Source organism: Streptomyces griseosporeus (genome assembly GCF_014656055.1).
Classification (GTDB): Bacteria; Actinomycetota; Actinomycetes; order Streptomycetales; family Streptomycetaceae; genus Streptomyces; species Streptomyces griseosporeus.
The window spans coordinates 351,651-406,915 of sequence record NZ_BNBR01000008.1 but is presented as its reverse complement, the minus strand read 5'-3'; the positions used below and the strand labels follow the sequence as shown (position 1 = coordinate 406,915).

Here is a 55,265-nt window from a genome sequence, read left to right as displayed (position 1 = left end):
AAGAACTTCCGCTTGTACAGGCCGCGGCCGAAGTGGAACAGCGCGGCGCCCTGCATCACGGTGTTGTCGAGATCGAAGAACGCGGCTGCCTTGTCGTCACCGAGGACGGGGAACTCCGGTTCCTCGGGGACCGACTTGCGTGCGGCCTCCGCCGAGGCCTCGCCAGCCAACACGCTCCGCGCCGTGGCGGAGCGCCTACGGGGGGTGAGCCATCCGAGAGCGGCCATGCCCGTGAGCATAGCCAGTTTGTTCGGAGCTTCCGGTGCGGAGAGGTTCGAAGGGTGTGAACTCTCCGCGGCCGGTCCGTTAAAGGACGCGCGCGCCCGCGCGAGAATGGCCGACATGAGTCCCTTCTTCCGTCGCAAGGCCCCCGGAGCCACCGGAGCCGGGGCCGACGCCGTCACCAAGGCCAACGCACCGTGCGACCACCTGGTCACCCTGATCCGCAAACCCGGCTGCCATCTGTGTGATGACGCACAGCTCGTCATCGAGAAGGTGTGCGCCGATCTCGGTGTCCCCTGGGAGCAGAAGGACATCACCGAGGACCGCCAACTCCACGATCAGTACTGGGAACAGATCCCCGTCGTGCTGATCGACGGACGGCAGCACACCTTCTGGCGGGTGAACGAGGAGCGGCTGCGCACGGCACTGACCGAGTAGTCCAAAGTGGCCGGAAAGTCGCTTAGGATCGACGGCGTTGTGGTCTCGGGGGCGGGATGCGTACGGGTTTCGTAGAGGAGAGTGTGCGGCTTTGCCCCCTTCGGAAAAGGAACGATCACACCCCTTCGCCGGTTCCATAACCGCGCGCCGGGGGCGCGTGAGCCCGGTCACGTTGGGCGGGCAAATCGGACACCATCTTTGTGCACGCGTTCACAAAGACATAGCCTGCTGTCGACGGGGCGGTCTGGGGACGTACGACCGCCTGCAGCCCCGCTCTACCCGCAGGAGCACCGTGGCAACTGGCCGAACTCACCGACCGGCGACCCGTAGCCGAGGGATCCCCGAGGCCACCGTCGCCCGGCTTCCGCTGTACCTCCGAGCCCTGACCGCGCTGTCGGAGCGCTCGGTCCCCACGGTCTCCTCCGAGGAGCTCGCGGCGGCGGCGGGGGTCAACTCCGCGAAGCTGCGCAAGGACTTCTCCTACCTCGGCTCCTACGGGACCCGGGGCGTCGGCTACGACGTCGAGTATCTCGTCTACCAGATCTCCCGCGAACTGGGGCTCACCCAGGACTGGCCGGTTGTGATCGTCGGTATCGGCAACCTCGGCGCCGCCCTCGCCAACTACGGCGGCTTCGCCTCCCGCGGCTTTAGGGTCGCCGCGCTGATAGACGCCGACCCGGCGCTGACCGGCAAGCCGGTCGCGGGGATCCCCGTGCAGCACACCGACGACCTGGAGAAGATCATCCAGGACAACGGCGTGTCCATCGGCGTGATCGCCACCCCCGCCGGTGCCGCCCAGCAGGTCTGCGACCGGCTCGTGGCCGCCGGTGTGACCTCCATCCTGAACTTCGCGCCGACCGTGCTGTCCGTGCCCGACGGCGTCGACGTGCGCAAGGTCGACCTCTCCATCGAGCTGCAGATCCTCGCCTTCCACGAGCAGCGCAAGGCCGGCGAGGAGGCCGCGGCCGAGGCAGCCGCCGTACCGGCCGCCGCCACCCGCGGCGACTCCGCCGATCAGGGGCCCGACGGGGACGTACCCGCCGTGATGCCGGCATGAGTCTCCTCGTCGTAGGGCTGAGCCACCGCAGCGCCCCGGTCAGCGTGCTGGAGCGGGCGTCGCTGAGCCCGGACGCGCAGGTCAAGCTGCTGCAGGACACGGTCGCCGCCGAACCGGCCGCCGAGGCCGCGGTGCTCGCCACCTGCAACCGCATCGAGCTGTACGCCGACGTGGACAAGTTCCACGCCGGTGTCGCCGAGCTGTCCACGCTGCTCGCCCAGCACAGCGGGGTGGGCCTGGAGGAGCTCACTCCCTATCTCTACGTGCACTACGAGGACCGGGCCGTGCACCACCTGTTCTCGGTGGCGTGCGGGCTGGACTCCATGGTCGTCGGCGAGGGGCAGATCCTCGGGCAGATCAAGGACTCCCTGGCCACGGCGCAGGACCTGCACACCGCGGGCCGGCTGCTGAACGACCTGTTCCAGCAGGCGCTCAGGGTCGGCAAGCGGGCGCACTCCGAGACCGGTATCGACCGGGCGGGCCAGTCCCTGGTCACGTTCGGCCTGCAGCAGCTCGCCCGGGGCGGGGACGTACCGGCGTGGGCCGCGGGGAAGAAGGCGCTGGTCATCGGCGCCGGGTCCATGTCGTCGCTGGCGGCGGCGACGCTGGCGCGGGCCGGGATCGCCGAGATCGTCGTGGCCAACCGGACCTTCGAGCGGGCCGAGCGGCTGGCGGAGATCCTGAACCAGGCCGAGGACGCGGAGGTCGTGGCCCGGGCCGTGCCGATGGAGTCGGTGGCGGTGGAGCTGACACGTGCCGACGTTGCGGTGTCGTGCACCGGTGCGACGGGGCTTGTGCTGACCGCTGAGGCGGTTGCCGCGGCTGTCGGTGGACGGTTGCCGGACGCTGGTGCGGGGCGGGGGTCGGACGCGCCACTCGGCGCCGGCGAGGTGCCGCCCGCGCCCACCCGTGCCGCCCTGGGCGGCACGAATGCCCGCGGCTTGACGGACTCGGCCGCCCCAAGCTCCGGCGACGACGACGCCTGTCCCCTCGACCTCTCCGCCGTGCAGCCCGGTTTCTCCGTCATGGGGGAGGCCGCCGTCGCCGGTATGGACGCGGCGACGCTGGAGCAGCACGCCGTGTGGGTCGACAAGGGCACCGTCGTCCAGCGGCGCGAGGACGCGCGCAGTGCCGCCGAGGCCGATGCCGAGCTGATCGGGGCGCTCGCGGCGACCGTGGCGACCGTCGGCCGGATCCCCGAGCGGCGCCGCCCGGAGCCCGTCGACGAGGCCGTACGGCCCGAGCCCGTGCTCTTCCTGCTCGACCTGGCCATGCCGCGCGACATCGACGCCGCCGCGCACCGGCTGGCCGGGGTGCGGCTGGTGGACATCGAGTCGCTCGCCGAGGCCAGCGCGGACGCGCCCATGGCGGCCGACGTCGACCAGGTCCGCCGTATCGTCGCCGACGAGGTCGCCGCCTTCGGTGCCGCGCAGCGGGCCGCGCACATCACGCCCACCGTCGTCGCGCTGCGCACCATGGCCGCCGACGTCGTGGCCGGTGAGATCGCGCGGCTGGAGGGCCGGCTGCCCGGGCTGGACGACAAGCACCGCGCGGAGATCACCCAGACCGTCAAGCGGGTCGTCGACAAGCTGCTGCACGCGCCGACCGTACGGGTCAAGCAGCTCGCCGCCGAGCCCGGTGGCGCCGGGTACGCGGACGCCCTGCGCACCCTGTTCGACCTCGACCCCGAGACGGTCGCGTCCGTCTCCCGGGCCGAGGACACCCACGAGAAGAACCGAGAGCCACGATGACTGAGCCACATGCAACAAGGGCACTGAGGCTCGGCACCCGGCGCAGCAAGCTCGCCATGGCCCAGTCCGGGCAGGTGGCGGAGGCCGTCAGCCAGGTGACCGGACGGCCCGTCGAGCTCGTCGAGATCACCACCTACGGCGATGTCTCCAGGGCCCACCTGGCGCAGATCGGCGGCACCGGCGTGTTCGTCACGGCGCTGCGCGACGCGCTGGTCAGGGGTGAAGTGGACTTCGCGGTTCATTCACTCAAGGACCTGCCGACCACGCAGCCCGAGGAGCTGGTCCTGGCCGCCGTACCGGTGCGCGAGGACCCGCGGGACGTGATCGTCGCGCGGGACGCCCTGAAGTTCACCGACCTGCCGCGGGGCGCGCGCATCGGTACGGGTTCGCCGCGCCGGATGGCGCAGCTGAACGCGTACGCGCGCGGCCACGGGCTGGACATCGAGACCGTCCCGATCCGCGGCAACGTCGACACCCGTATCGGATACGTCCGCGACGGCGAGCTGGACGCGGTGGTGCTGGCCGCGGCCGGGCTCAACCGCATCGGCCGCATCGACGAGGTCACCGACTTCCTGTCGGTGGACACCGTGTTGCCCGCCCCCGGCCAGGGGGCCCTGGCGATCGAGTGTGCCGCGGACAACGCGGAGCTGATCGCCGCGCTCGCCGAGCTCGACGACCCGTTCACGCGGGCCGCCGTGACCGCCGAGCGGTCCCTGCTCGCCGCCCTGGAGGCCGGTTGCAGTGCCCCCGTGGGCGCGCTGGCCGACCTTCTGGCCGACGGGCAGATTGTCAAGGAAATGCGCCTGCGCGGCGTCGTCGGCACCACCGACGGCACGCGCACGGTGCAGCTGTCCACCACCGGTCCCGTGCCCGACACGCACGACGGGGCTGTGGCGCTCGGCCGCGCACTCGCGACCGAGATGCTCACCCAGGGCGCGGCCGGTCTGATGGGGGAGCGAGCACATTGAGCCCCACCACCCTTCCCGCCGGCCTCGAACACGGGCACGTCACCTTCCTGGGTGCCGGACCCGGGGATCCGGGACTGCTGACTCTGCGCGCCGTGGAGGCGCTGGCCAACGCGGATGTCCTCGTCGCCGAGCACGAGGTGCTCGACGTGGTGCGCACGCACGCCCGGCAGGGCGTGACCGTCGTACGCACGGACGATCCGTCGTCGGACCCCGTTCCGGGCGTGGGCACGCCTCAGCTGGCGGTCGTTGACGGCGCGTCAACAACCGCTGCTGTCCCCGCGGAGCGGGATGCCGCACATCTTGTCATGGAGGCCGCGCGGGGCGGCAGGCGGGTCGTGCGTGCGGTGTCCGGGGATCCCGGGCTCGACGCGTACGCCGCCGAGGAGATGCTGGCCTGCGCCAAGGCCGGTGTCCCCTTCGAGGTCGTCCCCGGTGTCGCGACCGCCGTCGGTGTGCCCGCGTACGCGGGTGTGCCGCTGCGGGACGCGGAGGGCGCCGACGTCCGGTTCGTGGACGCGCGGACCGCGTCCGACCGGTGCTGGACGGAGGTGGGCGCCTCGGACGGCACGGTGGTCGTCTCCACCACGCTGGACTCCGTGGCCGCCGCGGCGGGCGAGCTGGTCTCGGCCGGCCGCAAGCCGGACACCCCGATGACCGTCACGGTCGCCGGTACGACGACCCGGCAGCGCACCTGGTCCGCGACGCTCGGCACGATCGCGCAGACGCTGAAGCAGGCCAAGGTGCTGCCCTCGCCGGAGGGCGGGCGGCCGGTGATAGCCGTGGTCGGAGACCGCAGCGCCCCCGCCCAGCGCGACCAGCTGGCGTGGTTCGAGTCCAAGCCGCTGTTCGGCTGGAAGGTGCTCGTGCCGCGGACGAAGGAGCAGGCGGCGTCGCTCTCCGACCAGCTCCGCTCCTACGGCGCGGTCCCGCACGAGGTGCCGACGATCGCCGTGGAGCCGCCGCGCACCCCGCAGCAGATGGAGCGCGCGGTCAAGGGCCTGGTGACGGGCCGCTACGAGTGGATCGCCTTCACGTCGGTCAACGCGGTGAAGGCCGTCCGCGAGAAGTTCGAGGAGTACGGCCTCGACGCGCGCGCCTTCGCGGGCATCAAGGTGGCCGCGGTGGGCGAGCAGACGGCCAAGGCGCTGATCGCCTTCGGCGTGAAGCCGGACCTGGTGCCGAGCGGCGAGCAGTCGGCGGCCGGCCTCCTGGAGGACTGGCCCCCCTACGACCCGGTCTTCGACCCGATCGACCGCGTCTTCCTGCCCCGCGCCGACATCGCCACGGAGACCTTGGTGGCCGGCCTGATCGAGCTGGGCTGGGAGGTCGACGACGTCACGGCCTACCGCACGGTCCGCGCCTCGCCGCCCCCGGCGGAGACGCGGGAGGCGATCAAGGGCGGCGGCTTCGACGCCGTACTGTTCACCTCCTCCTCGACGGTCCGGAACCTGGTCGGCATCGCGGGCAAGCCGCACAACGTGACGGTGATCGCCTGTATCGGCCCGGCGACGGCGAAGACCGCGGAGGAGCACGGCCTGCGGGTCGACGTCATGGCCCCGGAGCCGTCGGTCCACAAGCTGGCGGAGGCGCTGGCCGACTTCGGGCTGCGCCGCCGGGCGGCGGCCCTGGAGGCCGGTGACCCGGTGACCAGGCCGAGCGAACGGCGGCCGGGGGCGCGGAAGCGGCGCTCCACCACGTGAGGTGCGGCGGGCGTTCCCCGATGGGGGGCGCCCGCCGTTTCGTCGGGGCCCGGGCAGGGCGTCCCCGCCGACATCGCGTCGGCATTTGCGCCCTCGGGGCGGGCGTAGCGTAGGCGGTATGACGAAGTACGGTTCCTTTCCCGGTACGCGTCCGCGTCGGCTGCGCACCACCCCCGTCATGCGCCGTATGGTCGCCGAGACCCGGCTGCACCCCGCCGACTTCATCCTCCCCGCGTTCGTGCGCGAGGGCGTGAGCGAGCCGGTGCCGATCGGGTCGATGCCCGGCGTCGTGCAGCACACGCGGGACAGCCTGAAGAAGGCCGCGGCGGAGGCCGTGGAGGCCGGTGTCTCCGGGATCATGCTCTTCGGTGTGCCGGAGGAGTCGAAGAAGGACGCCGTCGGGACGCCGGGCACCGACCCTGACGGCATCCTCCAGGTCGCCATCCGGGACGTACGGGCCGAGGTCGGCGACGACCTGCTCGTCATGTCCGACCTGTGCCTCGACGAGACCACCGACCACGGTCACTGCGGCGTCCTCGACGCGCAGGGGCGGGTCGACAACGACGCCACCCTGGAGCGGTACGCCGAGATGGCCCAGGTGCAGGCCGACGCCGGCGCCCATGTCGTCGGGCCCAGCGGGATGATGGACGGGCAGATCGGCGTCATCCGGGACGCGCTGGACCAGATCGGGCGCGAGGACGTCGCGATCCTCGCCTACACCGCGAAGTACTCCTCCGCCTTCTACGGGCCCTTCCGGGAGGCCGTCGGCTCCTCGCTGCGGGGCGACCGGAAGACCTACCAGCAGGACCCCGCCAACTGGCGTGAGTCGATGCGGGAGCTGGCCCTCGACCTGCAGGAGGGCGCCGACATGGTGATGGTCAAGCCGGCCGGACCCTACCTGGACATCCTGGCGCGGGTCGCCGACGCGGTGGACGTGCCGGTGGCGGCGTACCAGATCTCCGGTGAGTACTCCATGATCGAGGCCGCCGCCGAGAAGGGCTGGGTCGACCGCGAGCGGGCGATCCTGGAGACGCTGACCGGCATCAAGCGGGCCGGGGCGCAGAACATCCTGACGTACTGGGCCGTGGAGGCGGCGCGGCTGCTGCGGTAGGCGGTCCGTCGGCGCCGCCGAAGACGCGGGCGGCGCCGCCCGCGTGGGAGGGTGGCCAGGGTGGGGAGCAGCAGGCGGGTGCGGCGGGGATGCCGGGCGTCGCCACCGGCGGAGGGGAAGACGGGACGCCGGGACCCCGACCAGCGCGCCGACCTGCGGTGACGGTGCTGTTCCGGGACGCGGGGCGGGACGCCGGTGGGATGCGGAACGGTTGCCGGGCGCACCAAGTCCCGTTCCCGGATAGGTTGTTCACCTCCACGTTCGGTCGCGCGTCGAAGGAGACGTCCATGTCCGGTGATGCCCTCAGCCAGGACCCCGCCGAGCTGCGCAGGAGGATCGACACCACCAAGGCGCACCCGGCCCGCGTCTACGATGTCTTCCTCGGCGGCAAGGACCACTACCCCGTGGACCGCGACGCCGCCGCCGCGGGCCTCGCCGCCAACCCGCGCGGCTATCTCGACGTACGGCACAACCGCGACTTCCTGCGCCGGGCCGTCGGCACGCTCGCCCGGGAGGACGGCATCCGCCAGTTCCTCGACATCGGCACCGGGCTGCCGACCGCGGAGAACGTCCACCAGCTCGCCCAGCGCGTCCACCCGGACACCCGGGTGGTGTACGTCGACAACGACCCCGTCGTCCTCGCGCACGCCCGCGCGCTGCTCACCTCCGGGCCCGAGGGCCGTACCGACTACATCGACGCCGACCTCAGGAACCCGGCGCAGATCCTCGAACAGGCCGCGAAGACCATCGACTTCGACGAGCCGGTCGCGCTGTGTCTGGTGGCGATCCTGCACTTCGTCGAGGACGCCGAGGCCTACCCGATCGTGCGGGAGCTGATGGACGCGCTGCCGTCGGGCAGCCGGCTGGTGCTCAGCCATCTCACCGAGGACCTGAACCCGGAGAACATCCGGGCCGTCCAACGCACCTACACCGAGCGCGGGTTCACCTTCGTGCTGCGCTCGAAGGCCGACGTCGAGCGCTTCTTCACCGAGAGCGCGCTGGAACTGGCGGAGCCCGGTGTCGTACCGGTGCACCGCTGGCGGCCCGACGGCGCCGCACCGGTGCCGGAGCAGCCGGACGCGGCGTACCTGGCGTCCCTCGACCCGATCGAGCGGGTGCGCTACCAGGACATCGGCGATGTGACGGACGCGGACATCAACGTGTACGGGGCGCTGGGCAGGAAGGCCTGAGGGAAGAGGCGGAGGGGGCCGTCCCACATCCCGGAAAAGCAGGTGTAGGCGGCACACAACTCCCTAGGCTGCGGGCATGACGACGCCCGCAGCCACCGACGCCCCCGCCCCTGCTCCCGCTGCCCCCCTGCCGCCGCTCGCCGCGCGGACGGGTGCGGTCGGGGGCTCACCCGTACGGGACATCCTCGCCGTCACCGCGCGGCCCGAGGTGATCAACTTCGCGGGCGGGCTGCCCGCGCCGGAGCTGTTCGACCGGGAGGGGATAGCGGCGGCGTTCCGGGCGGTGCTGGAGGAGACGCCCGCGCAGTCGCTGCAGTACTCGACCACCGAGGGCGAGCCCGCGCTGCGGGCGGCGCTCGCGGAGCGGATCGCGGGGCGCGGGCTGCCGACGGCCGCGGACGACCTGCTGATCACCACCGGCTCCCAGCAGGGCCTGTCCCTCCTCGCGTCCGCGCTGCTCGAACCCGGCGACACCGTGCTCGTCGAGGACCCCTGCTATCTGGCCGCCCTCCAGGTGTTCGGGCTCGCGGGCGCCCGGGTCGTGGCCGTGCCGACGGACGCCGACGGGGCCGACCCGCAGGCGCTGGAGGAACTGGTGGTCCGCGAGCGGCCCAAGCTCTTCTACACCGTGCCCACCTTCCAGAACCCGACCGGCCGGACGATGCCCGCCGAGCGCCGGGCCGCGGTGGCCGCCGTGGCGGCGCGGCGCGGGGTGTGGATCCTGGAGGACGACCCCTACGGCGACCTGCGCTACGACGGTGAGCGCGTCCCCTGGATCGCCGCGTGCCCCGGTGCGCGGGACCGCACGGTGCTGCTCGGCTCCTTCTCCAAGGTGATGGCCCCCGGTCTGCGCCTGGGCTGGCTGCGCGCCCCGGCGGCGCTGCGGCGGGCCTGCGCGGTCGCCAAGCAGGCGGCCGACCTGCACACGCCGACGGTCAACCAGCTGGCCGCCGCCCGCTACCTCGACGTCCTCGACGCGCACGTGGCACGGGTGCGTGCCGTGTACGGCGAACGCCGGGACGCGATGCTGGCGGGGCTGGCGGACGCGCTGCCGGAGGGCTCGACGTGGAACCGCCCCGAGGGCGGCATGTTCGTCTGGGCCCGGCTGCCGTCGACGTACGACACGACGGCCCTGCTGCCCCAGGTGGTCCGGCAGAACGTCGCCTACGTCCCCGGCGCCCCCTTCTACGCCGGCACCCCCGACCCCTCCACCCTCCGCCTCTGCTTCGTGACACAGACACCGGAGGAGATCGGGGAGGGACTGCGGAGGCTGGGGGCGGGGCTCAAGGGCTGACCCAGGGGCTGACCCTGGGGCGGGCCGGCGGCCAGTCCTCAGCCGGCACCGACGACGCCGGGTCGGCTAGCGCACGCGGGCGTCGAAGCACTCCTCGCCGTTGACCCCCGCCGGGTGGAAGCAGGCTCGGACCAGGGTGCCGGGGCGGGTCGGGGTCATGGGGGTGTAGATGTACGACGTCGCCGCCCGGGGGTTCGGTACGCGGGCTGCCTCCGTGTGGGCGGCGGCCCTCACCTCCAGGCGGTCGCCGGTGCGGGTGGCCCACATGCGGGCCCAGGCCGTGCCGCACGGCCGGCTGTAGCGGAGTTCCAGCCACGCGCCGGTGGTCGTGTGGTGGGTGGCGAGGGTGGTCGGGGCGGCTGCGCAGAGCATGGCGATCGGGTCCTTGCCGTCGCAGGTGGCGCCCTGGCAGCGGGGGCCGGTCGCGGTGGCGGTGGGGTGTGGGGCCGGGTGGTCGGGGAGGAGGAGCAGGCCTGCTGTCACGCCTGCGATCGTCATCGCGCAGACCGTGACGATCAGGGCGATGAGCGTGGGGTGCCTGTCGCGGGGGCCGGGTGGCGGGACTTCGGGTTCCGGCGGCGCGGGGACTGTCGCGTTCGCCGCGCGGCCGCTCCACGCCGACTCCGCTATCTCCCACAGCGCCAGACAGTGGCCCTCCGGTTCGCCCGCGAGGCGGCACAGGTCCTGTACCGCCTCGCGCGGGGGCAGGGACTTGCCGTTCAGGTAGCGCTCCCAGGACGACTTGCTGTACGTGGTCTTCGCCGCGAGGGCCGCCATGCTCAGATTCGTGCGCGTCCGTAACTCCCGCAGGGCCGACGCCAGTCGGGCGGCCTCCGGTGGCGGTGCGGTCATCGGCGCAGGGCCTTCCAGGTGTGCGGGCCGACGATGCCGTCCACGACGAGAGAGGCCCGCGCCTGCAGTTGCCGTACCGCCGCCTCGGTCCGTGGGCCGAAGATGCCGTCGATGACGCCCGGGGAGAAACCCGCCCGGCGCAGCAGGCACTGCGCCTCGGCGACCTCCGGGCCCGCCAGGCCGTTGACCAGGACGGCGTCCTCGGTGCGGCTGTTGCCCGCGTACCAGTGGCCGTCGGTGCGGGTCAGCCGGCAGGTGTAGATGGGCGCCGAGGGGGACGCGGGGACCGGCGGCCGTGCGGATGCCCGGGCGGGGGACGCCTCGTCCGGGTCGGTGCCGGTGAGGCGTACCGCCAGCAGGACCGCCGCGCACACCGCGAGGACCAGGGTCGCCGTGCCCGCCACCAGCGCGATGCGCAGCGCCCGGTGACCGGAGGGCTCCGCGGGTTCGGGCGGTTCGGGTGCCGGTGCGCTCCCGCCTCCCGTCCGCCAGGCCTCCGCCGCCACCTCGTGCAGGGCCAGCAGCCGGGTCGGGTGCTCGCCGCAGGCCCGGGCCAGTTCCGTCACGGCCTCACGGGGTGGCAGCGTCCTGCCTCCCAGGTAGCGCTCCCAGGACTTCTCGCTGTAGCCCGTCCGTGCCGCCAGCTGCCGCATGCTCAGGCCGGCGTGGTCCTTCGCCCGGCGCAGACGCACCACCAACTGCCGGACGCGTGGATCCAGTTCCGCGGGCAGCGCTTTCCAACGCGACATGTTCCCCCCACTCGCGTTCCGCTCCGGACGCGGTGGCCGTGGTCAGCGGCCCCGCGCCCGGTCGCATTGTGTACCGGCGTCGACGCAAGCATCCACGGGCGACACCCGGCCGCGGTTCCGTACCCGTGCCGAATCGGCCAACCCCGCGCTCGGACCGTCCCGCCGTACCGTCCCGGCACAGGGCATCCCCGCAGGTCACGGGCGGGACGTCCCCTGTGGGCGTCACTTCCGCGGCAACCGTGGAAGTACGGGGTGCCCGCCCCGCAATCTCGGTGGGGAGCCGGCCCGCCGGGCCGGCCCGCCCACCGAAGGGAAGGGAACCACATGCCCATGACCGCGACCCGCAAGCGCGTCTCGCTGCTGATCGCCACGGCCGCCCTCGGCACCGCCCTGGCCGTCCCCGCCGCCGCCTCCGCGGCGCCGCAGCACACCGCAGGCGGCGTCTCCGCCCAGGCGTACTCCTGCACGATCAAGAACGTCAACGGGCACAAGGAGGCCGGCTACTACAGCGGCAACACCGTCGTCCCTTCGTCCACCCAGGTCACCAAGGCGGGCATCGAGGCGCAGTGCATCCTGAAGGTCATGAACTACCCGACCGGCACGGTCGACGGTGTCTTCGGCGCCAACTCCAAGGCCGCCATGAAGAAGTTCCAGACCGACGTCAACACCTACTACGGCCGCAAGGTGCTCGACGTCGACGGGCTGCCCGGGCCCTCCTCGTGGCCCTACCTGCGCAAGTTCTGGTAGGCCCCCGGCCGGCCGCCCGGTGAACGGCCGCGGCCCGTCCTCTTCCCGGGGGAGAGGACGGGCCGCGGTACATCCGGAAGCCGGTGGCGGTCAGAGGCGCTCGGGGGTCCTGATGCCCAGCAGGGCCATGCCCTGGTGCAGGGTGCGGGCCGTCACGTCGGACAGGAACAGGCGGTTCTCCACCTGCTCCGGCGTCTCCGCCTTCAGCACCGGGCACTTGTCGTAGAAGGTCGTGAACAGGGACGCCAGCTGGTAGAGGTACGCCGTCATCTTGTGCGGGGCGTACTCCGCCGCCGCCTCCGCGACCGTCTCCGCGAACGCGTCCAGGTGCATGCCGAGGGCGCGCTCCGCCGCGTGCAGGGACAGCTCCGGGTGCGCGGCCGGGCGGACCTCGCCCGCCTTGCGGAGGATCGACTGGATACGGGCGTACGCGTACTGGAGGTAGACCGACGTGTCGCCGTTGAGCGAGACCATCTGGTCCAGGTCGAACTTGTAGTCCCGGTTCGCCGACGTCGACAGGTCCGCGTACTTCACCGCGCCGATGCCCACCTGGGCGCCCCGCTCGGCGATCTCCTCCTCGGACAGCTGCCCGAGGGTGTCCTTCTCGCGGACGACGGCCGTGGCGCGGTCGATCGCCTCGTCGAGCAGGTCGACCAGCCGGACCGTCTCGCCCTCACGGGTCTTGAACGGCTTGCCGTCCTTGCCCAGCACCGTGCCGAAGGCCAGCTGGTACGCCTTGACGTCGTCGTTCAGCCAGCCCGCCCGGCGCGCGGTCTCGAAGACCATCTTGAAGTGCAGGGACTGACGGGCGTCCACGACGTAGATCAGCTCGTTGGCCTTCAGGTGGAAGACGCGGTCGCGGATCGCCGACAGGTCGGTGGCCGCGTAGCCGTAGCCGCCGTCCGACTTCTGCACGATCAGCGGGACCGGGTTGCCGTCCGGGCCCTTGATGTCGTCGAAGAAGACGCACAGGGCGCCCTCGGAGCGGACGGCCACGCCCGACTCCTCCAGCAGGCGGCAGGTCTCGGCGAGCATGTCGTTGTAACCGGACTCGCCGACGATGTCCGCGTCCCGGATCTCCATGTCCAGCTTCTCGAAGACGGAGAAGAAGTAGATCTTCGACTCGTCGACGAACTTCTGCCACGTGGCGAGGGTCTTCGGGTCCCCGGCCTGGAGGTCGACCACCCGGCGGCGCGCCCTGGTCTTGAACTCCTCGTCGGAGTCGAACAGCCTGCGCGCGGCCTTGTAGAGGCGGTCCAGGTTGGACATCGCCTCCTCGCCGGAGGCCGCGGTGTCGTCGGTGGACGCCTTGTGGTCCAGCTCGTGCGGATGCTCCTCCAGGTACTGGATGAGCATGCCGAACTGGGTGCCCCAGTCGCCGATGTGGTGGCGGCGCACCACGTTCTCGCCGGTGAACTCCAGGAGCTTCACCACCGAGTCGCCGATCACCGCGGAGCGCAGGTGGCCGACGTGCATCTCCTTCGCCACGTTCGGCTGGGCGTAGTCGATCACCGTAGTGCCCGGCTTCTCGGTGTACGGCACGCCGAGCCGGCCCGACTCGTCCGCGTACCGCGCGGCCAGGTTCTCGGTGATCGCCTTGTCGGCGATGGTGATGTTGAGGAAGCCGGGGCCGGACACCTCGACGTCGTCGATCACGTCACCCGTGACCACCTGGGAGACGACCTGGGTCGCCAGCTCCCGCGGGTTCGCCTTGGCCTTCTTGGCGAGCGCCAGGATCCCGTTGGCCTGGAAGTCGGCCCGGTCGCTTCGTCGCAGCAGCGGGTCCGCGCCGGCGGCCTCCGGCAGGGCTGCCGTGAGGGCGGACGCGAGGTGCTGCTGGACGGAATCGCTGAGGGACGTGACCGAGGCCATAGGAATGGGTGCCGTTCTCCTCGTGGGGATGGATAGTCCCGGCCAGTATCCCATGGGGGGTAAAGCGGTTTTCCCGGTCGCGAGGCCGTCTGTGACAATGGGGTGTCACCCGTTCAGAAAGAAGGACGTGCCGATCGTGGCTCAGAGCACCGAGACCACCGACTGGGTCTCCCGTTTCGCGGATGAGGTCATCGAGGAGTCGGAGCGTCGGGCCCCGGGCAAACCGGTCGTCGTCGCGTCCGGACTCTCCCCCTCCGGCCCCATCCACCTCGGCAACCTCCGCGAGGTCATGACCCCGCACCTGGTCGCCGACGAGATCCGCCGCCGCGGCCACCAGGTCCGGCACCTGATCTCCTGGGACGACTACGACCGGTACCGCAAGGTGCCCAAGGGGATCGACGGGGTCGACGAGGAGGCCTGGGCCGAGCACATCGGCAAGCCGCTGACCTCGGTCCCGGCCCCGGCCGGCTCGCCGTACCCGAACTGGGCCGAGCACTTCAAGGCCGCGATGATCGAGTCGCTGGCCCAGCTCGGCGTGGACTTCGACGGCATCAGCCAGACCGAGCAGTACACCTCCGGCGTCTACCGCGAGCAGATCCTGCACGCGATGCGGCACCGCCACGACATCGACGCCGTCCTCGCCCAGTACCGCACCAAGCCGAAGGCCGCGCCCAAGCAGCAGGGCCAGAAGCCGGTCGACGAGGCCGAGCTGGAGGCCGCCGAGGGCTCCGGCGCGGCCAGCGAGGACGACGGGTCCTCCGGGTCCGCCGGTTACTTCCCGTACAAGCCGTACTGCGGCAACTGCGAGAAGGACTTCACCACCGTCACGTCCTACGACGACGACTCCACCGAGCTGACGTACTCCTGCACGCCGTGCGGCTTCTCCGAGACCGTCCGGCTGAACGAGTTCAACCGCGGCAAGCTGGTCTGGAAGGTCGACTGGCCGATGCGGTGGGCGTACGAGGGCGTCATCTTCGAGCCGTCCGGTGTCGACCACTCCTCGCCGGGGTCGTCGTTCCAGGTGGGTGGCCAGATCGTCGGCATCTTCGGCGGCAAGCAGCCCATCGGCCCGATGTACGCCTTCGTCGGCATCTCCGGCATGGCGAAGATGTCGTCCTCGCGCGGTGGCGTGCCCACCCCGGCCGACGCGCTGAAGATCATGGAGCCGCAGCTGCTGCGCTGGCTCTACGCCCGCCGCAGGCCCAACCAGTCCTTCAAGATCGCCTTCGACCAGGAGATCCAGCGGCTCTACGACGAGTGGGACCGCCTCGACGCCAAGGTCGCCGACGGTACGGCCCTGCCGGCCGACGTCGCCGCGCACTCCCGCGCGGTGCGTACGGCCGCCGGTGACCTGCCGACGACGCCGCGCCCGCTGCCGTACCGCACGCTGGCCTCCGTCGCCGACATCACCGCCGGGCACGAGGACCAGGCGCTGCGGATCCTGTCCGAGCTGGACCCGTCGCGCCCACTGTCCTCCCTCGACGAGGCCCGGCCGCGGTACGACAAGGCCGAGGCGTGGATCAACACGCACGTCCCGGCCGACCAGCGGACCATCGTGCGCGAGGAGCCCGACGCCGAGCTGCTGAAGTCCCTCGACGACCAGGGGCGCGAGTCGATCCGGCTGCTGCTCGACGGGCTCGCCGAGCACTGGTCGCTCGACGGGCTGACCCACCTCGTGTACGGCGTGCCCAAGGTGCAGGCCGGGTTCTCCGCCGACGCCACGCCGAAGGAGCTGCCGCCGGAGATCAAGACCGCGCAGCGGTCCTTCTTCGCCCTGCTGTACCACCTGCTCGTCGGGCGGGACACCGGGCCGCGGCTGCCGACGCTGCTGCTGGCGGTGGGGCAGGAGCGGGTGCGGCGGTTGCTCGGGGAGTGACACCGCTGGTGCGTGAATGAAAAGGGGCCCTCTTCGGAGGGCCCCTTCTTCATGTCCGGCGCGCGTCTACGCGATGTGGTCTTCCTCCAGCTGCGCGTTGTGGCGGTTCGTGAAGCGGTTGACCATGCGCTTCGCGTCCTCCGCGGGGAGGGCGATGCCGAACTCCGCCTGCACGTTGTCGATCAGCTCGCGCGGGGTGGGGTAGCTGCCGTTGATCGACTGGCGGAAGACCTGGTAGTAGTCCTCCTCCGTCGGCTCGGGGGCGGGGGTGCCGCCGCCCTCGCCCAGCTCGCGGGTGCGGCCGCCCTGGACGACGGGGATGGGGAAGCTGCCGGTCTGCTCGGGGGAGACGTCGGCCTGCTCGGGGTCCTGGGGGTACTGCTCCTCGTACCACTGCTCGTACTGCTCCTCCGGGGTGTAGGAGGGGTCGCTGTACGAGGGGTCGAAGGTGGGGTCGTAGTTGCCGTGGTACTCGACCTCGCGGGGGGTCTGGAACCAGGGGGAGGCGTCTTCCTCGGGGCCGGGGTCCGGGCGCCCGGCGTTCGGGTTGCCGGGGGCGTCAGGGGCGTTGTCCGGTCGCCCGGCGGCGGGGGTGCCGGCCAATTGGGGGCGCTGCCCGCTGAGGGGTGCCGCTTTCTGCGGGACGGGGGCCGCCCCAGCGGCACGACTGCCCGCAGCTACGGGGGGACGGTCGGCCTGTACCTGCGGGGCCGGGGGCAGCAGTGCCGGTTCTATGCCCGCCGCTGCCAAGCCCGCCGGGGCCGTTTCCGCCAGGGGGACGCCGTAGCGTGCCAGGCGCAGGGGCATCAGGGATTCCACCGGGGCCTTGCGGCGCCAGGCGCGGCCGAAGCGGGAGCGGAGGCGGGCCTGGTAGACGAGACGTTCCTGCTCCAGCTTGATGACCTGCTCGTAGGAGCGCAGCTCCCACAGCTTCATACGGCGCCAGAGGAGGAAGGTCGGCAGGGGCGAGAGCACCCAGCGCATCAGCCGGACGCCCTCCATGTGGCGGTCGGCGGTGATGTCGGCGATCCGGCCGATGGCGTGCCGGGCGGCCTCGACCGCGACGACGAACAGGACCGGGATCACGGCGTGCATGCCGACGCCCAGCGGGTCCGGCCAGGCGGCGGCGCCGTTGAAGGCGATCGTCGCCGCCGTGAGCACCCAGGCCGTCTGGCGCAGCAGGGGGAACGGGATGCGGATCCAGGTCAGCAGCAGGTCCAGCGCGAGCAGGACACAGATGCCGGCGTCGATGCCGATCGGGAAGACGTAGCTGAAGTTCCCGAAGCCCTTTTTGATGGCCAGTTCGCGGACGGCCGCGTACGACCCGGCGAAGCCGATGCCCGCGATGATGACGGCACCGGTGACGACCACGCCGATGAGAACCCGGTGCATCCGTGTCAGTTGTATGGGCGCGGCCACCCGTACTCCCCTCCCATTGCGTGCTGTTGCGCGGAACAGGGTTGCACATCCGTGCGAGGGGCGTACGAGTGGCCGGTCAGGAGGGGTCGGTCAGCTCTTCTTCGCCGAGGCCGAGGCCGAGGCGGTCGGAGACGCGGAGCCGCTGGGGGCCGCGGAGGTGCCGCCACCCTTGCCGGTGTTGGCCGCGGTCACCGACGCCACCGCCTCCTTGGCGGCCTTCTGCGCCGCCTTCGTCAGGTCGTCGGCGTTCGGCGTCTTGTCGCCGGCCAGGCCGGCGCCGTTGTAGTCGAGGGTGATGACGACGTTCTCGACGCGGGCGACGACCGTCTGCTGCTTGAAGGCGCCCTCCTTCTTCTTCAGGTCGTAGCGCACCGCGGTCGCCTCGTCGCCCGCCCCGGCGACCGGCTCCGACTTGGTGTTCTTCGCGCCCGCCACCGCCATGGCGTCCTTGACCTGCTTCTCGTAGTACTCGTGGGCCAGCTTGTCGCCCTCGCCGCGGGTGACGTCCGACTCGAAGCGCAGCAGGGAGACGTTGAGCCAGCGGAACTGCGAGCCCTTCACGCCGTTGTTGTCGAGGCTGTCCCAGGAGCAGTTGGCGCGGGTGGAGGTGTCGCTGGTGGTGCCCTCCTTGCCGGACTTGGCCTCCGGGACCAGCTCTTCCAGCGTCTTCTTCGACAGCACGCCGCACACCTTGGGCAGCGTGGCGTAGGCCGCCGGCCGCACGGTCGGGGTGGGGCTCGCCGAGGCCGACGACGACGTCTGCGCACCGCCGGACGCCTTGGCGCCGTCGCTGTCAGAGCCTGAGCCGGAGTCGCCGGAGGAGCAGCCGGTGGCGACCAGCATCGCCGGTACGGCGATCGCGCCTACGAGGGCGGCCCGCAGGCGCCCCGTCCGCTGCACGGTCTGGTCGTCACGCTGGTCTCGCTGGGCTCGTCGCTGCATGGTTCCTTCACTCATGACGCTCGTGGTTCCTGCGGTCGGATCGGGTCCGAGAGGTCACGGTACGCGGTGAGCGGGCGGCGCGGCCGGGGTTCCCGCCGACGGCGGACGGGCGCGGGGGCGGATCAGCCGGGGAGCGAATCCGCCAGCTGGGCCGCCAGTTTCCGGGCGTTGTCCTGCATTTCCTTGCTGTCCGGCTCGGCTCCGACGGTCGTCGGCTGCTCCTCGTACTCGATCGTGACGATCACGTTCGACGTGCGGAACGCCACAGTCACCTTGCGCTGCCGGGACGTCGAACCGGAGCCGGTGAGCTGGTCGTCGAGGAACGCCTCGTCGCCGAGTCCGTCGAGGAGGCGCGGCTGGAGTTCCTCCGTGGAGGACGGGGAGGGCGAGGTGGAGGAGGAGGGGGAGGCCGAGCCGGTGGTGGTCGGGGACGCCGAGCCGGAGCGGGAGGCGGACGGCGACGGGGTGGCCGAGGTGCTGCTCTCGCTGCCGGAGGGGGAGGCCGGGGCGGAGGCCGTGGGCTCCGGCAGGTCGGCCGCCGCCACCTGCGTGGCGAAGATCTGCTCGGCCTGGCTGTCGTCGCTGACGCTGCTGTCGTAGCTGACGACGCGCTCGAAGTCGACGTAGAGATGGTCGACGCCGGCGATGGAGTCCGCCTTCCAGCGGCAGCCGACCTTGCGGTCGGTGTCGTAGGTGAGGATCGCGGTGCCCTCGTAGGCCTTCTCCCGCTGCTTCTCGTCGATGATCTGCGGGAGGCCGGGCAGCAGGGCGTCCAGGGTGGCCGGGCGGACCGCGCCGCACGGCTCCGGCAGCGTGCGGTACTTCCCGGGCTGGGCCTGGGCGCTGTGCGCGTCGGGCTCGCCGGGGTTGGAGTTGTCCGTGCCGCCGCCCTTGCCCGAGCCGCCGGTGCAGCCGGCCAGCAGCGCCGCGAGGAGTGCGGCGGTGGCGGATGTGACGTACGCCTTCCGCTGCACGGTGAGGCTCCTCTCGACGGTTCCACGGTCGGGTCGTCCGGGCGACGGTGTCCCCGCCGGTTAATCGCTTGGCGTGCGGGGGCGGGCCCGGACCACAATGTCTATCGCACGCACAGCCGTGGACGCCGGTCCATTGTCCCATTCGTCGACCCTGGCGCCGGTTTTGCGATCTGAGTCTTTTGCGTCGTTTCCGGGGGAATGAGGAACCAATGTCTTTCACTGAGCTGCCCGGCGCCAAGGTGCCCATCCGGATGTGGGCCGACCCGGCGACGGTCGAGGACGCGGCGATGCAGCAGCTGCGCAACGTCGCCACCCTGCCGTGGATCAAGGGCCTGGCCGTCATGCCGGACGTCCACTACGGCAAGGGCGCGACCGTCGGCTCGGTCATCGCGATGCAGGGCGCGGTGTGCCCGGCCGCGGTGGGCGTGGACATCGGCTGCGGCATGTCGGCGGTCAGGACGTCGCTGACCGCCAACGACCTGCCCGGTGACCTGTCGCGGCTGCGGTCGCGGATCGAGCAGGCCATCCCGGTGGGCCGGGGCATGCACGACGACCCGGTCGACCCGGGCCGGCTGCACGGCTTCGGGACGTCCGGCTGGGACGACTTCTGGAGCCGGTTCGGCGGGGTGGCCGACGCGGTGAGGTTCCGCGAGGAGCGGGCCACCAAGCAGATGGGCACGCTCGGCTCGGGCAACCACTTCGTCGAGGTGTGCACCGACACGACCGGCGCGGTGTGGCTCATGCTGCACTCGGGCTCCCGCAACATCGGCAAGGAACTCGCCGAGCACCACATCGGCGTGGCCCAGAAGCTGCCGCACAACCAGGGCCTGGTCGACCGCGACCTCGCGGTCTTCGTGGCGGACACCCCGCAGATGGCGGCCTACCGCAACGACCTGTTCTGGGCGCAGGAGTACGCCAAGTACAACCGCTCGATCATGATGGCCCTCCTGAAGGACGTGATCCGCAAGGAGTTCCGGAAGGCGAAGCCGACCTTCGAGCAGGAGATCTCCTGCCACCACAACTACGTGGCGGAGGAGCGGTACGACGGCATGGACCTGCTGGTCACCCGCAAGGGCGCGATCCGGGCCGGCTCCGGCGACTACGGGATCATCCCGGGGTCGATGGGCACGGGCTCGTACATCGTGAAGGGCCTCGGCAACGACCGGTCCTTCAACTCGGCGTCGCACGGCGCCGGCCGGCGGATGAGCCGCAACGCCGCCAAGCGGCGCTTCACGACCAAGGACCTGGAGGAGCAGACCCGGGGCGTGGAGTGCCGCAAGGACTCCGGCGTCGTGGACGAGATCCCGGGCGCCTACAAGCCGATCGAGCAGGTCATCGACCAGCAGCGGGACCTGGTGGAGGTCGTGGCGAAGCTGAAGCAGGTCGTCTGCGTCAAGGGCTGAGCCGCTTCTCCAGCAGGGTCACCGCGTACGGGCTGCCCGTGCCGTCCGTCTTCGCCGGCTGTTCGCCGACCACCCGGTAGCCCGCCGCCTCGTAGTAGGCGCGCAGGCGGGGGTTGGTGGACAGGCAGTCGAGGCGGGCGTACGGGCGGCCCGTCGCCGTGATGCGGGCCTCCGCCTCGGCCAGCAGGGCGCGGCCGGTGCCCGCCGGCGCGGTGTGCGGGGTCGTCATCAGGCGGTGGATGTAGCCGGCCTCGGGCGGGCGGGGGCCCCAGGCGGCCTCGTCGGTCCACCACAGTTCCCAGGCGCCGGCGAGATGGCCGTCGGCGTACGCCAGCCAGACCTCGCCCTCGCGCATGACGCGGCGGAAGTGGGCCTCGTCCTTCTCGCCGGGCTTCCACTGGTCGATGCCGCGGGCCAGCTGCCACAGGGCGTTGCCGTCCCGGAGGCGGACCAGGGCGGGGGCGTCGGCGGGCTCCGCCGCGCGGTACGTCAAGGGGGCGGGGGCGGGCAGGGGCTCCAGGAGGTGGGTGCGCAGGGTGTCCGCGAGGCGGTCGGCGTCCATGCCGAGGGCCTGGGCGACGTACGCCCGCACACCGCCGTAGCGTGCCGTCAGGGCCGCCAGGAACAGGCGCATCACCGCCTCCGGGGCCCGGCCGAAGCCCGGCCAGCCGGGGGAGCGGCCGTCGTTGCGGTCCCGCCAGTCGGCCAGCAGGGCCGGGGTGGCCAGTTCCGTGAGGCTGAAGTCCTCGGTGATCGTCGGCTCGTCGATGCCGAGCAGGGCGAGGATCAGCGCCGCGAGTTCGCCGGTGCGGTCCTTGCCGGAGGCGCAGTGGAAGACGAGCGGGGTGTCCGACTCGGCGGCCTCGGCGACGAGTTCGAGGGCCCGGCGGATCTCCTTGGTGCCGTCCTCGGCGACCTCCATGAAGCGTTCGGCCAGGTAGGGGCCGGGGTCGATGTCGGGGCCGAGGGCCGCCTGGTCGTAGGGCCGGTGCTCGATGCTCAGGTTGTGGTAGGCGAAGGAGCCGTGCGCCGGGATCCGGCCCCGGCCGTCGATCTCCCAGGGATGGCGCAGGTCGATCACCGTGCCGACGCCGAGGGCGAGGAAGCGGTCCCAGTCGGGCGTGCCCGGCGTCAGCTTGCCGAGGGAGTCCGAGCGGTACAGGCGTCCGGGGCGGACCCTCCGGCGGCCGTCGGGGGTGCGATAGCCGCCCAGGTCACGGGAGTTGTGCAACCGGTCGAACGGTATGTGTCTGATCACCCGTACTGTCTAACCTACTTGGCGTGCCCGCACGGCTATTTGGCGTGCCGGACGGCGTAGATCATCACGAACGCGATGAAGTGGATGCCGAAGAGGAAGTAGGCCAGGAAGTACCAGACCTTGCGCTCGTCCTTGGTCTCCTGCTCCAGGCGCCGGCGCTCCCAGTCGTCGCGGTCGCTGTCCTCGTCCATCACAGGTCCCGGTGGACCTTGGTGTTGGAGGCCTGGGCGCGCGGGCGGACGACGAGCAGGTCGATGTTGACGTGGCTGGGGCGGGTCACGGCCCAGGTGATGGTCTCGGCGACGTCGTCGGCGGTGAGCGGCTCGGCGACGCCCGCGTAGACCTTCTCCGCCTTCTCCCGGTCGCCGCCGAAGCGGGTCAGCGCGAACTCGTCCGTCTTGACCATGCCGGGCGCGATCTCGATGACCCGGACCGGCTTGCCGACGATCTCCAGGCGGAGGGTCTCGGCGAGGACGTGGGCGCCGTGCTTGGCGGCGACGTAGCCGCCGCCGCCCTCGTACGTGCCGTGCCCGGCCGTCGACGACACGACGACCACCGTGCCGTCGCCGCTCGCCTCCAGCTTGGGCAGCAGGGCCTGGGTGAGGTTGAGGGTGCCGATGACGTTCGTCTCGTACATCGTGCGCCAGTCGTCGGGGGCGCCGGTGGCGACAGGGTCGGCGCCGAGCGCGCCGCCCGCGTTGTTGACCAGCACGCCGACCGTCCGGAAGGCGGTGGCGAACTCGTCGACCGCCGCCCGGTCGGTGACGTCGAGGCGGTACGCGGTGGCCGAGCCGCCGGCCTCGTTGATCTCCTTGGCCAGCGCCTCGATGCGGTCCTCGCGGCGCGCGGTGAGCACGACGCGGTAGCCGGCCGCGGCGAGCTGCCGGGCCGTGGCGGCACCGATGCCGCTGCTCGCGCCGGTCACCACGGCGATGCGGGAGGCGGCGGAGGGGGCGGCGGTGGCCATGGGCAACTCCTCGGGCGTATGTGCGGTCGGTCCGCCGACCAGGGTAGGTGACCGGGGCGGGGCGGCGGCCCGGCATTTCGCAGGGTGGTCAGCCGTGCCCGCGCGGCGCCCACAGGAGCAGGGCCATTCCGGCCAGGCAGACCAGCGCGCCCGTCACGTCCCAGCGGTCCGGCCGGTAGCCGTCCGCGACCATGCCCCAGGCCAGCGACCCGGCGACGAAGACACCGCCGTACGCGGCGAGGACGCGACCGAAGTGGGCGTCGGGCTGGAAGGTGGCGACGAAACCGTAGGCGCCGAGGGCGAGGACGCCGCCGGCCGCCCACAGCCACCCGCGGTGTTCGCGCACGCCCTGCCAGACGAGCCAGGCGCCGCCGATCTCGAACAGCGCGGCGACGAGGAACAGGGCGGCGGAGCGCAGGACCGTCATGCCCGCAGCGTCGCACAGGCGGTGTCACCTGATGGACGGCGCCTGCCACGGCCCCGGCGTGGGATATATCCGCACGAAGCGGAAAAAGCATATGAGCTGCCTATGGGCTGAGGAGTGAGCGGCGTGCGGAGGCTTGTGATGTGGGGTACGGCGCTGTCGGCGCTCGGCGGGCTGGCGGCGGCCCCGCCCGCCGGGGCGGGAACCCAGCGCCCGCCGGAGGCCGACCTGGCCTACCACGGCTGGGCGGCGATGACCGGCGGCCGGATGGAGGTGACGCTGACGCCGGGCAACCACGGGCCGTCGCCGGTGCCGGAGGCGGCCGTACGGCTGCGCTGGTCGGAGCCGCTCGCGGGCCGGCAGAGCCTGCCCCCGGGGTGCGTGCGGACGGGGGAGCGGGAGCTGGTGTGCCGGACCGGTCAGCTGGCGGCGGACGCGGTGGGCGAGCGGATCGCGGTGGCGGTACGGCTCGCGGACCGGCCGAGCGAGGTGCGGCTGCTGGTCGACACGGTGTGGGGCGGCGGCACGGTCGACCGCAACCGGGGCAACGACCGGCAGCAGGTGCTCGTGCTGGACACCGGGGACCCGTACTCCTTCTGACGCCGTCACGCCGAGGTGGTCGCTGCGTCGTACGCTTTCTGCACCACGCAAGGAAAGGTGCGGTCGATGCCGGAACGGGACCGTGAGCGGCTGCTGGCGGAGCTGGGTGGTGTCTCGCGCCGCTACATGGCCTCGTACGCGCTGTTCAACCAGGCCGTCGCGGACCATCTGGGCCTGCACCCGACCGACCTGCAGTGCCTGAACCTGCTCACGCTGGAGGCCGGTCCCGTCACGACGGGCCGGATCGCGGAGCTGACGGGGCTGACGACCGGGTCGGCGACCCGGCTGGTGGACCGGCTGGAGCGGGCCGGGTACGTGCGGCGGGAGCGGGACGCGGCCGACCGGCGCAAGGTGCTGGTGGTGGCCGTGCCGGAGAAGGTCGCCGAGTTCGGGCGGATGTGGGACCGGCTCGGCGCGCCCTGGTCGGCGCTCTTCGACGACCTGGACGACGCCGAGCTGTCCCTGATCATCGGGCACATGCGGCGCACGGTGGAGCTGAGCGGGGAGCAGGTGGCGCGGCTGCGGGCGGGGGACGTCTAGAACCTGGACCCCGCGGGGAAGGCCCCGCCGATCACACCCGCTGCCACAGCGCCGGGGTGTTCGGCGGTTCCCAGCCGGGCTGGGCCTGGTGGCTCTGCAGGCAGCGGTAGGTCGCGCCGCCGTACGTCACCGTGTCGCCCGCCTGGTAGACGGTGCCCGCCGACCAGGTGCCGCCCGGGTCGCCGGGGTCTCCGGGGTCGCCCGGGTCGCCGGGGCCGGACCCGGTGGTCTTCAGGGTGAGGCCGTAGCTCTGCAGGATCGGGTTGACCGGCTGGAAGTAGGTCGTGCCGCCGCTCGTGCAGTTGCCGGAGCCGCCCGAGGTGACGCCCTGGGCCTGGCTGCCGGAGATGAACGAGCCGCCCGAGTCGCCCGGTTCGGCGCACACCGAGGTGCGGGTGACGCCGGAGACGGTGCCCTCCTGGTACGTCACGCTGGAGTTGAGCTGCTGCACGGTGCCGCAGTGCCAGCCCGTGGTGGAGCCCGACCGGCACACCGAGGAGCCCACCGTGGCCTGCGTGGACCCGGCGACCTGCGCGCTGGAGCCGTTGACGTACGGCGTCGCCGTCCAGTTGGCGTTGGTGGCCACCCACGCCATGTCGTTGCCGGGGAAGACGGACGCCTGGAAGGTGCCCTGCGCCACCCGGTTGGAGCCGCTGGTGGTGCTGCCGGCGCGTCCGCAGTGGCCGGCCGTGGCGAAGCCCTGCTGGGTGCCCCGGGTCACCGGGAAGCCGATCGAGCAGCGGCTGCCGGTGCCGATGTAGTAGGCGTCGCCGCCCCGCAGGTCGTAGAGCGGGCGGGGGTGCTCGGTGGCCTGCACGATCCGGGTGAGGGAGGCGTCGACGCCGGCCGCGGCGAGCAGGGACCGGGCGGCGTCGGGCCGTTCCGCCTGGACCACCAGCGAGTTGGCGGTGACGTCGACGTACCAGACCGGTGTGGCGGTCGTGGCGTACCGCGCGGCGGCCCGGTCCAGGCGGGCCTTGGCCGCGTCGAGGGCGGCCAGGGTGTGGTCCACGACGACCGCGTCGGCGCCCCGTGCCCGGATCGCGGGCACGTCGGCCGGGTCGGTCGTGGCGACGGTCAGGGTGTCCGACAGCGCGCCGCTCACCCAGGCACCCGCGAAGTGCCCGCCCACGGCGGCCCGCAGCCGGCCCGCGGTGGCACCCGCCTCGGCCTCGTTGGCGAGCCGCCGGTCCGCCTGCCGCCGGTCGAGGCCGAGGTCCCGCTGGAGCGCGGCGAGGAGGCCGGGCGGCGCCGCGGCGGTGCGCAGGGTCTCGGCCGCCGTGGGCGGGGCGGGGGAGGCCCACGGGTGCGCGCTCGCGGAGCCGCTGAGCCCGGCCACGAGCAGGGCACCCGCGGCCGCGGTGGCGGCGCACACGGCCCTGAGGTGTCGTTGGAGCATGGGGAGGTCTCCTCGGATTCGGTGGGAGTGCCGAAACCGTAGGGAGGACCCGTCAAGCGCCGTAAGCCGTCAGCCGACCCCCTGCCCGGACGTTATGGAACCCGCCCCGGTGCGTGCCGGCGCCGCCGCCCCGGAATCCGCCCCCCGCCCGGCGGTGCGGGACGCCGCCCCGGAGTCCGCCACCCGGTGGCCGGCGCTGGCGGCCGCCGCGCTCGCGTGGGCCGCGCGGGTCTCCGTCAGCACCGTCGTCGCCGTGTCCGGGTGCTGGGCGGACGGGTGCCAGCCCAGCAGGTGCCGCCAGGACAGGGGTGTGCCGGTGAGCGGGCGGACGGCGAGGCCGGGCGTCGGCGGGAACGTCGCCCGGCACAGACCGACCGCCCGGCCCACCTGCACCAGGTGCACGCAGGACGCGGTGTCCGTCTCGTACATGCGCCGGGGCGTGAAGCCGGCCCGGGCGCAGGCCGCGGTGAAGCAGTCCGCGAAGCAGCCGTCGCCGGGGACGCACGCCCACTCCTCGTCCGCGAGCGCGGCCAGGTCGACCTCGCGCCCGCGGGCCAGCGGGTGTCCGTCGGCGAGCATCACGCAGACCGGGTCGACGGCGATCTCCTCCCAGACGAGGTGCGGGCACGGGGGCGGCGGCGCAGAGCCGCAGGTGCCGGTGAGCACGAAGTCAAGACGGCCCTCGGCCAGCAGCTCCGCGAGTTCCCGCTCCGACCAGGAGGCGCAGGTGGACACGGAGGTGCCGGGCGCGGCGTCGGCCAGCCGGTCCACCAGGGCACCCAGCAGCGGCCCGTGCGTGGCGCCGAGCCGCAGCCGCTCCCCGTCCCGCCGGGTCCGCGCGAACCTGGCCGCCTCCCGCTGGAGGTCACTCACCGCGGGCAGCACGATCCGGGTGCGTTCGAGGACCAGCTCACCGAGCGCGGTGGTCCGCACGCCGTGCCGCCCGCGCTCGAACAGTGCGCCGCCCAGGGCCCGTTCGATGCGTCTGAGCTGTGCGCTGAGGGCGGGCTGGGCCAGCCCGAGCGCGGTCGCCGCCCTGGTCAGGCTGCCCGCGTCGGCGATGGCCCGGATGGTCTTCAGATGCCGCAACTCCAGCTCCATGAGGGGAGCTTGCGGCGCCGGAGGGCAACGGGCAAGGGGTTGGTACAGACCAGAGCGGGAACGGATGTGCGCGACCCGGTCGTGTCCGCGAGAGGAGTGCGAGCGATGCGCAGCACCACCGTCCTGCCGGGAGTCCCCGCCCTGCCCCCCGGCCCGGGGGACGTGCCGCTGCACCGGCTGGAGGTGTCCTCGCCCGGCGCCCCGCCCTTCGCGGTGGGCTCCTTCGAGGAGGTGGGCCCGCTGTCCCGCTGGGACCGGCCGCACCGGCACACCTTCTACGAGATCGTCCACGTCCGCGCCGGCTCCGGCACCCATGTCGTCGATCTCGCCCGGTGGCCGGTCAGGCCCCCGCAGCTGGCCGTGGTCCTGCCCGGCCAGGTGCACCACTGGGAGGGCGGGCGGGGACCCGAGGGCTCGCTGGTGCTGTTCACCGACGACTTCCTGGTGGACCACCCCGGCGACCGCGAACTGCTGCGGGAGCTGGGCGCGCGGTGCGGGTTCGCGCTGGACGCCGCGCAGGACCGGTGGGTCGGCGCCCTGATCGCCGAGCTGGCCGCCGAGTTCCGGCAGCGCGCCCCGGGGCACGAGAGCGTCCTGCGGTCCCTGCTCCACGTTCTCGTCGTGCGCGCCGCCCGGCTCCCCGGTGGCCCGGCGCAGGGCCCGGAGCCGCGCGTCCAGGGCCGTACGGCCGCGGTGGCCGACGCGTTCGCCGAGCTGATCACGCGTCCGGAGGCGGCGGGCCGGACCGTGCGGGAGTGCGCCGACCGGCTGGGGGTCTCACCCGGCTACCTCACCCAGGCGGTCCGTGCGGCCACCGGCCGTCCGCCCGGCCGGCTGCTCATCGAGGCACGGGTGTACCAGGCCCAACAGCTGCTCGCGCACACCGAGTTGTCCGTACGGCAGGTCGCCGCCCGCACCGGGTTCGACGACCCCGCCTACTTCAGCCGGTTCTTCCGGCGCGAGACCGGCAGCAGTCCCGGCGCCTTCCGAAAACACCACAGCCGCCCTCACCAGTCCCTCGAAGCCCCGTCCGCACCGGCCTAGTTTCGGTGCCCACCACCCCCACGAGGAGGAGACATGGACGAGGCAGGCACGTACGGCACGGGCCCGGACGACCCCGGCACCGGCCGTGAGCCGGAATCGCCCCGGCTCGTGCGCCGCAAGACGGTGCTGCGCGCCGCGCTCGCGGCCACCGCCGCGATCCCCGTCGCCCTGGCCGCCGGACCGGCCCTCGCCCGCACCTCGGCGGCGAGCGGCAGCGCGCCGCAGCTCACGCCGTCCTGCGACGACGGCGACGACCCCACGCCGGAGCAGACCGAGGGCCCCTACTTCAAGCCCAACTCGCCGCAGCGCACCAGCCTCCTGGAGCCGGGCTTACCGGGCACCCCGCTGACCGTGACCGGCTATGTCTTCGGCCGCGCGTGCCTCCCGCTGTCCGGGGTGCTGCTGGACTTCTGGCAGGCCGACACCAACGGCGCCTACGACAACACGGGTTACCGGCTGCGCGGGCACCAGTTCACCGACTCCCGCGGCTCGTTCGCGCTCACCACGATGGTGCCGGGCCTGTATCCGGGCCGCACCCGCCACCTCCACGTGAAGCTGCAGGCCCCCGGCCGTCCGGTGCTGACCACGCAGCTGTACTTCCCGAACGAGCCGCGCAACAGCACCGACACGATCTTCGATCCGCGGCTGGTGATGACCGTGCGCGACGGGGGCGGCGGCCGGGAGGCGGCGTTCGACTTCGTCCTCGACGTCCCGCAGGACCCGGGCCCCGGCCCCACGCCCACCCCGCCGGGCGGGACCTGGACGGTGGGCGTCACCTACCGGGCGGGCGACCGGGTCACCTACGCGGGGCGCGCCTACGTCTGCCTCCAGGCGCACACCGCCCAGCCGGGCTGGGAGCCGCCGGCGGTGCCGGCCCTGTGGCGGGCGGGGTGAACCAGGGCACCGCGAGGGGCGGTCACTTCTCCGGCTGACCGCCGTTCTCCGCGTCGTAGCGCTCCCGGGCCGCGTGGACCTCGTCGAAGTGGTTCTCCGCCCAGTCCTTCACCGCGGTCAGCAGCAGGGCGAGGCTCTGGCCGAGCGGGGTGAGGGCGTAGTCCACGCGGACCGGGACGGACGGGGTGACGGACCGGGTGAGGATGCCGTCGCGTTCCAGGGAGCGCAGGGTCTGGGTGAGCATCTTCGGGCTCACCCCGGCGAGCTTGCGGCCGAGGTCGCTGTAGCGCAGGGGGCCGGGGGCGAGGGCGGAGACGACCAGGCTGACCCACTTGTCGCTGAGCCGGCCGAGGAGCTGGTTGGTCGGGCACTCCCGCAGGAAGGCGTCGTAGGCGATCCGGGCCTCTTCGCGGCGCTGGGCGGCGGTCATGGTCGCCATGGCTCTCCTCCAGGGTACGTACGCACTCTCAGGTAACTACTTCCTCCTGGATAGTAACTCTTCCTACGGTTGTTGCCACCGGAACGGAAGCGATACCGAAGCGGCCCAGCAAGAGGCCGCGTATTCAGGGGAGTTGCTATGCGTGCAGCAGTCGTGCGGGCCTTCGGCGGACCCGAGGTCGTGGAGGTCGTCGAGGCGGAGCTGCCCGAGCCCGCCGCGCGGCAGGTCCGGATCAAGGTCGCGGCGGCCGCGCTGAACCCGGTGGACGCGGGCGTGCGCTCGGGCGTCTTCGGCGGGGCCGGCAAGCAGATCGGGCTCGGCTGGGACGTGGCCGGCACGGTCGACGCGACGGGGGTCGCCACCGCCTGGAACGTGGGCGACGAGGTCGTGGCGCTCGACTACGGCATGGTCAAGCCGCTCGGCACGCACGCCGAGTACGTCGTCGTCGACACGGACGCCGTGGCCAAGGCGCCGACCTCGGTGGACGCGGTCGCGGCCGCGACCCTGCCGCTGAACGCGCTGACCGCCGTACAGGCCCTGGACCTACTGGAGCTGACGCCCGGTCAGACGCTGCTGGTGACCGGGGCGGCGGGGGCGGTCGGCGGGTTCGCGGTCCAGCTCGCCGCGCACCGCGGGATCGCGGTCACGGGGCTGGCCCGGGAGACGGACGAGCAGCTCGTACGGTCCCTGGGCGCCGCCGGGTTCACCGCAACCGGCGAGGGTTCCTACGACGCGGTGCTCGACGCGGCGGTCCTCGGGGAGGCCGCCCTGGCCCGGGTCCGCGACGGTGGCGGCTACGCCGGGGTGATCCCGCAGGCCCAGCCCGCCTCCGTGCGCGGGGTGCGCACCACGGCCGTCGAGGTGAGTGCCGACGGGGCGCGGCTGGCGGAGCTGGTCCGGCTGGTGGACGAGGGCGTGCTCACCCTCCGGGTGGCGGAGACCTTCGCCCTGGACGACGCCGCCAAGGCGCACGCCCGGCTCACGGAGGGCGGGGTGCGCGGGCGCCTGGTGCTGGTGCCGTAAGGGCGATCGGCGAGACGCCCCCTAGTGGTGCTGCTCCTGGGGCGCTTTGCGCGGCAGCAGCCGTACGAGGCCCAGGCACCCGGCGATCGAGGCGCCGACCACGGTGAGGCTCACGGTCATGGCGTGGGCCTCGCCGTGTCCGTGCAGGGAGTGGAAGTACACGGTGGTCACGGCGGCGGCGCCGACGGCGTTGGCGAGCTGCTGGACCGCGTTGAGCGAGCCGCTCGCGCTGCCCGCCTCGGCGGGGTCGATGTCGCCGATGGTGACGTCGTAGACCGTGCCGAAGCAGCAGCCCATGCCGAGACCGGTCAGCAGCAGCGGCGGGACCAGGGCCCAGCCGTTGTGCACGGACCCGGCGGTGAGGGCCAGCAGCCAGCCGCAGCCGGCGAGGACCAGCAGCAGACCGACGGCCACCAGGCGGCGTCCGTGGGTCTGGATCAGCCCGTGGCAGGCGATCGAGGCGACGACGATGCCGGCGCACAGCGGGATGAGGGCGACTGCCGTGCCGGTGGGGGAGCGGCCGAGGCCCTGCTGGAGGTGGAGCGAGACGGCGTACAGCAGTCCGGCGACGGCGGCGAAGGCGACGACGCCGAGGAGCAGGCCCGAGGTGAAGCCGCGGTTGCGCAGCAGGGTCGGGCGGATCAGCGGGTCGGGCGCGGTGCGCTGGCGCCGGCAGAACGCGGCGAACAGGGCGAGGCCGAGCAGGAGCAGGGCGAGCGGGCGGGGGACGCCCGCGGTGGCGGCGGTCCAGCCGTGGGCCGAGCCGTCGATGAGCCCGCCGAGCAGGCCGAGCATCGCTCCGGCCAGCCAGAGCGAGCCGAGTCCGTCGACGGCGGTGCCGCGGTCGCCGGTGTCGCGGGGGAGCAGGCGGTGCGCGGCGAGCAGGGCGGCGCCGCCGAGCACCAGGTTGATCAGGAACATCGCGCGCCAGCCGAGGCCGGCGAGGTCGGCGTCGACGAGGAACGCGGCGAGGACCGGTCCGCCGACCGCGGACAGGCCCATGACCGGCCCGAAGAGGCTGAACGCCTTGCCGATCTGGTCGCGCGGCCAGGTCGCGCCGAGGATGCCGAAGCCCTGCGGGATGAGCAGCGCCCCGAAGGCGCCCTGCGCGAGGCGGGCGACGACGAGCGCGGCGGGCGTGGGGGCCAGTCCGCAGGCCACCGAGGCGACGGTGAAGCCGGCGAGGCCCAGCAGGAACATCCGGCGCCGGCCGTACCGGTCGCCGAGCCGTCCGCCGGGCACCAGCAGCACGCCGAGCGCGAGGGCGTAGGCGGCGCCGAGCCACTGCACCAGCGCGTGGCCGCCGCCGAGGTCGGCGGTGATCGTGGGGGCGGCGATGGTGGTGATCGTGCTGTCGAGGAGGTCGAGGACGTCGGCGGCGAGGACGACGCCGAGGATCGCCCAGCGGGTGCGGGCGGGGAGAGGAGGGCTGCTCCGGGTTTCTGTTTCGTGCAGTATCTGCGTCACGCAGATAAATATGCGGCATGAGGCAGGGCGAGGGCAACCTCTATTCGTCTACGCGGCGGGTGCCTGGCTCACGGCCTGCGCGTACGCCGCCGGCGACACGCCCACCGTCGCCGTGAAGTCCCGCACCAGATGGGCCTGGTCGGCGTAGCCGAGGTCGGCGGCGAGCGCCGCCCAGTCGACGTCCCGGCGGTGACCGGCCAGCTCCAGCGCCTCGTGGAGGCGGTAGCGCAGGATGACCCACTTCGGGGCCACGCCGACGTACGCCGAGAAGAGCCGTTGCAGCGACCGCACCGACAGGCCCCGGTCACGGGCGAGGTCGCCGACGCGGAGTACGGCCCGGTCGGTCCGGATGTGCTCGACCAGCTCCACGGCGAGGTCGGCCTGCGGGTCCGGCGCCCACGGCAGGGACAGCAGGAACGCGTCGAGCGCCGCCACCCGCTCGGCGTCCCCGGCCGGGGCGACGACCGACCGGGGCGTGTCGCCGCCGGCCCGCTCGAACGCCTCGTGCGCGGGCAGCACCCGGCCGGTCCAGTGCGTCACCGGCACCCCGGGCGCGAACGGCCGGAAACCGCCGGGCCGGAACTTCGCCCCGCACACCCGGCCCCGCCCCGCCAGCTTCCGGGCGTACAGCCCGAGCGCCACGCCGGTCAGCTCGCCGTACGGCGGCCCCTCGTCCTCGTCCCACTGGAAGGTCAGGTTGACCGCGGGGTGCGGCACGATGTGGGAGACGTACGGCTCGGGCAGGTCCCAGTCGATCAGCCAGTACCACTCGACGTACCGGCGCAGCGGCTCGGCCGGCTCGTGGCGGCGGAACCGTACGCGCGTCAGCAGCCCGGACGGATCGACGATCCCGCGGGTGTCGTGGCGGGGTGCGGCCATGGCCGGATCGTACGTCGCGTTTCTTCAAGAGGGCGCGGCGGAGCGTGCCTACGGTCGGAGGTATGGACACCGACGACATCAAGCGCGAGGAATCCACGCGGTACGGCATCGGGGAGCTGCTGCGCCGGGCTGCGGGGCGGGCCGTCCCGCTGGTCCGGGCGCTCCCGGACGAGGCGCTGACCGCGCCCACGCCCTGCCCCGACTACGACGTGCGGGCGCTGGCCGACCACCTCTTCCACGTGGTCGTGGAGTTCCAGAAGCTCGCCGCCCGGCAGGACGCGGACTTCTCCGTGACGCCCCGCCGGGTCGGCGCGGGCGGGGACTGGCGGGAGCGGTTCGCCGACGAGACGGACAAGCTCGTGGCGGCCTGGTCCGCGCCCGGCGCGGAGGACGGCACGACCGGGGCGTGGCAGATGCCCGCGCGGCTCGTCGGCTCGATGGCGCTGCTCGACCTGGTGGTCCACGCCTGGGACCTGGCGCGGGCGACCGGCCGGACGTATCCGGTGGACGAGGAGCTGGCGCCGGTCGTCGGGCAGCTCAGGGGCGCGGTGGCCGAGCTGGCGCCGACCGGCCGGAAGATGGGGGCGTTCGGGGAGCCGGTGCCGGTGCCGGAGGGTGCGACGGCGTTCGAGCGGCTGCTGGGGGAGACGGGGCGGGATCCGCGGTGGGAGGCGCAGCGGGAGGTGCCGCGGGAGGCGGGATCCGCACCGGGGGAATAGGGGCGCGGAGGGTAGGGTTCTCCAGGTGTAGTTGAACAGTCAACAACCTGGAGCGTGAGTGACCATGCAGTTCGGGATCTTCAGCGTCGGCGACGTCACCCCGGACCCCACCACCGGCCGCACGCCGACCGAGCGCGAGCGCATCAAGGCCATGGTCGCCATCGCGCTGAAGGCCGAGGAGGTGGGCCTCGACGTCTTCGCCACCGGTGAGCACCACAACCCGCCGTTCGTGCCGTCGTCCCCCACGACGATGCTCGGCTACATAGCCGCGCAAACCGAACGGCTGATCCTGTCCACCTCCACCACGCTCATCACCACCAACGACCCGGTGAAGATCGCGGAGGACTTCGCGATGCTCCAGCACCTGGCCGACGGCCGCGTCGATGTGATGATGGGCCGCGGCAACACCGGACCGGTCTACCCTTGGTTCGGCCAGGACATCCGCCAGGGCATCAACCTCGCCATCGAGAACTACGCCCTGCTGCACCGGCTGTGGCGCGAGGACGTCGTCGACTGGGAGGGCAAGTTCCGCACCCCGCTGCAGGGCTTCACCTCCACCCCGCGCCCCCTGGACGGCGTCCCGCCGTTCGTCTGGCACGGCTCCATCCGCTCCCCGGAGATCGCCGAGCAGGCCGCGTACTACGGCGACGGCTTCTTCCACAACAACATCTTCTGGCCCGCCGACCACACCAAGCGCATGGTCGAGCTGTACCGCACCCGCTACGCCCACTACGGCCACGGCACCCCCGAGCAGGCCATCGTCGGCCTCGGCGGCCAGGTCTTCATGCGCAAGAACTCCCAGGACGCCGTCCGCGAGTTCCGCCCGTACTTCGACAACGCACCCGTCTACGGCCACGGTCCCTCCCTGGAGGACTTCACCCGCGACACCCCGCTGACCGTCGGCTCCCCCCAGCAGGTCATCGACAAGACGCTGTCCTTCCGCGAGTACGCCGGCGACTACCAGCGCCAGCTGTTCCTGATGGACCACGCCGGGCTGCCGCTGAAGACCGTCCTGGAGCAGATCGACCTGCTCGGCGAGGAGGTCGTCCCCGTCCTGCGCAGGGAGTTCGCCGCCCGCCGCCCGGCCGGGGTGCCCGACGCCCCCACCCACGCCACCCAGCTCGCCGCCGCCCGCAAGGAGGCCACGGTATGAAACTCGTCGTCGTCTCGGCGGGACTGAGCGTCCCGTCCTCCACCCGGCTGCTCGCCGACCGGCTGACCACCGCGGTGCAGGGGCGGACGCCGGTGGACGTCGAGGTGATCGAGCTGCGCGAACTCGCCGTCGAGATCGCGCAGAACCTCACCAACGGCTTCCCGGGCCGCCGGCTGGCCGCGGCGCTGGAGGCGGTGACGGAGGCGGACGGCCTGATCGCCGTGACGCCCGTCTTCTCCGCGTCGTACAGCGGACTGTTCAAGTCGTTCTTCGACGTGCTGGACCGGGACGCCCTGGCGGGCAAGCCGGTGCTGATCGCCGCGACCGGCGGCACGGCCCGCCACTCCCTCGTCCTCGACCACGCCCTGCGCCCCCTCTTCTCCTACCTGAAGGCCGTCGTCGTCCCCACCGGCGTCTACGCCGCCTCGGAGGACTGGGGCGCGGAGGGCCTGCCGGAACGGATCGAACGGGCGGCGGGTGAGCTGGCGGCGCTGATGCGGGGGCTGTCCGGCACGACACGCCCCGCCAAGGCCGACGACGAGGTGAAGGTCGTCCCGTTCGCGGAACAACTGGCGGCGCTGCGCCCGACGGCGTAGCTGCGGGCAGTGGTGCCGCTGGGCCGGCGCCCACCCGGCAGCGGCCGTCAGTCCGCCTAGCTGCGGGCAGTCGTGCCGCTGGGGCGGCACGGGTGGGCGCAGCGGCACCCCGCAAGCGCCGGGCCGCGCGTCCCACCCCCGGCCGGCACCAGCGCCGGGCACCCCACCGGCCGACGCCCACCAGGCCGGCAGCCCACCAGGCCGACGGTGAGAGCCCAGTAAGAAGGGCACCCCCCGCGCCACTCACCCGACCGCACCGCCGGAGGCCTTGGCAGACTGGTCCCGTGCCCCAGACAGTGCTCCTAGCAGAAGACGACCGCGCCATCCGCCACGCCCTGGAACGCGCCCTGACCCTGGAGGGCTACCAGGTCACCGCGGTCGCCGACGGCGTCGAGGCGCTGGCGCAGGCGCACAAGTCGCCCCCGGACGTACTCGTCCTCGACGTGATGATGCCCGGCATCGACGGACTCCAGGTGTGCCGCGTCCTGCGCGCCGAGGGCGACCGCACGCCGATCCTCATGCTCACCGCGCTCGTGGAGACCGCCGACCGCATCGCCGGCCTGGACGCGGGCGCCGACGACTACGTCGTCAAGCCGTTCGACGTGGAGGAGGTCTTCGCCCGGCTGCGCGCCCTGCTGCGCCGCACGAGCCCGGCAGGCGAGCCCCCCGCCGGAACCGCGGAGACACCCACCGGAGCCCCCGAGCCCCCCGCAGCCCCCTCAAGGCACCCCGCGCCCGACACCCGCCACCACCTGGAGGCGGCCGGCCTGCGCATGGACCCGCAGGCCCGCCGCGCCTGGCGCGGCACCCGCGAGCTGGAACTGACCCGCACCGAGTTCGAGCTGCTGGAACTGCTCGTACGCAACGCCGGCATCGTCCTCGACCACTCCACGATCTACGACCGCATCTGGGGCTACGACTTCGGCCCCGGCTCCAAGAACCTCGCCGTCTACGTCGGCTACCTGCGCCGCAAGCTCGACGAGCCGGGCGCGCCGCAGCTGATCCACACGGTCCGCGGCGTGGGTTACGTGCTGCGGGAGGACTGAGTGGGCAGGCCGGCCCGCGTCCGGCGGCCGAAGCTGGTCTCCCTGCGCACCACGTTCGCGGTGTCCTTCGCGGCCGTCACCGCCGTCGTCACCGTCCTCGTCGGCATCCTGTCCTACAACGCCGCCGCCCGGCTGGTCCGCGTCGACCAGCAGTCCGTGTTCGACGAGGTCGTGCAGGACGTGCGGGGCGAGGTGCGCCGGCACAGCATGACGCCGGAGGACTTCTCCTCCTCCGCGCCCGGTCACGACGTGGTCCGCCCGGCCCGGACGAACGTGCAGGTGCTGGGCCCGGACGGCCAGGTCTCCGACGGCGGCCGCCCCGCCCTGCCGGTGACCGCCGCCGACCGCGCGGTCGCGGCCGCGGTCACCGCGGGACGGCTCGCCGTGCACAAGGACGTCGACGTCGGCAGCGACATCTACCGCGTCGCCACGGTCTCCCTCGGCGGCGGGCGGGGCGCGGTGCAGGTCGCGCAGGAGTTCAGCGACACCGAGGACCTGCTGCGGGCGCTCCAGCAGCGCACCCTGATCACCATGGCCGCGGTCGTGGTCCTCGCCGGACTGTTCGGCTGGTGGCTGGCCCGCCGCATCACCCGCCGCCTGGTCGTCCTCACGGCCGCCGCCGAGGACGTCGCCCGCACCCGCCGCCTCGGCATCCAGGTGCCCGTCACCGGCTACGACGAGGTGGGCCGCCTCGGCCGCGCCTTCGACCGCATGCTGGGCCGGCTCGCCCAGTCGGAGGAGGACCAGCGCCGCCTGGTCCAGGACGCGGGCCACGAGCTGCGTACGCCGCTGACCTCGCTCCGTACCAACATCTCCTTGCTGCGCCGGATCGACGAACTGCCGCCCGAGGCCCGCGAGGAGCTGGTCGCCGACCTCGGGCAGGAGGCCCGCGAACTGACCGACCTGGTCAACGAGCTGGTCGACCTGGCCGCCGGCCAGTCCGACAACGAGCCGCCGCAGCAGGTCGACCTCGCCGACATCGCGGAGGACGTCGCCGGGCTGGCCCGCCGCCGTACCGGCCGCGAGATCGTGCTGCGGGCGAGCGGCGACACGACGGCGTACGGCCGCCCCGGGCTGCTCCAGCGGGCGCTGTCCAACCTCGTGGAGAACGCCGCCAAGTTCGACCGCGACGGCACCGCGCCCATCGAGATCTCCGTCGCCGGACCCGCGGTCCCCGGCACGGTCCGCGTGGAGGTCCTCGACCGGGGCCCCGGCATCACCGACACCGACCTGCTGCGTGTCTTCGACCGCTTCTACCGCGCACCGGACGCCCGCTCCCTGCCCGGCTCCGGCCTCGGCCTGTCCATCGTCCGCGAGGTGGCCCTGGCCCACGGCGGCGCCCCCTTCGCCGCCCACCGCGAGGGCGGCGGCTCGATCATCGGCTTCACGGTGAGCGGCGCGGGGGCGCGGGAGGGGGAGGGCGACTGACGGGCGTACCACGTCTCCCGGTGCACCAGGACAGGACCGTGTCAAAGGCTCCGTACGACCCGGGCCGGATTGCCGACGGCGACGGCGTTCGCCGGGACGTCCTTGGTGACGACGGCTCCGGCGCCGATGACGGAGTTGTCGCCGATGGTGACGCCGGGCAGCACGATCGCGCCGCCGCCGATCCAGACGTTGTCGCCGACGGTGATCGGCCGCGCGGCCTCCAGCTTGTCCCGGCGGGGCTCCGGCTCCAGCGGATGCGTGGGCGTGAGCAGCTGCACGTGGGGCCCGATCTGGCAGTCCTCGCCGATGACGACGGCCGCCACATCCAGCGCGGTCAGCCCGTAGTTGACGAAGGTGCGGGCGCCGACGGTGATGTTGCTGCCGTAGTCGACGTACAACGGCGGCCGCACCTGCGCCTCCTCACCCAGCCCCCCGAGCAGCTCGGCGAGCAGTTCCCGGGCGGTGTCGACGTCCTCGGCGTACGCGGCCTGGTACGCGGCGGCCAGCCGCACGGCCCGCTGCTGCCGCCGCACGATCTCGGGATCGTCGGCGATGTAGAGATCACCGGCGAGCATGCGTTCCAGGTTGGTGCGCGGGTCGCCCGCGAAGTGGTCGGTCGGCATGGGGACGACCGTACGCCGTGGCCGGGTGCGGGCGGCGGGTCGGCGCGGGTACCGTGACGGTGTGATCGTTCGCATCTGGCGCGGCTGGACGACCGCCGAGAACGCCGACACCTACGAGTCGATCGTCAGCACGCGCGTGCTGCCCGCGATCGCCGCGCGCGACCTCGCCGGCTACCACGGCGCCTACCTGCTCCGACGCCCGCTGCCCGACGGCGAGGTGGAGTTCTCCACGGTCATGCTCTTCGACTCCCTCGACGCGGTACGCGGCTTCGTCGGCGAGGACTACGAGGTGGCACACGTCCCCGCCGAGGCGCGAGCCGTCCTCAGCCGCTTCGACGAACGGTCGGCCCACTACGACACCCTCCTGACACCCGAGGACACGCGCCCGGCCTGAGGGACACTCCCGCCAGTCCATGGCGGCCGATCGTGGACGGGGCCGCCGCACGGGTGGGTCCGCTCAGGACGACTGCGTCGCTCCAGCGAGGTGCCGTGCCGGGCGGCCGTGCGGTGTCCGGGTGCGGGCGAGGAGGACGCAGACGGCGGCCGCCACGCCCCCCGCGGTCAGGGCCCACCAGGCGGCGGCGGGACTCACGGCGGTGAACAGCACTCCGCACAGCATCGGTCCGGCCGCGGCGCCCAGGGACACCCCCATCTGGCTGTAGGCCGTGGCCCGCTGTTCCCGGCCGGCGTAGGGCAGTCCGATCACGTAGTGCAAGAGGCCCGCCCAGCCCCAGCCACCCCCGTAGGCGAGCAGCGCACCCACCGCGAACACCGCGAGGCCCGGCCGGGTCAGCAGCGCCGTACCCGCCGCACCGGCCACGAACAGTCCCGTCAGGGTCCCCCAGGCGGCACCGGGCCGCAGCCCCACGAGCCAGCCCGCCGCCAGCCGGATCACGATGTTGCAGGCCGCCCCGGCGGTCGCCACGGCACCGGCGACGGACAGCGAGGTTCCCCGTGCGGTCAGCGAAAGCACCAGGAACCCGCCCAGTCCGTTTCCCACCATCGCGCCGAAGAATCCGGCGCCGCTGAGCGCCACCAGATAGGCGTCTGCCCTCAGGGGCACACCGCGGCCCCGGCCGGTGGCCGAGGCCGGCTGCCCCGTCGGCCCTCTCCGCGCGAGCAGCACGCCGCCCGTGCCGCACAGCACCGCCGCGGCGGTGAACGCCGTCCGCCAGTCGCCCTGTCCGGCCAGCAGGGGCATCGCCCCGCTCGCCAGCAGCGTGGCAGCCGGCACCGCGGCCTGCTTGAGGCCGAAGGCGATCGGACGGAACCGGGGCGCACACCGCCGCATGAGCAGGGCGTTGGTGTGCGGCTGGGTGTAACCGTAGGCGGCGCCGCCGACCACGGAGTTGACCCACAGGCCGGCAGCGGGTGCCGTCGCCGCCGCGAGCAGGCCCAGGCAGGTGGCGAGCAGCGCGACAGCCAGCGTGCGTTCCAGCACCCGGGGAAGCGCGGCCCGTTTGCTCAGGAAGGCACCCGCCAGGGACGCCAGCCAGTACACGGCGAGGACGGCTCCCATCCGCGCCGAGCTCCAGCCGAACTCCGCACTCACCAGGCCGTTCGCGGCGCCCGGGAGGAAGACCGGCAGCGAGGTGAGGACGGTGACCGCCGCGACGCCCGCCGCGGCCGGCACCCCCGAGGGGGCGCGGTCGGCCGGGGCGTTCTTCTCGCGGTGCGCCTCGCGGACCGGGCTGCTCACGAGGCGTGGGCCTCCACCTTGTCCGAAGACCGCACGGCCTCGCAGCCGAGCACCGCACGGGCGATCGCGTCGGCGTCGCCGAGGGTCACGGAGTCGACGCCCGGACGTACGCCCGCGGCCGTCGCCCAGTGCACGCCTTCCGTGGGGACACCGAGGGCGAACCGCCTGGGATGCACCCGGCCGTGCGCGTCCAGCAGTCGGCTCGGCCGCTCCGTCACCGCGAGGGCCCCGGTCTCGTGATGGCCGCCGTCGGGGTCGGGGATGCGGTAGGCGGTCGCCTGACCGGTCCGCAGAAGCCGGCGCGTCAACGGGTCGGCGGTGGCCCGGACGTCCGGGGTCTGGATGCGGGCCTCGACGAGGGTGGTCACGGTGACCGGGGGGCCGGGCACCACGGAGGAGGTGACGAGGAATCCGCCCGGTCCCGTCACCGGGGTCACCCTCATCCCGGGTCCCACCGGCTCCAGGACACCGGCGCGTATGAGTGCGGCCATCTCCGCTATGCGGCGCCTGGGCGGGCCGATGGAGACGCCGGCGTTGAACGGCGAGTACCAGCCGGTGAGTTCGTCCCGGTACGAGCGGCCGGTGATGCCCGCGTGGTCGACGATCTGGCGGATCTCGTTGCGCAGGTCGCGCAGCACGTCCAGCGCGGACTTCAGGGGATCGTCGACGTTGCCGCGGCGGGCGATCGCCGCGTCCCGCTCCAGATGGGCCACGAGCCAGTTCCTGAACTCCTCCGGCCCCCGCAGGGCTTGCTCGTCATAAGGGGTCTCGACGGCCTGCCAGTTCCAGCGGTCCGGCTCCTCGACGCCATGGCGCGACAGTGCCAGTTCCTCCGCCGCACTCCCGGCGGGAGCGATCAGATAGGCGCGTACGAAGTCCGCGACGGTCTGTGCCGACGCCCCGCGCCCCCGCAGCAGTGACCGGTAGTAGACGATCTCCACCTCACGGGCGACCAGCGGCCAGACGTCCCTCCGGAAGGACACGTCACCCCGTGACCTGGCCCGTTCCCGCAGCGCGCGGATCGTCCTCGCCGTGAGCAGCAGCGGCTGGTGGCGTTGGCCCATGCCCTTCTGGTTGTCTCCGCGTGCCTGGTACGGGACGCCGCGCCGGGAGCCCGCGTACATCCGCGGCTCCCGGCCCGAGGCCCGGTAGACGAGGCGCCCGTCCGGACGCTCCTCGAACACTCCGCCGCGTGCCGTGGTGAACAGGGCCAAGTAGTCGAAGAAGGTCAGTCCCAGACCACGCAGGGCGATCGGCTCCGCCGGCGCTATGGCGTCCAGATCCACGTCGGCGGGATTGCCCGGCGGGACATGGCGGGCGCCGCCCTCGGTCCGCGGCGGGTGGGCGGGTAAGGACGGCAGATGCCCCTGTGCGAGGACCACGACGTCGACCGGCAGACGGTCGCCGCCGGCGAGCCGGAGAACCTGGTGGTCGCCGTGGTCGCTCAGTTCCACGGCCGTGTCCCGGTGAACCCGCACGGACACGTGCCGCGGCGCCGTCTCCACCGTCCGCTGAAAGGCCCACCGCAGATAATGCCCGTACAGGGCACGTGTCGGGTACGAGTTGGGCCCCAGGTCCCGCGCTTCCCGCAGCACGTCACTCGGGTATCTCCCCACCGTGTCCATGACGGTGACCAGAGTCGCCCACTCGTACAGGTTCGGACCCGGCACGACCGGGCCGGCGCAGGAGACACTGGCGTCGGTGAACACCGTGATCTGTTCCGCGACCGTGTTCATCAGCAGGTGCGGTGACTGATCCGTCCGCCACACCCGGCCCGCCCCGTGCGGGGCGGGATCGATGGCATGCACGATCACGGGTCCGGCGGCCGGCTCCGCCGCCGCGTTGGCGCACAGCCGTTCCAGCACGGTGAGTCCGCGGGGGCCCACCCCCACGATGCCGACACTGAGCGGACGCTTCAACGAAAACTCCCCCGGTTCCGTCCTTCTCCGTCTGAGCCACCGCCGATCCTACGAGCCGGGAAAGCGCATTGATGTGGCACACGCATGAGTCATGCGCGGCGTCAATGGACCGCATTCATGCGTCTGCCGAATGAGTCTCCGCCGTCGTCTATTTCTCACCGGACGAGACCCCTGGCTAGCGTTCTGGGCGGCGAGCAGGGGAATCACGGAACCTTTTCCGCACCGGCTGCGCGGGCGCGAAGAAGCACTATTGCGCGGGAGCCTCCGCCCATGCATTCACCGGCGGTCAGGGTGATCCCCTCTCGCCGCCATCTCGCCGCGAACCAGAATGCACAGTCCACCATTCGGACGGGGAATTCACATGGCTGACTCCAGCCCTGCCAAGTACAAGCCCTACAACCGCTCGTCGATTCAGCGGGCACCGCAATGGGAACGCATTCCCGCCGAGCTGCGCGAGGCGGTCGACGTGGTGTCACACGTCCTGCCCTTCAGGACCAACCAGTACGTACTCGATGAACTCATCGACTGGAACGCCATACCCGACGACCCGATATTCCGGCTGAACTTCCCGCACCGGTCGATGCTGGACCCCGACGACTACGCCACCCTGCGCGACCTGTTGCGGTCGGGCGACAAGCAGCAACTGGCCAAGCAGATCCACGTCGTCCGGTCCCGCATGAATCCGCATCCCGCCGGCCAGATGACGCACAACGTGCCCCGGCTGGACGGCGAGGCGGTCCCCGGCATCCAGCACAAGTACGCGGAGACGGTCCTCTTCTTCCCGAGCGCCGGCCAGACCTGCCACGCCTACTGCACGTTCTGCTTCCGGTGGCCCCAGTTCGTCGGAGAGGACGACCTGCACTTCGCCGCCCGGGACGCCGCGGGACTGGTCGCCTACCTCAAGCGGCACCCCGAGGTCACCGACGTGCTCATCACCGGCGGCGACCCCATGATCATGCGCACGGCCACGCTGGAGCGGTATCTGGAGCCTCTCCTCGACGCCGAGCTGGACCACGTCCAGAACATCAGGATCGGCACCAAGGCCGTGGGCTACTGGCCGCAGCGCTTCGTCAGCGATCCGGACGCCGACGACCTGCTGCGCCTGTTCGAACACATCGTGTCGGCCGGGAAACACCTGGCGCTGATGGGCCACTACAACCACCCGGCCGAACTGCGGCCCGCCATCGCGCAGAGCGCGCTGCGGCGCATCACCGCGACCGGTGCCGTCGTCCGCATGCAGTCCCCTGTCCTGCGGCACATCAACGACGACCCGGCCGCCTGGCGGGAGCTGTGGACCCAGGGTGTGAAGCTGGGGGCCATCCCGTACTACATGTTCGTCGAGCGCGACACCGGGGCCCGCGCCTACTTCGAGCTTCCGCTCGCCGAGGCGTACGACATCTTCCGCACGGCCTACGGCGCGGTCTCCGGTCTGTCCCGCACCGTGCGGGGCCCGTCCATGAGCGCGTTCCCGGGGAAGGTGCTCATCGACGGTACGCCCACCATCCGCGGGGAGAAGGTGTTCGCCCTGCAGTTCCTGCAGGCGCGCAGCGGCGGCGTCGTCCGCCGGCCCTTCTACGCCAGGTTCGATCCCGAGGCCACCTGGTTCGACCAGCTCGTCCCGGCTTTCGGAGAGCCCGGGTTCTTCTTCGAGGACGCGGCGGACGGGACGGCGAAGAGCCCGTCCGCCGGCCGGCCGCTCGACCTGGTGGGGGCCTGACGGGCATGACCGAGAACGAGTACGAGGTCCTGGCCCTGCGGTTCGGCACGCATGCCGACCGCCCCGCACGGGACAACTTCCTGGTCGACGACGGGCAGTTCACCCCGGGCAGCGACATGCCGATGGACTTCTACCTGTGGGTGGTCCGCAACGACCGGCACGTGCTGCTGGTGGACACCGGATTCCCCGAGGAGATGGCGCGGCGCCGCAAGCGCACCCTCTTCCGCGACCCCGTGGCGGCGCTGGCCGACCTGGGCCTGCAGGCGCAGGACATCGCGGACCTGGTGATCACCCACATGCACTACGACCACGCCGGGAACCTGGACCGCTTCCCGCACGCGCGGATCCATCTGCAGGAGGAGGAGCTGAGGTTCTGCACCGGGCCGGCGATGCGGCACCACGTCGTGCGCAGGCCGTTCGAACCCGTCAATGTGCAGACCGCCGTGCAGGGGCTGTTCGAGGACCAGCTCGTCCTCCACCGGGGCCAGGCGGAGATCGTTCCCGGCGTCACGGTTCATCCGGTACCGGGCCACACGCCGGGCACGCAAGTGGTCAGGGTGCCCACCGCACGGGGGTGGGTCGTGCTGGCGAGCGACGCCACCCATCTCTGGGCCAACATCCGGCTGCGCAGCCCGTTCCCCATCCTCGACCACCTGACGCCGATGCTGGAGGGCTACGAGCGGATCGAGGCCCTGGCAGACGGCGACGACCACATCATCCCCGGCCACGACCCGCAGGTGGCGCGGCGTTTCCCCAGGCTCGCGGAAGCACCCGACTGGGTATGCCTGCACGAGCCGGTACTCGACGGCATCGCGGTCACCGCGGCGGAGAGCGGAGCCCTGCGATGACGGCGCTGAGCGTGTCCATCGTGGGGGTGGGGCCGCGCGGCCTGAGCATCCTGCAGCGGATATCGGAACTCGCCGGGCAACTGCCCGCGGGGCGCACGCTCGACGTGCACCTGATCGACCCGGCCGAAGGCGGCCAGGGCTCCCATCCCGCGAACCAGCCGGCCCACCTGCTGACCAACACCTTGGCCGGCCAGGTGACCATGTTCGCCGACGGCACAGGACCCTCGTTCACCGAGTGGGCCGCGAGCGCCGGCTACCGGGACTTCGGCGGCGTCTACCTGCCGACCGGCGGCACCGCCGGCGATCCGGTGGGCGAACACGCCTATCTGCCCCGGCAGATGCTCGGCGGCTACCTCAGCTGGGTCTTCGACCGGACAGTGCGTTCCCTGCCGCCGCACGTGCGTGTGGTGCACCACCGTGACCGCGCGGTGGACATCGAGGCGCACGGCGGCGGGGACTTCACCGTCCACCTGCGGAACGGCCACGTGGTCCCGAGCGACTACGTCTTCCTCGCCACCGGGCACTGCGAACGCGTTCCCACGGCGCAGGACCGGGCCTATGAGGAGTTCGCCGGGACCAAGGCCGACCGGAACCCCTGGCTCGTCTACTGCCCGCATCCCTATCCGGTGGAACGGCTGCGGAACATCGCGCCCGGCTCGACGGTCGCCGTGCAGGGCTTCGGACTGACCGCTCACGACGTCATCTCCGAACTCACGGCCGGCCGCGGCGGCGTGTTCCGCGGCTCCGGGTGGGCCACGGAGTACCTGCCTTCCGGCCGGGAGCCCAGGATCGAGCTGTTCTCCCGCCAGTGCCTGCCGTTCAGCGCACGCGGCGTGAACCAGAAGGGCCTCACGGGGCAGCACCGGCCGCGGTTCTTCACCAAGGAAGCGGTGCGACTCCTTCGGGCCGAGGCCGTACGGCGCGGTGACGACCCCCGGCTCGACTTCGTGGCGGAGGTGCTTCCGCTCCTGCTGAAGGAGATGGGATACGCCTATCGGGCGGCCGCGGACGGGCGAGCCGTCCCGCCGGAGGAATACGAGTTCACGGCGGACGACCGGCGTGCGGTCGAGGGCATCATCGACCCCCTGCGCGGGCGCGCCTTCCCGGACCGGGACGCGTTCAGGAAGTTCTTCGTCGACTACGTCGTCGAGGACCTGGAGCAGGCCGAGCGCGGCAATCGGACAAGTCCCGTGAAGGCCGCCACCGACGTCATCCGCGACACCCGGGCGAGCCTGCGGGAGGCCGTCGAGTTCTCGGGGCTCACCCCGACGTCCCACCGGACGTTCAACTCGTTCTACGTCCCGGTCATGAACCGGGTCTCCTTCGGCCCGCCCCGGCACCGCAACCACCAGCTCCTCGCCCTCATGAGGGCGGGGATCGTGGATCTGGCCGGCGGCCCGGGGAGCAAGGTGGTCCTCGACCGGGAGGCGGCGCGCTTCGCGATCCGGACCGAGTACACCGGCGGAACGGAGATCCGCCATGCCGACGCGTTGGTCATCGCGCGTCTCGACGCGTTCCACCCGGAACACGACAGGTCACCCCTGATCCGCAGCCTTCTCGCCCGTGGCCTGGTGCGCCCTTACGCGAACGGTCCGTTCCAGCCCGGCGGCATCGACATCGACGAACAGGGCCGGATCGTCACGGCGGTCGGTGAGCCGCTCTCCGGCGCGTGGGCGGTCGGCTATCCCGTCGAGGGACCGCGCTTCTACACCCACGCCCTGCCCCGGCAGGGACTGGCCTCGCAGTTCACCGCCGACGCCGACGCCTCCGTACGCGACATGTTCGCGCAGATCCGACACCGACACGAAGCCGTCCAGGAGGACACGTATGCCGGTACAGACAGGAAGTCAGTCTCCGTACGCTGAATTCCGCAAGCGCCATGTGCGGCAGCAGCCGTCCCCTGTGGTGTGGCAGTGGGAGAACCTGGCCAAGGAACTCGAAGCGGCCGAACACACGGAATACGGCACGCTCACCCTGGCCGCACCCGGCGGCAGCCACGAAATCGTTCCGGGGACGTCCATGACCTTCCAGGTCGTCCGCACCGGTGACCGCACCACCACACACGCGCATTCCTGGTGGCACCTGTATTTCGTGCGGTCCGGAGCGGGCACCGTGATATTCGACGAAACGGGAGAGTCCGCCGAGCTGACCGGTGGCGACATCCTCCTCATACCCGCCTGGTCCGCGCATCACTTCGAAAACCACGAGGCGGACGAGGACCTGCTGCTGCTCAACATGTCGAACCTGCCCCAACTGGCGGCGATCCACAACAACTTCTCCGAAGAGCACGCGTAAGGCGACTGGCCGACATCAGGAGGCGTACATGTTCAAGCGCATCGACCACATCGGCGTGGTGGTCGACGACATCGCCGGGGCGAGGGCGTTCCTCGAGAGTCTGGGGATGCGTCTGGAGCGGGCGCAGGACGTGCCCGAGCGCAACGTGAGGATCGCGTTCTACCAGTGCGGGGACGGCCGGATCGAGCTCATCGAGCCCACGACCGAGGAGTCCCGTCGGCGCCGGCTCGGTGACGGCAACCAGGCCCGCATCGAGCACATCGGTGTCGAGGTCGACGACGTACCCAGCGTCATCGAGGCGGTCCAGGGGCTCGGTGTCGCGTTCACCACGAGCGAGCCCGTCCCGGTGGGCCCCAACCTCAACGCCTGGACCCGGCCGGAGACGTCCGACGGAATCCAGTTCCAGCTGGTGCAGCGGGACGCGGTCTGACGCTGTCCGGAAGCGGGGCCGGGGCCGGTCCGGGCCCCGGCTCCGCCGCGGATTGCGGCTGTACATACTAGTAGTTACACTCCGAAGGTGGATTCCTTGAACACGGCAGTCGCACCCGAGTCGACGGGGGACACCACGCGTCGCGGGCTGTCAGCGCGGCGCGGAACGCGTCAGGGCCTGATGCTGGCCTCGCTCCTGGGCGGCATGTTCCTCGGCAACGTGGACATCGCGGTGGTCAACGTCGCGATCCCGTCGATCCGCGATCGTCTGAACGCGTCAGGCGGCGAACTGGAACTCATCGTCTCGGGGTACACCCTGGCGTACGCCATGCTGCTCATCACCAGTGCCCGGCTCGGCGAGATCCGTGGCCGGCGATGGACCTACCTCTGGGGCCTCGGGATCTTCACGCTGTCCTCGCTCGCCTGCGGGCTCGCGCCGGACAGCGCCGTTCTGGTGGGGACGCGTGTCGTGCAGGGCGCGGGCGCGGCCCTGATGGTCTCCCAGGTCCTGACGAGCATTCAGGTGCACTTCGAAGGCGCCGTCCGGCGGCGGGCCCTGGGCGCGTACACGGGCATCCTCGGGATCAGCTCCGTCGTCGGCCAGGCCCTGGGCGGTGTTCTGGTGCAGGCGGACATCCTGGGTTCGGGCTGGCGGCCGATCTTCCTGATCAACGTGCCCGTCGGCATCGTTCTGCTGATCACCTCGTTCCTCTTCCTGCCCGACGACGAGACCGAGCGGGACAAGAAGCTCGACATGCGCGGCGTGGGGCTTCTGTCGCTCAGCCTGTTCCTGCTGGTGACGCCGCTGGTGCTCGGGCGGGACGCGGGCTGGCCGCTGTGGGCCTGGCTGTGCCTCGCGGGCTCCGTGCCGGGGTTCGCCCTGTTCGCCAGGGTCGAGCGGGGCATCGCGGGCCGCGGTGGCAGCCCGTTGATGAACGTCGCGCTGCTCGCCCGCAAGCAGGTGGCCCTCGCCCTGGTGTCCCAGGCCGCGACCCGCGCCGCCTACTTCGCGCTGCTGTTCGTCCTGGCGCTTCACCTGCAGCAGGGGCTCGGCCGCAGCGCGGCCTACTCCGGCATGGTCCCCATCGCCTGGGTGGCGACGTTCGCCCTGGTCGGGCCCGTGCTCAGCCGGCTGTCGGCGCGCGTGAGGAGGCTCGCCGCACCTGCGGGAGGTCTCCTGATGGCGATCGCCTTCGCCGGGGTGGCAGCCGGTGCGCAGAGCACCGTCTGGCTGACCGCCCTGCTGGCCGTCGGCGGCATCGGCTACGGGGCGGCGTTCAGCGGCACCCTGACCCACCTGACCGAATCGGTCGAAGCCCGCTTCGCCCCCGACGTGAGCGGCCTGTTCAACACGACGCTGCAAGTGGGCGGAACCCTGGGAGTGGCTGTCTTCGGCACCGTGTATCTGGACCTCGCCGCGCGCGGTGGGGCACCGAAGACCGCGTTCGACACCACCAACACCGTTCTGGCGGCGCTCTCGATCGCGGCCTCCGCGCTGATCCTGCTCGCCGGGAAGGCCGGGGTGCGCAGGCCCGCCGCCAAGCGCTGAGCCGGCGTCCCGCACCCCCCGTCGAGCAGGAAGGCTCCGGCCTCGCCTGCCACCCACCACGATCACCACAACCAACGAAGGAGTTCACGCCATGGACGTCAACCGTCATCCCGGCGACGCGACGAAGGGCCCGGAGGAGCGCTTCTCCGGCGATGTGTGGCTGTGGCCGCGCATCGGGGCCACCGCCAACGCCGAGGTGCGCAACGTGCTGTTCACGCCCGGCTCGCGCAGCGCCTGGCACCGGCACCCCGCCGGGCAGGTGCTGCACGTCACGGAAGGGGTGGGGTTCGTGCAGTCCCGGGGAGGCGAGCGCCAGGAGATCAGGGCGGGGGACACGGTCGTCTGCCACCCGGGTGAGGAGCACTGGCACGGCGCCGCGCCCGGCACGTTCATGACCCACATAGCCGTCACGGACGGGCCGACGGAATGGCAGGAGCACGTGGCGGACGACGACTATCACGCCTGAACCCGCCGTCCGCGGGGGCCGGCCCGACGTCGTGCGGGTGAATTCCCGCAAACGCGCCGGCGTCGGGCCGGCCACCCGTTCACGGCCGGGGCGTGCCATGTCCCGAAGTGCCGATGTCCTGCGGAGAGAGCGTTGTCGTCGCAGCTTCGAGGCGCGCCGGGCGGTACCCAGGGTGCCTTCGCGGCACTTCATATGCTGCTCTCCATGAGTATCGAGCTGCACCACCTGCGCGGCTTCCTGGCCTTGGCGGATGAGAAGCACTTCACTCGTGCCGCGAAGCGCATGGGCGTGTCCCAGCCGACTCTGAGCCGCAACATCCGCCGTTTGGAGGAGCTGCTCGGTCGGCGCTTATTGGAACGGACCACACGGCATGTGACCCTAACGTCCGCCGGCGAGAGCCTCTACGACCGGCTCAATGTCCTTCTGCCGCAGCTGGAGGCGGCCTTGCGTGCGGAAACGGACGAGGACACGTTCCGGGTGGGCTTCGCCTGGGGCTTCCCCACCGGGTGGCCGCAGGAGGTCATCGCGCGCTTCGAGGAGGAAACGGGTGTGCCGGTGCGGGTGCACCGGCATGACTCGAAGCTCGCGGGGGTGGACCGGGGCGAGGCCGACCTGGCGATCCTGCGGGGGCGGCTGACGTCTCCGGACATGGAGATCGTCACGCTCTTGCACGAGCGGCGGGTGGCGGCCGTCTCCACGCGCTCCGAGCTCGCCGAACGGCACGAGATCGGGTGGCGGGACATCGCCGATCACCGGCTTGTCCTCAACGAGGTGAGTGGTACGACCAACCTGGGCGACTGGCCGCCGGAGCGTCAGCCGGGCGTCGCGGTGGTCTGCGCCAATTTCGACGAATGGCTCGAAGCCGTCGCCTCCAACAAGGGCATGGGCGTGGTCCCCGAGTTCGTGGGGCGGCAGCACATCCACCCCTTTGTGTCATTTCTCGCGATACCGGACGCGCCGACCGTTCCCCTCAACCTGGTGTGGCCCGCGCACGGCGGACACCCCCTGATACCCCGCTTCGTGGCCATGGCGCAGGCCGCCGTGGCCGGCGAGCAGCGGTGAACGCGGGGACTGCCCGGCTCAGGGCCACACCAGGCAGTACGGCTGATGCCCCGCGTCGTGCAGCCGCTTGGAGAAGTCCTGCCACTCGTGCAGCAGCTGGTACACGTTGAACGCGTCCCGCGGCCCACCCCGGTCCGGGACCGTCGACCATATGAACGCCGCCGCGCCGACCGCTTCCTCGCCTATGTCGCGCAGGGGGTCGACGACCGTCATGGGGAGCTTCACGACCGCGTAGTCGGGGTGCAGGACGACCAGTTCCAGCGGGGGCACCTTGTGCAGGGGCACGCCTTCGATGCCGGTCAGGACCATGGCCGCCATCGTCTCCGGCTTGATCTTGGTGAACATGCCGTTCATGCCCAGTTCGTCGCCGCCGAGTTCCTCGGGGCGCATCGAGATCGGGACGCGGGCCGCGGTCGCGCCGTCCGGCGCGCCGAAGTACTTGTACGTCACCCCCACCCGACCACCATTTCTGCTTCCCGCCCGGAGCCCGTCGGTCCGGCTCAGCCGGTCGACCCGCTCGGGCTCACTCGCCGCACCCTGTGCCTGACGTGCTTCGTTCGCCTCCGCCTCGCGTCGGTGCCTTCCCCGCCGGGCACGTCGAGGACCCAGGTCATCGGTCCCCTCGCCCAGTCCGCCACCGCGATGCATATCTCCACCCGACTGCTTTTCTAGGACGCGTGGCCCCCGCCGCGCAACCCGATCATCGTGTCAGTGACCTCCCCCACGGCCGCTCGCCGAAACGTGCGGTGAAACATCTGTCCGTGGGAGCAGGGGAAGGCCTCGACACGTCCCTCCGCCTTGTCCATACGTATGCGAGGTTCAGTTTCTCAGACGTGCGGGGCACAGACTTCGGTTCGGTGGGGCCGGGGCCGTCGTTTCCGCGCCTCGGCCTACCCTGAGGGGGTTGACCGGTGACGCCTGCCAGCGAAGCCGAGCCGTCCGAGCAAGCCGGAGAAGGTCGGAGAATCCGCACGTCATGAGCGAACTGCCCTACCCCTACGACGCGCCCGCCTCGCAGGCGCTGTTCGACCGTGCGTCCGCCGTCACCCCGGGCGGCGTGAACTCGCCGGTGCGCGCCTTCCGCGCCGTCGGCGGCACGCCCCGGTTCATGGTGTCCGGCCGCGGGCCGTACCTGACGGACGCCGACGGGCGGGAGTACGTCGACCTCGTCTGCTCCTGGGGTCCCATGATCCTCGGGCACTCCCACCCCGAGGTGATCGCCGCCGTGCAGGAGGCCGTCGCGCGCGGCACCTCCTTCGGCACGCCCGGTGAGGGCGAGGTCGCGCTCGCCGAGGAGATCGTCGCCCGGGTCGATCCGGTGGAGCAGGTGCGGCTGGTCTCCAGCGGCACCGAGGCGACCATGTCGGCGATCCGGCTCGCGCGCGGGTTCACCCGGCGGTCCAAGGTGATCAAGTTCGCCGGCTGCTACCACGGGCACGTGGACTCGCTCCTCGCCTCGGCCGGCTCCGGGGTCGCCACCTTCGCGCTGCCGGACACGCCCGGCGTCACCGGCGCCCAGGCCGGCGACACCATCGTGCTGCCGTACAACGACCTCCAGGCCGTGCAGGAGGCCTTCCACCGGCACCCCGGGGAGATCGCCTGCGTGATCACCGAGGCCTCGCCCGGCAACATGGGCGTCGTGCCGCCGCAGCCCGGCTTCAACCAGGGGCTGAAGGACGCCTGCCGGGAGAACGGCGCGCTGTACATCTCCGACGAGGTCATGACCGGCTTCCGGACGAGCCGCGCCGGCTGGTACGGCATCGACGGGGTCCGGCCCGACCTCATGACCTTCGGCAAGGTCATGGGCGGCGGCTTCCCGGCCGCGGCGTTCGGCGGTCGCGCCGACGTCATGGCCCACCTCGCCCCGGCCGGGCCCGTGTACCAGGCCGGCACCCTCTCCGGGAACCCCGTCGCCACCGCCGCCGGCCTCGCCCAGCTGCGGCTGCTCGACGACGCCGCGTACGAGACGGTGAACGCCGTGTCCGCGCAGATCCAGACCCTCGTCACCGAGGCGCTGACCAAGGAGGGCGTCGCGCACCGGCTGCAGACCGCCTCCAACATGTTCTCGGTGTTCTTCACCGACCGGCAGGTGCGCGACTACGAGGACGCCAAGGCGCAGGAGTCCTTCCGCTACACCGCCTTCTTCCACTCCCTGCTGGCGAACGGCGTGTACCTGCCGCCGTCGTCCTTCGAGTCCTGGTTCGTGTCCACGGCCCACGACGAGCGGGCCCTTCAGAAGATCGCCGACGCCCTTCCGGCGGCGGCCCGAGCAGCCGCGGAGGCCACCGCGTGACCAGCAGCAAGGACATCACCGTCGTCCACCTCATGCGGCACGGCGAGGTCGCCAACCCGGACGGGATCCTGTACGGGCGGCTGCCCGGCTACCACCTGTCCGAGCTGGGCCGGAAGATGGCCGAGCGGGTCGCCGACCATCTGTCGTCGCGTGACATCACCCACGTCTGCGCCTCGCCGCTGGAGCGGGCGCAGGAGACCGCCACGCCCATCGCCAAGGCGCACGGGCTGGACCTCGCCACCGACGAGCGGCTCATCGAGGCCGAGAACGTCTTCCAGGGCAAGACCTTCGGCGTGGGCGACGGCGCGCTGCGCAAGCCCGCCAACTGGAAGCACCTGGTCAACCCCTTCCAGCCGTCGTGGGGTGAGCCGTACGTCGACCAGGTGGTGCGCATGATGGGCGCGCTGAACGCGGCCAAGGACGCGGCCCGCGGGCACGAGGCCGTGCTCGTCAGCCACCAGCTGCCGATCTGGATCGTGCGGTCCTACGTCGAGCGGCGCCGGCTGTGGCACGACCCGCGCAAGCGGCAGTGCACGCTCGCCTCGCTGACGACCTTCACCTACCAGGGCGACAAGATCGTCTCCGTCGGCTACACCGAGCCGGCCCGCGATCTCGTCCCGGCCCATCTCCTCGCCGGTGCCAAGCCCGTGAAGGGGAAGGGGAAGGCCTTCGGTGCCTGAACCGGGCGCACACTGCTTGGTTTTGTGACATTTGTTGCGCATTTCTGTCCGCTCAAGCGGAACCGCCCCGTTCGTCGCGCCCTCTGACTGGGTGACCACCCAAGGACGCGACGAATCGGGGATCACATGCGCACCTTCTCCCGCAGGGGAATGCTCGGTGTCGGCGCGGGCGCCACGGCCGCCGCCGCCCTCGCCGGCTGCGGCACCGGCGGCTCCGGCTCCACCCCCTCGGACGGTTCGCACCGGGGCGGCGGTTCCGGTGGGGGCGCCCGTCCTTCCGGCAGTCCCACCGTCGCCGCGCGCCCGATAGGCGACGGCTCGACGTCCTTCACCGGCAAGCAGCCCCACCAGCCCGCCGCGCCCGTGCCGCTGGAGCCGGGTCAGGAGCCGCCGCAGTTCGTGGTGTTCTCCTGGGACGGCGCCGGCGAGGTCGGCAACGGCCTCTTCCCGCGCTTCCTGGACCTCGCCAAGGAGCACGGCGCGAGCATGACCTTCTTCCTGTCCGGGCTGTACCTCCTGCCCGAGTCGAAGAAGCGCCTGTACGACCCGCCCAACAACCCGCGCGGCGCCTCCGACATCGGCTACCTCACCGACGACCACATCAAGGAGACGCTGAAGAACGTCCGCCGGGCCTGGCTGGAGGGCCACGAGATCGGCACCCACTTCAACGGGCACTTCTGCGGCGAGAGCCACGGCTCGGTCGCGCACTGGACGCCCGCGCAGTGGCGCAGCGAGATCGACCAGGCCAAGTCGTTCGTCAAGCAGTGGCGCACCAACACCGGGTGGAGCGAGCTGCCGTCCCTGCCCTTCGACTACGACAAGGAGCTGGTCGGCGGCCGTACGCCCTGTCTGCTCGGCCAGGACAACCTGCTGCCCACGGCGAAGGCGCTCGGCTGGCGCTACGACGCCTCCTCGCCCGGCGGCCGGCAGACCTGGCCCGTCAAGCGGCACGGCATCTGGGACCTGCCGTTGCAGCAGGTTCCGTTCCCCGGGCGCGGCTTCGAGGTCCTGTCGATGGACTACAACATGCTCGCCAACCAGTCCCTGAACTCCACCAAGGCCCCGGCCCACAACTACCCGGGCTGGCGGCAGCAGTCGGCGCAGGCGTACATCCAGGGATTCAAGCGGGCATACGAGACAAACCGGGCACCCTTCTTCGTCGGCAACCACTTCGAGCAGTGGAACGGCGGCATCTACATGGACGCCGTGGAAGAGGCGTTCAAGCACATCGCGCGCGAGAAGGAGAAGGGCGCCGACGTGCGGCTGGTCTCCTTCCGGCAGTTCGTCGACTGGATCGACGTGCAGAAGCCGGAGGTGCTGGCGAAGCTGCGCACGCTGGACGTCGGGCAGAAGCCGGCCGGCGGCTGGAAGGCGTTCATGGCCGGAGGCAGTGCCTCGAACACCGCCTGAAATGCGGGTTTCCCCCCGCAAGGGGGGTGCGCAAGATCCCCGGAACGGACATGCGAAACTTTTCACATGAGTGCCGCCAGCCGCGCCCCCCAGCGCCCGAACAGCACCCGCACCCTTCGTAGCCGCGCCGTCCGGATCGCCGTGACGGCGGCGGCGGCCGCGCTGACCCTGTCGGCGTGCAGCTCGGGCGGGACCTCCGGCGGGGGCGGCAACACCAACTTCATCACCGGCTCCGACGGCATCGCCACCGTCGGGAAGGGCGACCGCGCGGCCGCCCCCGACCTGTCCGGCAAGACCGTCGACGGCGCGCAGCTCGACGTCGCCGACTACAAGGGCAAGGTCATAGTCCTCAACGTGTGGGGATCGTGGTGCCCGCCCTGCCGCGCCGAGGCCAAGGGCTTCGAGAAGGTCTACCAGGACCTCAAGGGCAAGGGCGTGCAGTTCGTCGGCATCAACACCCGCGACGCCAGCGCGGACCTGGCGCAGAGCTTCGAGCAGGAGCAGGGCGTCACCTACCCCAGCCTGTTCGACCCCGACGGCCGGCTGATGCTCCGCTTCAAGAAGGGCACCCTCAACCCGCAGGCCATCCCCTCCACCCTCGTCATCGACCGCGACGGCAACATCGCGGCGCGCACCCTCCAGGCACTCAGCGAGGAGAAGCTGCGCAAGATGATCGACCCGGTCCTCGCGGAGAAGTGACGTGACCGCGGTGACCACCCTGGCCGAGGCGGCA

General features: G+C 72.2%; 55 protein-coding genes (2 of these 55 cut by a window edge). 35 read left to right on the top strand and 20 right to left on the bottom strand.

What is annotated here, in order from left to right:
* Positions 1-227: the beginning of an HAD family hydrolase gene (locus tag IE308_RS33320; RefSeq protein WP_110636877.1), read on the bottom strand. 673 nt of this gene lie to the left of the window's left edge; the window shows 227 of its 900 coding nt (coding positions 1-227); the start codon lies at positions 225-227; the stop codon falls past the left edge of the window.
* Between the two features lie 106 nt (positions 228-333).
* Here IE308_RS33320 and IE308_RS33315 point away from each other — a divergent pair, with 106 nt between their 5' ends.
* The 8 genes from IE308_RS33315 (at position 334) to IE308_RS33280 (ending at position 9,731) form a co-directional block, all read left to right on the top strand.
* A complete protein-coding gene (locus IE308_RS33315; protein WP_190220738.1) occupies positions 334-660 on the top strand; it encodes a glutaredoxin family protein in 327 nt (108 codons plus the stop codon).
* A 292-nt stretch (positions 661-952) separates the two neighbouring features.
* Positions 953-1,717, top strand: a complete 765-nt coding sequence (locus IE308_RS33310) for a redox-sensing transcriptional repressor Rex (RefSeq protein WP_110629626.1) — start codon at positions 953-955, stop codon at positions 1,715-1,717.
* Positions 1,714-3,468 (top strand): glutamyl-tRNA reductase, encoded by a 1,755-nt coding sequence (locus tag IE308_RS33305; RefSeq protein ID WP_190220737.1) that lies wholly within the window; start codon positions 1,714-1,716, stop codon positions 3,466-3,468. The genes IE308_RS33310 and IE308_RS33305 overlap by 4 nt, the downstream gene beginning before the upstream one ends.
* Entirely contained in the window at positions 3,465-4,436 is a 972-nt protein-coding gene (hemC, locus tag IE308_RS33300; protein ID WP_110629628.1) for a hydroxymethylbilane synthase, read from the top strand. The genes IE308_RS33305 and hemC overlap by 4 nt, the downstream gene beginning before the upstream one ends.
* Positions 4,433-6,136, top strand: a complete 1,704-nt coding sequence (locus tag IE308_RS33295) for a bifunctional uroporphyrinogen-III C-methyltransferase/uroporphyrinogen-III synthase (RefSeq protein ID WP_190220736.1) — start codon at positions 4,433-4,435, stop codon at positions 6,134-6,136. Before hemC ends, IE308_RS33295 begins: the two co-directional genes overlap by 4 nt.
* 118 nt (positions 6,137-6,254) lie before the next feature.
* Positions 6,255-7,247, top strand: coding sequence for a porphobilinogen synthase (hemB, locus tag IE308_RS33290; RefSeq protein WP_190220735.1), 993 nt, complete (start codon positions 6,255-6,257; stop codon positions 7,245-7,247).
* Positions 7,248-7,534: 287 nt separating this feature from the next.
* The gene (locus IE308_RS33285) at positions 7,535-8,437 is read left to right on the top strand and encodes an SAM-dependent methyltransferase (protein WP_110629631.1); all 903 of its coding nucleotides are present in this window, start codon (positions 7,535-7,537) and stop codon (positions 8,435-8,437) included.
* 76 nt (positions 8,438-8,513) lie between these two features.
* A complete protein-coding gene (locus IE308_RS33280) occupies positions 8,514-9,731 on the top strand; it encodes an aminotransferase-like domain-containing protein (protein WP_190220734.1) in 1,218 nt (405 codons plus the stop codon).
* 66 nt (positions 9,732-9,797) lie between these two features.
* On the opposite strand, the gene IE308_RS33275 is transcribed toward IE308_RS33280, so the two are convergent.
* Together IE308_RS33275 and IE308_RS33270 are read right to left on the bottom strand one after the other, a co-directional pair.
* Complete coding sequence (locus tag IE308_RS33275; RefSeq protein ID WP_190220733.1) at positions 9,798-10,583, bottom strand: DUF2690 domain-containing protein; 786 nt, start codon at positions 10,581-10,583, stop codon at positions 9,798-9,800.
* Positions 10,580-11,332 carry a peptidoglycan-binding protein gene (locus tag IE308_RS33270; protein WP_190220732.1) on the bottom strand — a complete coding sequence of 251 codons (753 nt, stop codon included), beginning with the start codon at positions 11,330-11,332 and terminating at the stop codon, positions 10,580-10,582. The genes IE308_RS33275 and IE308_RS33270 overlap by 4 nt, the downstream gene beginning before the upstream one ends.
* 330 nt (positions 11,333-11,662) lie before the next feature.
* Between IE308_RS33270 and IE308_RS33265 the strand changes: the two genes are divergently transcribed.
* Complete coding sequence (locus tag IE308_RS33265) at positions 11,663-12,079, top strand: peptidoglycan-binding domain-containing protein (RefSeq protein ID WP_190220731.1); 417 nt, start codon at positions 11,663-11,665, stop codon at positions 12,077-12,079.
* Positions 12,080-12,169: 90 nt separating this feature from the next.
* Here the strand turns inward: IE308_RS33265 and argS are convergent, their stop codons facing one another.
* Complete coding sequence (gene argS, locus IE308_RS33260) at positions 12,170-13,951, bottom strand: arginine--tRNA ligase (protein WP_190220730.1); 1,782 nt, start codon at positions 13,949-13,951, stop codon at positions 12,170-12,172.
* A gap of 127 nt (positions 13,952-14,078) precedes the next feature.
* Here argS and lysS point away from each other — a divergent pair, with 127 nt between their 5' ends.
* Positions 14,079-15,827, top strand: a complete 1,749-nt coding sequence (gene lysS / locus IE308_RS33255; protein WP_110629637.1) for a lysine--tRNA ligase — start codon at positions 14,079-14,081, stop codon at positions 15,825-15,827.
* 66 nt (positions 15,828-15,893) lie between these two features.
* On the opposite strand, the gene IE308_RS33250 is transcribed toward lysS, so the two are convergent.
* From IE308_RS33250 to IE308_RS33240, 3 genes are all read right to left on the bottom strand, one after another.
* On the bottom strand, positions 15,894-17,219 hold the full coding sequence (locus IE308_RS33250) for a DUF2637 domain-containing protein (protein WP_190220729.1): 1,326 nt from the start codon (positions 17,217-17,219) through the stop codon (positions 15,894-15,896).
* A 117-nt stretch (positions 17,220-17,336) separates the two neighbouring features.
* Positions 17,337-18,188: a DUF3558 family protein gene (locus IE308_RS33245; protein WP_229909322.1), complete on the bottom strand. Its 852-nt coding sequence runs from the start codon at positions 18,186-18,188 to the stop codon at positions 17,337-17,339.
* A 122-nt stretch (positions 18,189-18,310) separates the two neighbouring features.
* A complete protein-coding gene (locus tag IE308_RS33240) occupies positions 18,311-19,162 on the bottom strand; it encodes a DUF3558 domain-containing protein (protein ID WP_110629642.1) in 852 nt (283 codons plus the stop codon).
* Between the two features lie 209 nt (positions 19,163-19,371).
* On the opposite strand from IE308_RS33240, the gene IE308_RS33235 reads away from it, so the two are divergent.
* Positions 19,372-20,565: an RtcB family protein gene (locus IE308_RS33235; protein ID WP_110629643.1), complete on the top strand. Its 1,194-nt coding sequence runs from the start codon at positions 19,372-19,374 to the stop codon at positions 20,563-20,565.
* On the opposite strand, the gene IE308_RS33230 is transcribed toward IE308_RS33235, so the two are convergent.
* From IE308_RS33230 to IE308_RS33215, 4 genes are all read right to left on the bottom strand, one after another.
* Positions 20,555-21,823, bottom strand: coding sequence for a GNAT family N-acetyltransferase (locus IE308_RS33230; RefSeq protein WP_190220727.1), 1,269 nt, complete (start codon positions 21,821-21,823; stop codon positions 20,555-20,557). The genes IE308_RS33235 and IE308_RS33230 overlap by 11 nt on opposite strands.
* 35 nt (positions 21,824-21,858) lie before the next feature.
* The gene (locus IE308_RS33225) at positions 21,859-22,014 is read right to left on the bottom strand and encodes a hypothetical protein (RefSeq protein ID WP_162655401.1); all 156 of its coding nucleotides are present in this window, start codon (positions 22,012-22,014) and stop codon (positions 21,859-21,861) included.
* Positions 22,014-22,790, bottom strand: coding sequence for an SDR family NAD(P)-dependent oxidoreductase (locus IE308_RS33220; RefSeq protein WP_190220726.1), 777 nt, complete (start codon positions 22,788-22,790; stop codon positions 22,014-22,016). The genes IE308_RS33225 and IE308_RS33220 overlap by 1 nt, the downstream gene beginning before the upstream one ends.
* 88 nt (positions 22,791-22,878) lie before the next feature.
* Positions 22,879-23,217 (bottom strand): YnfA family protein, encoded by a 339-nt coding sequence (locus tag IE308_RS33215; RefSeq protein ID WP_110629646.1) that lies wholly within the window; start codon positions 23,215-23,217, stop codon positions 22,879-22,881.
* 138 nt (positions 23,218-23,355) lie between these two features.
* On the opposite strand from IE308_RS33215, the gene IE308_RS33210 reads away from it, so the two are divergent.
* Positions 23,356-23,814, top strand: coding sequence for a hypothetical protein (locus tag IE308_RS33210; protein WP_190220760.1), 459 nt, complete (start codon positions 23,356-23,358; stop codon positions 23,812-23,814).
* Positions 23,815-23,880: 66 nt separating this feature from the next.
* Positions 23,881-24,354, top strand: coding sequence for a MarR family winged helix-turn-helix transcriptional regulator (locus tag IE308_RS33205; RefSeq protein ID WP_110629647.1), 474 nt, complete (start codon positions 23,881-23,883; stop codon positions 24,352-24,354).
* Positions 24,355-24,385: 31 nt separating this feature from the next.
* On the opposite strand, the gene IE308_RS33200 is transcribed toward IE308_RS33205, so the two are convergent.
* Together IE308_RS33200 and IE308_RS33195 are read right to left on the bottom strand one after the other, a co-directional pair.
* On the bottom strand, positions 24,386-25,753 hold the full coding sequence (locus IE308_RS33200) for a carbohydrate-binding protein (protein WP_190220725.1): 1,368 nt from the start codon (positions 25,751-25,753) through the stop codon (positions 24,386-24,388).
* A 69-nt stretch (positions 25,754-25,822) separates the two neighbouring features.
* Positions 25,823-26,854 (bottom strand): LysR family transcriptional regulator, encoded by a 1,032-nt coding sequence (locus tag IE308_RS33195; protein WP_190220724.1) that lies wholly within the window; start codon positions 26,852-26,854, stop codon positions 25,823-25,825.
* 105 nt (positions 26,855-26,959) lie between these two features.
* On the opposite strand from IE308_RS33195, the gene IE308_RS33190 reads away from it, so the two are divergent.
* Both IE308_RS33190 and IE308_RS33185 read left to right on the top strand, forming a co-directional pair.
* Entirely contained in the window at positions 26,960-27,898 is a 939-nt protein-coding gene (locus IE308_RS33190) for a helix-turn-helix domain-containing protein (protein ID WP_190220723.1), read from the top strand.
* A gap of 33 nt (positions 27,899-27,931) precedes the next feature.
* Positions 27,932-28,792, top strand: a complete 861-nt coding sequence (locus IE308_RS33185) for a dioxygenase family protein (RefSeq protein ID WP_190220722.1) — start codon at positions 27,932-27,934, stop codon at positions 28,790-28,792.
* A gap of 22 nt (positions 28,793-28,814) precedes the next feature.
* Here the strand turns inward: IE308_RS33185 and IE308_RS33180 are convergent, their stop codons facing one another.
* Complete coding sequence (locus IE308_RS33180) at positions 28,815-29,231, bottom strand: winged helix-turn-helix transcriptional regulator (protein WP_110629652.1); 417 nt, start codon at positions 29,229-29,231, stop codon at positions 28,815-28,817.
* A gap of 138 nt (positions 29,232-29,369) precedes the next feature.
* Here IE308_RS33180 and IE308_RS33175 point away from each other — a divergent pair, with 138 nt between their 5' ends.
* Positions 29,370-30,254 carry an NADP-dependent oxidoreductase gene (locus IE308_RS33175; protein WP_190220721.1) on the top strand — a complete coding sequence of 295 codons (885 nt, stop codon included), beginning with the start codon at positions 29,370-29,372 and terminating at the stop codon, positions 30,252-30,254.
* 21 nt (positions 30,255-30,275) lie between these two features.
* Here the strand turns inward: IE308_RS33175 and IE308_RS33170 are convergent, their stop codons facing one another.
* Together IE308_RS33170 and IE308_RS33165 are read right to left on the bottom strand one after the other, a co-directional pair.
* Positions 30,276-31,721 (bottom strand): MFS transporter, encoded by a 1,446-nt coding sequence (locus IE308_RS33170; protein ID WP_190220720.1) that lies wholly within the window; start codon positions 31,719-31,721, stop codon positions 30,276-30,278.
* 48 nt (positions 31,722-31,769) lie between these two features.
* On the bottom strand, positions 31,770-32,600 hold the full coding sequence (locus tag IE308_RS33165) for a helix-turn-helix domain-containing protein (RefSeq protein WP_190220719.1): 831 nt from the start codon (positions 32,598-32,600) through the stop codon (positions 31,770-31,772).
* A gap of 62 nt (positions 32,601-32,662) precedes the next feature.
* Here IE308_RS33165 and IE308_RS33160 point away from each other — a divergent pair, with 62 nt between their 5' ends.
* From IE308_RS33160 to IE308_RS33140, 5 genes are all read left to right on the top strand, one after another.
* The gene (locus IE308_RS33160) at positions 32,663-33,319 is read left to right on the top strand and encodes a TIGR03086 family metal-binding protein (protein WP_190220718.1); all 657 of its coding nucleotides are present in this window, start codon (positions 32,663-32,665) and stop codon (positions 33,317-33,319) included.
* Between the two features lie 64 nt (positions 33,320-33,383).
* The gene (locus tag IE308_RS33155; protein WP_110636889.1) at positions 33,384-34,472 is read left to right on the top strand and encodes an LLM class flavin-dependent oxidoreductase; all 1,089 of its coding nucleotides are present in this window, start codon (positions 33,384-33,386) and stop codon (positions 34,470-34,472) included.
* Positions 34,469-35,068: an FMN reductase gene (locus IE308_RS33150; protein WP_110629657.1), complete on the top strand. Its 600-nt coding sequence runs from the start codon at positions 34,469-34,471 to the stop codon at positions 35,066-35,068. Before IE308_RS33155 ends, IE308_RS33150 begins: the two co-directional genes overlap by 4 nt.
* Positions 35,069-35,352: 284 nt before the next feature.
* Positions 35,353-36,114, top strand: coding sequence for a response regulator transcription factor (locus IE308_RS33145; protein ID WP_190220717.1), 762 nt, complete (start codon positions 35,353-35,355; stop codon positions 36,112-36,114).
* Entirely contained in the window at positions 36,115-37,542 is a 1,428-nt protein-coding gene (locus IE308_RS33140) for a HAMP domain-containing sensor histidine kinase (RefSeq protein WP_190220716.1), read from the top strand.
* Between the two features lie 41 nt (positions 37,543-37,583).
* On the opposite strand, the gene IE308_RS33135 is transcribed toward IE308_RS33140, so the two are convergent.
* The gene (locus IE308_RS33135; RefSeq protein WP_190220715.1) at positions 37,584-38,165 is read right to left on the bottom strand and encodes a sugar O-acetyltransferase; all 582 of its coding nucleotides are present in this window, start codon (positions 38,163-38,165) and stop codon (positions 37,584-37,586) included.
* A gap of 61 nt (positions 38,166-38,226) precedes the next feature.
* On the opposite strand from IE308_RS33135, the gene IE308_RS33130 reads away from it, so the two are divergent.
* Positions 38,227-38,559: an antibiotic biosynthesis monooxygenase gene (locus tag IE308_RS33130; RefSeq protein WP_190220714.1), complete on the top strand. Its 333-nt coding sequence runs from the start codon at positions 38,227-38,229 to the stop codon at positions 38,557-38,559.
* A 63-nt stretch (positions 38,560-38,622) separates the two neighbouring features.
* On the opposite strand, the gene IE308_RS33125 is transcribed toward IE308_RS33130, so the two are convergent.
* Positions 38,623-39,864 (bottom strand): MFS transporter, encoded by a 1,242-nt coding sequence (locus IE308_RS33125; protein WP_190220713.1) that lies wholly within the window; start codon positions 39,862-39,864, stop codon positions 38,623-38,625.
* Positions 39,861-41,783, bottom strand: coding sequence for an FAD/NAD(P)-binding protein (locus IE308_RS33120; protein ID WP_229909319.1), 1,923 nt, complete (start codon positions 41,781-41,783; stop codon positions 39,861-39,863). The genes IE308_RS33125 and IE308_RS33120 overlap by 4 nt, the downstream gene beginning before the upstream one ends.
* A 361-nt stretch (positions 41,784-42,144) precedes the next feature.
* Here IE308_RS33120 and IE308_RS33115 point away from each other — a divergent pair, with 361 nt between their 5' ends.
* The 8 genes from IE308_RS33115 (at position 42,145) to IE308_RS33080 (ending at position 50,149) form a co-directional block, all read left to right on the top strand.
* Complete coding sequence (locus tag IE308_RS33115; RefSeq protein WP_190220712.1) at positions 42,145-43,500, top strand: KamA family radical SAM protein; 1,356 nt, start codon at positions 42,145-42,147, stop codon at positions 43,498-43,500.
* A 5-nt stretch (positions 43,501-43,505) separates the two neighbouring features.
* The gene (locus IE308_RS33110; RefSeq protein ID WP_190220711.1) at positions 43,506-44,348 is read left to right on the top strand and encodes an N-acyl homoserine lactonase family protein; all 843 of its coding nucleotides are present in this window, start codon (positions 43,506-43,508) and stop codon (positions 44,346-44,348) included.
* Positions 44,345-46,213 carry an FAD/NAD(P)-binding protein gene (locus tag IE308_RS33105; RefSeq protein ID WP_229909317.1) on the top strand — a complete coding sequence of 623 codons (1,869 nt, stop codon included), beginning with the start codon at positions 44,345-44,347 and terminating at the stop codon, positions 46,211-46,213. Before IE308_RS33110 ends, IE308_RS33105 begins: the two co-directional genes overlap by 4 nt.
* Positions 46,176-46,643 (top strand): cupin domain-containing protein, encoded by a 468-nt coding sequence (locus IE308_RS33100; RefSeq protein WP_110629674.1) that lies wholly within the window; start codon positions 46,176-46,178, stop codon positions 46,641-46,643. The genes IE308_RS33105 and IE308_RS33100 overlap by 38 nt, the downstream gene beginning before the upstream one ends.
* A 28-nt stretch (positions 46,644-46,671) precedes the next feature.
* Positions 46,672-47,073, top strand: a complete 402-nt coding sequence (locus IE308_RS33095) for a VOC family protein (protein WP_110629675.1) — start codon at positions 46,672-46,674, stop codon at positions 47,071-47,073.
* Positions 47,074-47,169: 96 nt separating this feature from the next.
* A complete protein-coding gene (locus tag IE308_RS33090) occupies positions 47,170-48,621 on the top strand; it encodes an MFS transporter (RefSeq protein WP_229909315.1) in 1,452 nt (483 codons plus the stop codon).
* Between the two features lie 91 nt (positions 48,622-48,712).
* A complete protein-coding gene (locus IE308_RS33085) occupies positions 48,713-49,087 on the top strand; it encodes a (R)-mandelonitrile lyase (protein WP_110629676.1) in 375 nt (124 codons plus the stop codon).
* 204 nt (positions 49,088-49,291) lie between these two features.
* Positions 49,292-50,149, top strand: a complete 858-nt coding sequence (locus IE308_RS33080) for a LysR family transcriptional regulator (RefSeq protein WP_190220710.1) — start codon at positions 49,292-49,294, stop codon at positions 50,147-50,149.
* Between the two features lie 18 nt (positions 50,150-50,167).
* Here the strand turns inward: IE308_RS33080 and IE308_RS33075 are convergent, their stop codons facing one another.
* Positions 50,168-50,797: a hypothetical protein gene (locus IE308_RS33075; protein WP_190220709.1), complete on the bottom strand. Its 630-nt coding sequence runs from the start codon at positions 50,795-50,797 to the stop codon at positions 50,168-50,170.
* Between the two features lie 328 nt (positions 50,798-51,125).
* Between IE308_RS33075 and hemL the strand changes: the two genes are divergently transcribed.
* The 5 genes from hemL to IE308_RS33050 all read left to right on the top strand — a co-directional run.
* Entirely contained in the window at positions 51,126-52,442 is a 1,317-nt protein-coding gene (hemL, locus tag IE308_RS33070) for a glutamate-1-semialdehyde 2,1-aminomutase (protein WP_190220708.1), read from the top strand.
* Positions 52,443-52,474: 32 nt separating this feature from the next.
* Positions 52,475-53,122: a histidine phosphatase family protein gene (locus tag IE308_RS33065; RefSeq protein ID WP_110636901.1), complete on the top strand. Its 648-nt coding sequence runs from the start codon at positions 52,475-52,477 to the stop codon at positions 53,120-53,122.
* A gap of 126 nt (positions 53,123-53,248) precedes the next feature.
* On the top strand, positions 53,249-54,532 hold the full coding sequence (locus IE308_RS33060) for a polysaccharide deacetylase family protein (RefSeq protein WP_190220707.1): 1,284 nt from the start codon (positions 53,249-53,251) through the stop codon (positions 54,530-54,532).
* Positions 54,533-54,598: 66 nt separating this feature from the next.
* Entirely contained in the window at positions 54,599-55,231 is a 633-nt protein-coding gene (locus IE308_RS33055; RefSeq protein WP_190220706.1) for a TlpA family protein disulfide reductase, read from the top strand.
* 1 nt (position 55,232) lies between these two features.
* A protein-coding gene (locus IE308_RS33050; RefSeq protein ID WP_190220705.1) for a cytochrome c biogenesis CcdA family protein crosses the window boundary here: on the top strand, positions 55,233-55,265 show its start. The gene runs 741 nt beyond the window's last position; 33 of the gene's 774 nt are visible here — the first part of the coding sequence; the start codon lies at positions 55,233-55,235; its stop codon lies off the right edge, out of view.

Bases quoted from the DNA above. Each gene is read 5' to 3' on its own strand.
- IE308_RS33315 (WP_190220738.1), top strand. From the start codon at position 334: ATGGCCGACATGAGTCCCTTCTTCCGTCGCAAGGCCCCCGGAGCCACC.
- IE308_RS33305 (WP_190220737.1), top strand. From the start codon at position 1,714: ATGAGTCTCCTCGTCGTAGGGCTGAGCCACCGCAGCGCCCCGGTCAGC.
- hemC (WP_110629628.1), top strand. From the start codon at position 3,465: ATGACTGAGCCACATGCAACAAGGGCACTGAGGCTCGGCACCCGGCGC.
- hemB (WP_190220735.1), top strand. From the start codon at position 6,255: ATGACGAAGTACGGTTCCTTTCCCGGTACGCGTCCGCGTCGGCTGCGC.
- IE308_RS33285 (WP_110629631.1), top strand. From the start codon at position 7,535: ATGTCCGGTGATGCCCTCAGCCAGGACCCCGCCGAGCTGCGCAGGAGG.
- IE308_RS33280 (WP_190220734.1), top strand. From the start codon at position 8,514: ATGACGACGCCCGCAGCCACCGACGCCCCCGCCCCTGCTCCCGCTGCC.
- IE308_RS33275 (WP_190220733.1), bottom strand. From the start codon at position 10,583: ATGACCGCACCGCCACCGGAGGCCGCCCGACTGGCGTCGGCCCTGCGG.
- IE308_RS33270 (WP_190220732.1), bottom strand. From the start codon at position 11,332: ATGTCGCGTTGGAAAGCGCTGCCCGCGGAACTGGATCCACGCGTCCGG.
- IE308_RS33265 (WP_190220731.1), top strand. From the start codon at position 11,663: ATGACCGCGACCCGCAAGCGCGTCTCGCTGCTGATCGCCACGGCCGCC.
- argS (WP_190220730.1), bottom strand. From the start codon at position 13,951: ATGGCCTCGGTCACGTCCCTCAGCGATTCCGTCCAGCAGCACCTCGCG.
- IE308_RS33250 (WP_190220729.1), bottom strand. From the start codon at position 17,219: ATGCACCGGGTTCTCATCGGCGTGGTCGTCACCGGTGCCGTCATCATC.
- IE308_RS33245 (WP_229909322.1), bottom strand. From the start codon at position 18,188: ATGCAGCGACGAGCCCAGCGAGACCAGCGTGACGACCAGACCGTGCAG.
- IE308_RS33235 (WP_110629643.1), top strand. From the start codon at position 19,372: ATGTCTTTCACTGAGCTGCCCGGCGCCAAGGTGCCCATCCGGATGTGG.
- IE308_RS33225 (WP_162655401.1), bottom strand. From the start codon at position 22,014: ATGGACGAGGACAGCGACCGCGACGACTGGGAGCGCCGGCGCCTGGAG.
- IE308_RS33220 (WP_190220726.1), bottom strand. From the start codon at position 22,790: ATGGCCACCGCCGCCCCCTCCGCCGCCTCCCGCATCGCCGTGGTGACC.
- IE308_RS33215 (WP_110629646.1), bottom strand. From the start codon at position 23,217: ATGACGGTCCTGCGCTCCGCCGCCCTGTTCCTCGTCGCCGCGCTGTTC.
- IE308_RS33210 (WP_190220760.1), top strand. From the start codon at position 23,356: ATGTGGGGTACGGCGCTGTCGGCGCTCGGCGGGCTGGCGGCGGCCCCG.
- IE308_RS33205 (WP_110629647.1), top strand. From the start codon at position 23,881: ATGCCGGAACGGGACCGTGAGCGGCTGCTGGCGGAGCTGGGTGGTGTC.
- IE308_RS33200 (WP_190220725.1), bottom strand. From the start codon at position 25,753: ATGCTCCAACGACACCTCAGGGCCGTGTGCGCCGCCACCGCGGCCGCG.
- IE308_RS33195 (WP_190220724.1), bottom strand. From the start codon at position 26,854: ATGGAGCTGGAGTTGCGGCATCTGAAGACCATCCGGGCCATCGCCGAC.
- IE308_RS33190 (WP_190220723.1), top strand. From the start codon at position 26,960: ATGCGCAGCACCACCGTCCTGCCGGGAGTCCCCGCCCTGCCCCCCGGC.
- IE308_RS33185 (WP_190220722.1), top strand. From the start codon at position 27,932: ATGGACGAGGCAGGCACGTACGGCACGGGCCCGGACGACCCCGGCACC.
- IE308_RS33180 (WP_110629652.1), bottom strand. From the start codon at position 29,231: ATGGCGACCATGACCGCCGCCCAGCGCCGCGAAGAGGCCCGGATCGCC.
- IE308_RS33175 (WP_190220721.1), top strand. From the start codon at position 29,370: ATGCGTGCAGCAGTCGTGCGGGCCTTCGGCGGACCCGAGGTCGTGGAG.
- IE308_RS33165 (WP_190220719.1), bottom strand. From the start codon at position 32,600: ATGGCCGCACCCCGCCACGACACCCGCGGGATCGTCGATCCGTCCGGG.
- IE308_RS33160 (WP_190220718.1), top strand. From the start codon at position 32,663: ATGGACACCGACGACATCAAGCGCGAGGAATCCACGCGGTACGGCATC.
- IE308_RS33155 (WP_110636889.1), top strand. From the start codon at position 33,384: ATGCAGTTCGGGATCTTCAGCGTCGGCGACGTCACCCCGGACCCCACC.
- IE308_RS33150 (WP_110629657.1), top strand. From the start codon at position 34,469: ATGAAACTCGTCGTCGTCTCGGCGGGACTGAGCGTCCCGTCCTCCACC.
- IE308_RS33135 (WP_190220715.1), bottom strand. From the start codon at position 38,165: ATGCCGACCGACCACTTCGCGGGCGACCCGCGCACCAACCTGGAACGC.
- IE308_RS33115 (WP_190220712.1), top strand. From the start codon at position 42,145: ATGGCTGACTCCAGCCCTGCCAAGTACAAGCCCTACAACCGCTCGTCG.
- IE308_RS33110 (WP_190220711.1), top strand. From the start codon at position 43,506: ATGACCGAGAACGAGTACGAGGTCCTGGCCCTGCGGTTCGGCACGCAT.
- IE308_RS33105 (WP_229909317.1), top strand. From the start codon at position 44,345: ATGACGGCGCTGAGCGTGTCCATCGTGGGGGTGGGGCCGCGCGGCCTG.
- IE308_RS33100 (WP_110629674.1), top strand. From the start codon at position 46,176: ATGCCGGTACAGACAGGAAGTCAGTCTCCGTACGCTGAATTCCGCAAG.
- IE308_RS33095 (WP_110629675.1), top strand. From the start codon at position 46,672: ATGTTCAAGCGCATCGACCACATCGGCGTGGTGGTCGACGACATCGCC.
- IE308_RS33085 (WP_110629676.1), top strand. From the start codon at position 48,713: ATGGACGTCAACCGTCATCCCGGCGACGCGACGAAGGGCCCGGAGGAG.
- IE308_RS33080 (WP_190220710.1), top strand. From the start codon at position 49,292: ATGAGTATCGAGCTGCACCACCTGCGCGGCTTCCTGGCCTTGGCGGAT.
- IE308_RS33075 (WP_190220709.1), bottom strand. From the start codon at position 50,797: ATGCATCGCGGTGGCGGACTGGGCGAGGGGACCGATGACCTGGGTCCT.
- hemL (WP_190220708.1), top strand. From the start codon at position 51,126: ATGAGCGAACTGCCCTACCCCTACGACGCGCCCGCCTCGCAGGCGCTG.
- IE308_RS33065 (WP_110636901.1), top strand. From the start codon at position 52,475: ATGCGGCACGGCGAGGTCGCCAACCCGGACGGGATCCTGTACGGGCGG.
- IE308_RS33060 (WP_190220707.1), top strand. From the start codon at position 53,249: ATGCGCACCTTCTCCCGCAGGGGAATGCTCGGTGTCGGCGCGGGCGCC.
- IE308_RS33055 (WP_190220706.1), top strand. From the start codon at position 54,599: ATGAGTGCCGCCAGCCGCGCCCCCCAGCGCCCGAACAGCACCCGCACC.